The 53473-nt window shown below is 70.5% G+C and carries 57 protein-coding genes, 1 pseudogene and 1 riboswitch (1 of these 59 running past the window's edge); of the genes and pseudogenes, 33 read left to right on the top strand and 25 right to left on the bottom strand.

Translation table 11 applies throughout. From position 1 onward, the window contains the following. Positions 1–67: 67 nt before the first annotated feature. Genes AB0L65_RS21900 through AB0L65_RS21890 form a run of 3 tightly spaced genes read right to left on the bottom strand, consistent with a single transcriptional unit; the run spans position 68 to position 3186 of the window. Positions 68–472, bottom strand: a complete 405-nt coding sequence (locus tag AB0L65_RS21900; protein WP_364248176.1) for a hypothetical protein — start codon at positions 470–472, stop codon at positions 68–70. Then, complete coding sequence (locus AB0L65_RS21895; protein WP_364248174.1) at positions 469–1359, bottom strand: SseB family protein; 891 nt, start codon at positions 1357–1359, stop codon at positions 469–471. The genes AB0L65_RS21900 and AB0L65_RS21895 overlap by 4 nt, the downstream gene beginning before the upstream one ends. Positions 1360–1386: 27 nt before the next feature. Beyond that, positions 1387–3186, bottom strand: a complete 1800-nt coding sequence (locus AB0L65_RS21890) for a glycoside hydrolase family 15 protein (RefSeq protein ID WP_364248172.1) — start codon at positions 3184–3186, stop codon at positions 1387–1389. Between the two features lie 98 nt (positions 3187–3284). Between AB0L65_RS21890 and AB0L65_RS21885 the strand changes: the two genes are divergently transcribed. After that, the gene (locus AB0L65_RS21885) at positions 3285–6230 is read left to right on the top strand and encodes a BTAD domain-containing putative transcriptional regulator (protein WP_364248170.1); all 2946 of its coding nucleotides are present in this window, start codon (positions 3285–3287) and stop codon (positions 6228–6230) included. A 1-nt stretch (position 6231) separates the two neighbouring features. Here the strand turns inward: AB0L65_RS21885 and AB0L65_RS21880 are convergent, their stop codons facing one another. From AB0L65_RS21880 to AB0L65_RS21870, 3 genes are all read right to left on the bottom strand, one after another. After that, positions 6232–7191 (bottom strand): hypothetical protein, encoded by a 960-nt coding sequence (locus AB0L65_RS21880; protein WP_364248168.1) that lies wholly within the window; start codon positions 7189–7191, stop codon positions 6232–6234. Next, positions 7188–8570: an AMP-binding protein gene (locus AB0L65_RS21875; protein WP_364248166.1), complete on the bottom strand. Its 1383-nt coding sequence runs from the start codon at positions 8568–8570 to the stop codon at positions 7188–7190. The genes AB0L65_RS21880 and AB0L65_RS21875 overlap by 4 nt, the downstream gene beginning before the upstream one ends. 229 nt (positions 8571–8799) lie before the next feature. Then, positions 8800–9543, bottom strand: coding sequence for a hypothetical protein (locus AB0L65_RS21870; RefSeq protein ID WP_364248164.1), 744 nt, complete (start codon positions 9541–9543; stop codon positions 8800–8802). 87 nt (positions 9544–9630) lie between these two features. Between AB0L65_RS21870 and AB0L65_RS21865 the strand changes: the two genes are divergently transcribed. Then, positions 9631–10083: an NAD(P)H-binding protein gene (locus tag AB0L65_RS21865; protein ID WP_364248162.1), complete on the top strand. Its 453-nt coding sequence runs from the start codon at positions 9631–9633 to the stop codon at positions 10081–10083. Here the strand turns inward: AB0L65_RS21865 and AB0L65_RS21860 are convergent. After that, complete coding sequence (locus tag AB0L65_RS21860) at positions 10051–10266, bottom strand: Arc family DNA-binding protein (protein WP_364248160.1); 216 nt, start codon at positions 10264–10266, stop codon at positions 10051–10053. The genes AB0L65_RS21865 and AB0L65_RS21860 overlap by 33 nt on opposite strands. A gap of 29 nt (positions 10267–10295) precedes the next feature. Here AB0L65_RS21860 and AB0L65_RS21855 point away from each other — a divergent pair, with 29 nt between their 5' ends. Beyond that, positions 10296–10838, top strand: a complete 543-nt coding sequence (locus tag AB0L65_RS21855; protein WP_364248158.1) for a transposase — start codon at positions 10296–10298, stop codon at positions 10836–10838. Between the two features lie 12 nt (positions 10839–10850). Next, positions 10851–11516 carry a transposase gene (locus AB0L65_RS21850; RefSeq protein WP_364248156.1) on the top strand — a complete coding sequence of 222 codons (666 nt, stop codon included), beginning with the start codon at positions 10851–10853 and terminating at the stop codon, positions 11514–11516. Between the two features lie 256 nt (positions 11517–11772). Here AB0L65_RS21850 and AB0L65_RS21845 read toward each other — a convergent pair whose 3' ends face one another. Continuing rightward, positions 11773–13494 carry a protein kinase gene (locus AB0L65_RS21845; RefSeq protein WP_364248154.1) on the bottom strand — a complete coding sequence of 574 codons (1722 nt, stop codon included), beginning with the start codon at positions 13492–13494 and terminating at the stop codon, positions 11773–11775. Beyond that, on the bottom strand, positions 13491–15200 hold the full coding sequence (locus AB0L65_RS21840; protein ID WP_364248152.1) for a protein kinase: 1710 nt from the start codon (positions 15198–15200) through the stop codon (positions 13491–13493). Before AB0L65_RS21840 ends, AB0L65_RS21845 begins: the two co-directional genes overlap by 4 nt. A gap of 132 nt (positions 15201–15332) precedes the next feature. Here AB0L65_RS21840 and AB0L65_RS21835 point away from each other — a divergent pair, with 132 nt between their 5' ends. The 3 genes from AB0L65_RS21835 (at position 15333) to AB0L65_RS21825 (ending at position 18239) form a co-directional block, all read left to right on the top strand. After that, a complete protein-coding gene (locus AB0L65_RS21835) occupies positions 15333–15989 on the top strand; it encodes a methyltransferase domain-containing protein (protein WP_364248150.1) in 657 nt (218 codons plus the stop codon). A gap of 436 nt (positions 15990–16425) precedes the next feature. After that, entirely contained in the window at positions 16426–17688 is a 1263-nt protein-coding gene (locus tag AB0L65_RS21830; RefSeq protein WP_364248148.1) for an MFS transporter, read from the top strand. Between the two features lie 62 nt (positions 17689–17750). Beyond that, the gene (locus tag AB0L65_RS21825) at positions 17751–18239 is read left to right on the top strand and encodes a hypothetical protein (protein WP_364248278.1); all 489 of its coding nucleotides are present in this window, start codon (positions 17751–17753) and stop codon (positions 18237–18239) included. 606 nt (positions 18240–18845) lie between these two features. Here the strand turns inward: AB0L65_RS21825 and AB0L65_RS21820 are convergent. The 3 genes from AB0L65_RS21820 to AB0L65_RS21810 are packed head-to-tail and all read right to left on the bottom strand — an operon-like array spanning position 18846 to position 21242. Further along, positions 18846–19202 carry an ArsC/Spx/MgsR family protein gene (locus AB0L65_RS21820; protein ID WP_364248146.1) on the bottom strand — a complete coding sequence of 119 codons (357 nt, stop codon included), beginning with the start codon at positions 19200–19202 and terminating at the stop codon, positions 18846–18848. Positions 19203–19221: 19 nt separating this feature from the next. After that, entirely contained in the window at positions 19222–20559 is a 1338-nt protein-coding gene (locus AB0L65_RS21815) for an ATP-binding protein (protein ID WP_364248144.1), read from the bottom strand. 26 nt (positions 20560–20585) lie between these two features. Beyond that, positions 20586–21242 (bottom strand): response regulator transcription factor, encoded by a 657-nt coding sequence (locus AB0L65_RS21810; RefSeq protein ID WP_350728207.1) that lies wholly within the window; start codon positions 21240–21242, stop codon positions 20586–20588. 155 nt (positions 21243–21397) lie between these two features. Here AB0L65_RS21810 and AB0L65_RS21805 point away from each other — a divergent pair, with 155 nt between their 5' ends. Genes AB0L65_RS21805 through AB0L65_RS21790 form a run of 4 tightly spaced genes read left to right on the top strand, consistent with a single transcriptional unit; the run spans position 21398 to position 24964 of the window. Further along, positions 21398–21919 (top strand): hypothetical protein, encoded by a 522-nt coding sequence (locus tag AB0L65_RS21805; protein WP_364248142.1) that lies wholly within the window; start codon positions 21398–21400, stop codon positions 21917–21919. Next, positions 21919–23052, top strand: coding sequence for a peptidoglycan-binding protein (locus AB0L65_RS21800; protein ID WP_364248140.1), 1134 nt, complete (start codon positions 21919–21921; stop codon positions 23050–23052). Before AB0L65_RS21805 ends, AB0L65_RS21800 begins: the two co-directional genes overlap by 1 nt. Beyond that, complete coding sequence (locus tag AB0L65_RS21795) at positions 23049–23744, top strand: ABC transporter ATP-binding protein (RefSeq protein ID WP_364248138.1); 696 nt, start codon at positions 23049–23051, stop codon at positions 23742–23744. The genes AB0L65_RS21800 and AB0L65_RS21795 overlap by 4 nt, the downstream gene beginning before the upstream one ends. Beyond that, positions 23744–24964, top strand: coding sequence for an ABC transporter permease (locus AB0L65_RS21790; RefSeq protein ID WP_364248136.1), 1221 nt, complete (start codon positions 23744–23746; stop codon positions 24962–24964). The genes AB0L65_RS21795 and AB0L65_RS21790 overlap by 1 nt, the downstream gene beginning before the upstream one ends. A gap of 37 nt (positions 24965–25001) precedes the next feature. Here the strand turns inward: AB0L65_RS21790 and AB0L65_RS21785 are convergent, their stop codons facing one another. From AB0L65_RS21785 to AB0L65_RS21775, 3 genes are all read right to left on the bottom strand, one after another. Then, positions 25002–25442: a hypothetical protein gene (locus AB0L65_RS21785; protein WP_364248134.1), complete on the bottom strand. Its 441-nt coding sequence runs from the start codon at positions 25440–25442 to the stop codon at positions 25002–25004. Between the two features lie 59 nt (positions 25443–25501). After that, positions 25502–26470 (bottom strand): rod shape-determining protein, encoded by a 969-nt coding sequence (locus tag AB0L65_RS21780; protein ID WP_364248132.1) that lies wholly within the window; start codon positions 26468–26470, stop codon positions 25502–25504. 110 nt (positions 26471–26580) lie between these two features. Continuing rightward, positions 26581–27075 carry a PadR family transcriptional regulator gene (locus tag AB0L65_RS21775; protein WP_364248130.1) on the bottom strand — a complete coding sequence of 165 codons (495 nt, stop codon included), beginning with the start codon at positions 27073–27075 and terminating at the stop codon, positions 26581–26583. Between the two features lie 68 nt (positions 27076–27143). Here AB0L65_RS21775 and AB0L65_RS21770 point away from each other — a divergent pair, with 68 nt between their 5' ends. The 4 genes and pseudogenes from AB0L65_RS21770 (at position 27144) to AB0L65_RS21755 (ending at position 30893) form a co-directional block, all read left to right on the top strand. Then, positions 27144–28580, top strand: a complete 1437-nt coding sequence (locus AB0L65_RS21770) for an MDR family MFS transporter (protein WP_364248128.1) — start codon at positions 27144–27146, stop codon at positions 28578–28580. Positions 28581–28628: 48 nt separating this feature from the next. Next, the gene (locus tag AB0L65_RS21765; protein WP_350728198.1) at positions 28629–28829 is read left to right on the top strand and encodes a DUF5302 domain-containing protein; all 201 of its coding nucleotides are present in this window, start codon (positions 28629–28631) and stop codon (positions 28827–28829) included. A 166-nt stretch (positions 28830–28995) separates the two neighbouring features. Then, a riboswitch (cyclic di-AMP (ydaO/yuaA leader) is annotated at positions 28996–29131 on the top strand. 299 nt (positions 29132–29430) lie between these two features. After that, positions 29431–29796 (top strand): annotated as a pseudogene (locus AB0L65_RS21760) (hypothetical protein); the annotation flags it as partial. A gap of 251 nt (positions 29797–30047) precedes the next feature. Beyond that, entirely contained in the window at positions 30048–30893 is an 846-nt protein-coding gene (locus AB0L65_RS21755; RefSeq protein WP_364248126.1) for an alpha/beta fold hydrolase, read from the top strand. Here AB0L65_RS21755 and AB0L65_RS21750 read toward each other — a convergent pair. Together AB0L65_RS21750 and AB0L65_RS21745 are read right to left on the bottom strand one after the other, a co-directional pair. Further along, positions 30890–32104: an aminotransferase class III-fold pyridoxal phosphate-dependent enzyme gene (locus AB0L65_RS21750; RefSeq protein ID WP_364248124.1), complete on the bottom strand. Its 1215-nt coding sequence runs from the start codon at positions 32102–32104 to the stop codon at positions 30890–30892. The genes AB0L65_RS21755 and AB0L65_RS21750 overlap by 4 nt on opposite strands. Beyond that, the gene (locus AB0L65_RS21745) at positions 32101–33018 is read right to left on the bottom strand and encodes a carbohydrate kinase family protein (protein ID WP_364248122.1); all 918 of its coding nucleotides are present in this window, start codon (positions 33016–33018) and stop codon (positions 32101–32103) included. The genes AB0L65_RS21750 and AB0L65_RS21745 overlap by 4 nt, the downstream gene beginning before the upstream one ends. Before the next feature lie 46 nt (positions 33019–33064). Here AB0L65_RS21745 and AB0L65_RS21740 point away from each other — a divergent pair, with 46 nt between their 5' ends. Then, a complete protein-coding gene (locus AB0L65_RS21740) occupies positions 33065–33649 on the top strand; it encodes a TetR/AcrR family transcriptional regulator (RefSeq protein ID WP_364248120.1) in 585 nt (194 codons plus the stop codon). 40 nt (positions 33650–33689) lie between these two features. Further along, a complete protein-coding gene (locus AB0L65_RS21735) occupies positions 33690–34325 on the top strand; it encodes a class II aldolase/adducin family protein (RefSeq protein WP_364248118.1) in 636 nt (211 codons plus the stop codon). Here the strand turns inward: AB0L65_RS21735 and AB0L65_RS21730 are convergent. Next, the gene (locus AB0L65_RS21730; protein WP_364248116.1) at positions 34320–35888 is read right to left on the bottom strand and encodes a DUF885 domain-containing protein; all 1569 of its coding nucleotides are present in this window, start codon (positions 35886–35888) and stop codon (positions 34320–34322) included. The genes AB0L65_RS21735 and AB0L65_RS21730 overlap by 6 nt on opposite strands. A gap of 22 nt (positions 35889–35910) precedes the next feature. Here AB0L65_RS21730 and AB0L65_RS21725 point away from each other — a divergent pair, with 22 nt between their 5' ends. Further along, the gene (locus tag AB0L65_RS21725; RefSeq protein ID WP_363981711.1) at positions 35911–37119 is read left to right on the top strand and encodes a DUF4032 domain-containing protein; all 1209 of its coding nucleotides are present in this window, start codon (positions 35911–35913) and stop codon (positions 37117–37119) included. Here AB0L65_RS21725 and AB0L65_RS21720 read toward each other — a convergent pair. After that, the gene (locus tag AB0L65_RS21720; RefSeq protein WP_364248114.1) at positions 37113–37715 is read right to left on the bottom strand and encodes an NAD(P)-dependent oxidoreductase; all 603 of its coding nucleotides are present in this window, start codon (positions 37713–37715) and stop codon (positions 37113–37115) included. The genes AB0L65_RS21725 and AB0L65_RS21720 overlap by 7 nt on opposite strands. Before the next feature lie 54 nt (positions 37716–37769). Between AB0L65_RS21720 and AB0L65_RS21715 the strand changes: the two genes are divergently transcribed. The 10 genes from AB0L65_RS21715 to AB0L65_RS21670 all read left to right on the top strand — a co-directional run bounded on the left by AB0L65_RS21715 (position 37770) and on the right by AB0L65_RS21670 (position 45567). Continuing rightward, positions 37770–38120, top strand: a complete 351-nt coding sequence (locus AB0L65_RS21715) for a helix-turn-helix domain-containing protein (protein WP_364248112.1) — start codon at positions 37770–37772, stop codon at positions 38118–38120. Between the two features lie 232 nt (positions 38121–38352). Then, on the top strand, positions 38353–38895 hold the full coding sequence (locus AB0L65_RS21710; RefSeq protein WP_364248110.1) for a sigma-70 family RNA polymerase sigma factor: 543 nt from the start codon (positions 38353–38355) through the stop codon (positions 38893–38895). Between the two features lie 20 nt (positions 38896–38915). Next, positions 38916–39797, top strand: coding sequence for a hypothetical protein (locus AB0L65_RS21705; protein ID WP_364248108.1), 882 nt, complete (start codon positions 38916–38918; stop codon positions 39795–39797). A gap of 165 nt (positions 39798–39962) precedes the next feature. Further along, positions 39963–41402 (top strand): N-acetylglucosamine/diacetylchitobiose ABC transporter substrate-binding protein, encoded by a 1440-nt coding sequence (gene ngcE, locus AB0L65_RS21700; RefSeq protein ID WP_364248106.1) that lies wholly within the window; start codon positions 39963–39965, stop codon positions 41400–41402. 4 nt (positions 41403–41406) lie between these two features. Then, the gene (locus tag AB0L65_RS21695; protein ID WP_364248104.1) at positions 41407–42321 is read left to right on the top strand and encodes a sugar ABC transporter permease; all 915 of its coding nucleotides are present in this window, start codon (positions 41407–41409) and stop codon (positions 42319–42321) included. After that, positions 42322–43167 carry a carbohydrate ABC transporter permease gene (locus AB0L65_RS21690; protein ID WP_350728184.1) on the top strand — a complete coding sequence of 282 codons (846 nt, stop codon included), beginning with the start codon at positions 42322–42324 and terminating at the stop codon, positions 43165–43167. A 9-nt stretch (positions 43168–43176) separates the two neighbouring features. Continuing rightward, positions 43177–43437, top strand: a complete 261-nt coding sequence (locus AB0L65_RS21685; RefSeq protein ID WP_185067795.1) for a 4a-hydroxytetrahydrobiopterin dehydratase — start codon at positions 43177–43179, stop codon at positions 43435–43437. A 95-nt stretch (positions 43438–43532) separates the two neighbouring features. Then, positions 43533–44105: a superoxide dismutase family protein gene (locus AB0L65_RS21680; RefSeq protein ID WP_364248101.1), complete on the top strand. Its 573-nt coding sequence runs from the start codon at positions 43533–43535 to the stop codon at positions 44103–44105. A gap of 50 nt (positions 44106–44155) precedes the next feature. Next, positions 44156–45241 (top strand): low temperature requirement protein A, encoded by a 1086-nt coding sequence (locus tag AB0L65_RS21675; RefSeq protein ID WP_364248099.1) that lies wholly within the window; start codon positions 44156–44158, stop codon positions 45239–45241. Then, positions 45238–45567, top strand: coding sequence for a nuclear transport factor 2 family protein (locus AB0L65_RS21670; protein ID WP_364248097.1), 330 nt, complete (start codon positions 45238–45240; stop codon positions 45565–45567). Before AB0L65_RS21675 ends, AB0L65_RS21670 begins: the two co-directional genes overlap by 4 nt. On the opposite strand, the gene AB0L65_RS21665 is transcribed toward AB0L65_RS21670, so the two are convergent. The 6 genes from AB0L65_RS21665 to AB0L65_RS21640 form a co-directional block, all read right to left on the bottom strand. Next, positions 45560–45919: a hypothetical protein gene (locus tag AB0L65_RS21665; RefSeq protein ID WP_364248095.1), complete on the bottom strand. Its 360-nt coding sequence runs from the start codon at positions 45917–45919 to the stop codon at positions 45560–45562. The genes AB0L65_RS21670 and AB0L65_RS21665 overlap by 8 nt on opposite strands. Beyond that, entirely contained in the window at positions 45916–46455 is a 540-nt protein-coding gene (locus AB0L65_RS21660; protein WP_364248093.1) for a MarR family transcriptional regulator, read from the bottom strand. The genes AB0L65_RS21665 and AB0L65_RS21660 overlap by 4 nt, the downstream gene beginning before the upstream one ends. 41 nt (positions 46456–46496) lie before the next feature. Continuing rightward, complete coding sequence (locus AB0L65_RS21655; RefSeq protein WP_364248091.1) at positions 46497–47138, bottom strand: GPP34 family phosphoprotein; 642 nt, start codon at positions 47136–47138, stop codon at positions 46497–46499. Further along, positions 47107–47373: a hypothetical protein gene (locus AB0L65_RS21650; protein ID WP_364248276.1), complete on the bottom strand. Its 267-nt coding sequence runs from the start codon at positions 47371–47373 to the stop codon at positions 47107–47109. Before AB0L65_RS21650 ends, AB0L65_RS21655 begins: the two co-directional genes overlap by 32 nt. Next, on the bottom strand, positions 47373–48311 hold the full coding sequence (locus AB0L65_RS21645; protein WP_364248089.1) for an SPFH domain-containing protein: 939 nt from the start codon (positions 48309–48311) through the stop codon (positions 47373–47375). The genes AB0L65_RS21650 and AB0L65_RS21645 overlap by 1 nt, the downstream gene beginning before the upstream one ends. Before the next feature lie 98 nt (positions 48312–48409). Continuing rightward, positions 48410–49231, bottom strand: a complete 822-nt coding sequence (locus AB0L65_RS21640) for a fused MFS/spermidine synthase (protein WP_364248087.1) — start codon at positions 49229–49231, stop codon at positions 48410–48412. A 71-nt stretch (positions 49232–49302) separates the two neighbouring features. On the opposite strand from AB0L65_RS21640, the gene AB0L65_RS21635 reads away from it, so the two are divergent. From AB0L65_RS21635 to lat, 5 genes are all read left to right on the top strand, one after another. Further along, positions 49303–50817, top strand: coding sequence for a penicillin-binding transpeptidase domain-containing protein (locus AB0L65_RS21635; protein ID WP_364248085.1), 1515 nt, complete (start codon positions 49303–49305; stop codon positions 50815–50817). Between the two features lie 121 nt (positions 50818–50938). Continuing rightward, entirely contained in the window at positions 50939–51586 is a 648-nt protein-coding gene (locus tag AB0L65_RS21630) for a hemolysin III family protein (protein ID WP_364248083.1), read from the top strand. Beyond that, complete coding sequence (locus AB0L65_RS21625; RefSeq protein WP_364248081.1) at positions 51586–51951, top strand: PPOX class F420-dependent oxidoreductase; 366 nt, start codon at positions 51586–51588, stop codon at positions 51949–51951. The genes AB0L65_RS21630 and AB0L65_RS21625 overlap by 1 nt, the downstream gene beginning before the upstream one ends. A 46-nt stretch (positions 51952–51997) precedes the next feature. Further along, the gene (locus AB0L65_RS21620; RefSeq protein WP_364248080.1) at positions 51998–52540 is read left to right on the top strand and encodes an HdeD family acid-resistance protein; all 543 of its coding nucleotides are present in this window, start codon (positions 51998–52000) and stop codon (positions 52538–52540) included. A 66-nt stretch (positions 52541–52606) separates the two neighbouring features. Then, positions 52607–53473, top strand: the 5' portion of a protein-coding gene (gene lat, locus AB0L65_RS21615; RefSeq protein ID WP_364248079.1) for an L-lysine 6-transaminase. 408 nt of this gene lie beyond the right edge of the window; the window shows 867 of its 1275 coding nt (coding positions 1–867); the start codon lies at positions 52607–52609; its stop codon lies off the right edge, out of view.

Here is a 53473-nt window from a genome sequence, read left to right as displayed (position 1 = left end):
CCTCTTACGAAACTTCCACGTTTCTAGTTAGTTTCCGTCACATGAACACCATCAGACAAGAGTGTGTTCAAAAGTGTTGTTTCCCGACATTTAGTGGTTCGGTGTGTTCGTGGAGGTCCGTCACCTCGGCCCGGGGCACCCAGAGGCGGTACACACCCCGCTCGACGCGCTCCAGCCCGAGCTCCACCGCCGCGGGCGCGGACCCGCCCAGGTATTCGAGCAGCAGCCGCCCGTCACGCTCGTCGTGCACGTGGAAGCGCTCCCCCCGCCAGGTGCACACCGTCGTCACGAAGTCCAGGGCCGCGCACTCCGACGCGGGCACCGGGCGTACGTGGCAGCCGGGCTCGACCTCCTCGAACCCGTCCGCCGGCTCGGGGCTGCGCAGCCGGATCCACAGCTCCAGGGAGTGCGGCTCGGGGCTGGCCACGTAGTCCGCCCCCTGCCAGCGGGCCCGGTAGAAGTGCCAGCTCATCCCGTCCGCCTCCCGACCAGCAGCCACCGGCCCAGGTCGCCGTGGTAGATCGCGCGCCGGTGCTCCGTCCCTCCCGAGGTGAGCTCCCAGATCTCCGCGCCGTGCGGCAGGCCCACGCCGTACACCTTGTACTCGCGGATGACCTGGTCGACGTTCGGCACCAGGCCCATCCCCACGAACGGCGGCTCCTCGACCACCCAGCCCGCCACCGCGGCCCTGCCCTCCTCGTCGGTCCCGCCGTAGGGGGTGCGGTAGCCGGCCAGGCCCACGGGGCGCCAGCGCAGGATGTTCAGCGAGCCGTTCTCGGTCAGCAGGTCCGGCTGCCCCAGCGCGTCGGCGAGCACGACGGGCGTCGCGATGTGCGAGACGTCCAGGGCGTGATGGCAGTAGCCGGAGACGCGCGGCTCGCCCCCGGTCAGCAGGTCATGGACGGCCGCGGGGGTCAGCAGCTTCTGGACCGCCGGCACCCCCGAGCCGGGATCGAGCACGAGGTCCACGGCCAGCGTGGGCACCGCCAGCCTGGCCACCGTCCCCGACTCCAGCATGAAGGCGGCCGTCAGCCCCGGATTGATCGCCAGCCCCCACCGCGGGTCCGGCCAGCCGGCCGCCAGCTCGACCAGCGACAGGACGCGGCAGTGCGTGGCGACGCCTCCGGTGGCCAGCCGCATCGCCTCAACAGAGGTGTAGCCGAGCAGCCACGTCCGCTCGGCGTCGGCGGCGGTCGCCCACGCGGGGGCCTCGGTCCCGGCCGCCGCGGCGGTGGTGATCGGCAGCGCCAGGTCCGCGTCGCGGAGCAGGCTCAGGCACAGCGCGTCCTGCCCGTCCCGGTGCGCCGCCCACAACCGCTCCTCGAACGGCGTGGTCGGTTCGTGATCACTCGACGTCATCCGCCCAGTTTGCCGGAGCGGAACGCGTCAACCCAGAGCGTGGTCGAGGTTGAAGGCGGCGCTGATCAGCGCCAGATGGGTGAACGCCTGGGGGAAGTTGCCGAGCTGCTCCCCTGAGCGCCCGATCTCCTCGGCGTACAGGCCCAGGTGATTGGCGTAGCTCAGGATGTTGTCGAAGACCCGGCGGGCCTCCTCCACCCGGCCCGCCCTGGCCAGCGCCTCGACGTACCAGAACGTGCAGATCGAGAACGTGCCCTCCGAGCCCTGCATCCCGTCGGGGCTGGCTTCGGGGTCGTAGCGGTAGACCAGCGAGTCGGAGACCAACCCGTCGGCGAGCGCGTCGAGCGTGGACAGCCACTTCGGGTCCATGGGCGAGACGAACTTGGCCAGGGGCATCATCAGCACCGACGCGTCCAGCACGTCATCGCCGAAATGCTGGACGAAGGCGTTCAGCGTGGCCGAATAGCCGTTCCGCATGATCTGGCGGTAGATGCCGTCGCGGGCCTCGCGCCAGCGCGGGATGTCGGCCGGGAGCCCGCGGTGGATGGCCATGCGCATGGCCCGCTCGATGGCCACCCAGCACATGAGCCTGGAGTAGACGAAGTTCTTGCGCCCGCCGCGGGTCTCCCAGATGCCTTCGTCCGGCTGGTCCCAGTTGTCGGAGACCCAGTCGACCAGCGTGCACAGCTCGTCCCAGCGGTCGCTGGAGATGGGCTTGCCCCATTTGTCGTACAGGTAGACGGAGTCGATGAGCGCGCCGTAGATGTCCATCTGGAGCTGGTCGGCGGCGGCGTTGCCCACGCGTACCGGGGCCGATCCGCGGTAGCCCTCCAGATGGGTGAGCTCGCGCTCCGGGAACTCGACGCGGCCGTCGATGCCGTACATGATCTGCAGCGGGGCCGACTGGTCGCCGCGGCCGAGCGTGACGTGCTCCGACAGGAAGTTCATGAACGCCTCGGCCTCTTCGGTGAAGCCCAGCCGCAGCAGCGCGTACACGCAGAAGGCCGCGTCGCGCACCCACACGTAGCGGTAGTCCCAGTTGCGCGGGCCGCCGATCTGCTCCGGCAGGCTCGTGGTGGGGGCCGCGACGATGCCGCCGGTCGGCGCGTACGTGAGCAGCTTCAACGTCAGCGCCGAGCGGTGCACCATCTCCCGCCACCTGCCGCGATAGCGGGAGCCGGACAGCCACGACCGCCAGAACCGCACCGTGCCGGCCAGCTCCTGCTCGGCCTCGGCGAGCGCGCACGACTTCGGGCCGAGCCCCATGTCGGACCGGTCGAGGGCGAAGACGGCCTGCTCGCCCTCGGAGAGCGTGAACCATGCCCGCACGTCACGCCCGTCGCTCTCCAGCGGCACGGTCGAGGTCAAGGTCAGGGAGAGCCCGGATGACTCGAACGTGGCCCGGTCGTCGTGCAGGCGCACGCTGTGCTCCTGCGATGCGTAGTCGAACCGGGGCGCGACCAGCACGCGGAACGGCAGCGAGCCGCGTACGCAGACCAGCCGCCTGATCAGCCGGTGCCGGTCGGCCTCGTGCGTCTCCTCCTCGACGACCGGCATGAAGTCCTGGACCTCGGCCATCCCCTCATCCGCGAAGAACCGGGTGACCAGCACGTTCGTGTCGGGGATGTAGAACTGTCTGGTCCGTATGTCGAGGTCGGCGGTCAGTTCGAAACAGCCGCCCCGCTCGGTGTCCAGGATCGAGCCGAAGACGCTCGGCGCGTCGAAGCGCGGGCAGCAGTACCAGTCGATCGTTCCGTCCGTGCCGACCAGGGCGACCGTTCGCAGGTCGCCGATCAGCCCATGTTCGCCGATCGGCAGATATCCCATGACATCAAACTAGACCCGTCAAGGTCGGCAGTTGCCAAAACATCCGGCAAGGGATGTACTGCGTCGTGGGTCCGGACGGCCTCGGGGAGATTGCCACGATGGATTTCTCGATTCTGGGATCCTTACGCGTCCAAGGCGCAGAAGGGCCCGTTCGGCTGAGCGCCAAGCAGCGCGCGGTGCTCAGCGTCCTGCTGCTCCACCCCAACGTCGTGATCTCAACCGAGCGCTTGGTCGCCGCCGTCTGGGACGACCCGCCGCGCTCGGCCGTGGCGAACCTCCAGACGTACGTCTCGCAGCTGCGCCGCGTCGTCAGCGGCACCGCGCTCCGCCTGCGCACGGAGCCCGCCGGGTACGCGTGCGAGCTGTCGCCCGACCGGCTCGACCTGCTCGCGTTCGAGGACGTCGTACGCCGGGCGCGGCGCGCGCGGCAGGCGGGCGAGCACCAGGCCGCGGAGCAGGCCTACAAGGCTGCAGTGTCCCTGTGGCGGGGCAGGCCCGCCGAGGACAGCCGGCTCGGCAGCGCCATGGAGCCCAGGATCGCCGAGCTGGAGGAGCAGCTCCTCCTGGCCAGGTCCGAGTGGATCGACGTCCGGCTGGAGCTCGGCGGGGAGGACCTGGTGGTCGAGCTGCGCACGCTGGTCGCCGCCCACCCGCTGCGCGAGCGGCTGTGGGCGCAGCTCATGCTGGCACTGCACAGGAGCGGGCGGCGCAGCGAGGCGCTCGACGCCTTCCGCCAGGCCCGCGCGGTGCTCAGCAGCGAGCTGGGCATCGAGCCGGGCCGCGAGCTGGCCGACCTGCACGCCGCCCTGCTGGCCGGCGACCCCGCGCCGAGCGCCCCGGTCTCCCCGCGGGTGCCGCTGTGCCAGCTGCCCGCCGACACCTCCGACTTCGTGGGCCGCAAGGCCGAGCTGGACGTGCTGCTCCCCGCCGCGCGGGCCCGGCCGGAGCGGATGTCGCCGCCCATCGTGGTCGTGTCGGGGCTGCCGGGAGTGGGGAAGACCACGCTCACCGTGCACGCGGCGCACCTGTTACGCGCCGACTACCCCGACGGGCAGGTCTTCCTGCGGCTGGGCCGGGACGCGGCCGGCCCGCGGCGGCCGGAGGACCTGCTCGGCGAGCTGCTGCGCTCGCTGGGCGTGGACGGAACGCTGGTCCCGGGGCCGCTGGAGGAGCGGGCGAGCCTGCTCAGGCAGCGCCTGGCCGACATGGGCGTGCTCATCGTGCTCGACGACGCCCAGGACGAGACCCAGGTGCGCCATCTGCTGCCGGGCACCGCGCGCAGCTGCGTGCTGGTGACGTCCAGGTCGCGGTTGCCCGCCCTGGAGGGGGCCACCCGGCTGCAGCTCGACCTGCCCGGCGAGCACGACGCCCGGCTGCTGCTGGAGCGGGTGGCGGGCGGGGCGCGCTTCCGCGCGGCGCCCGAGGCCGCGCAGGCGATCCTGAAGGCCTGCGGGCTGCTGCCGCTGGCGATCAGGGTGGCGGGCGCGCGGCTGGCGATCCGCCCGTCCTGGCCGGTCGGCGTGTTCGCCAGCCGGCTCGAGGACCGGCGGCTCGACGAGCTGATCGTGGGCGGGCTGGACGTGCGGGGCACGTTCGGGGAGAGCTACGCGGCCCTGCCGGAGCCGGCGCGGCGGGCGTTCCGGCTGCTGGGGCTGGCCGACCTGGGGAGCATCGCCGAGTGGTCGGCGGCGGCCCTGCTCGGCTCGTCCGGGTTGGAGGCGGACGCGGCGCTGGAGACGCTGGTCGCCAGGGGGATGCTCGACTCGCGCGAGGTCGACGGGGCGGGACAGCCGCGTTACCGCCTGCACGACCTGTTACGCGTGTACGCCGAAGAGCGGGCCCGGGTCGAGGACGACCTGGAGGAGCAGCGGGCGGCGCTGACCCGGCACGTGCTGGAGTGCCTGCGCCGGCTCAGGGCGGCCACCAGCGACCTGCCCATCCCGACCGCGCCGCCCTTCCCCCAGGCGGAGGCGATCGACGGGGTCGGGATCGCGTGGCTGGCCGCCGAGCGCAGGACGCTCGTCCACAGCGTGTCGGCGGCCGTCGAGCTGGGGATGGCGGAGGAGGCGGCCGAGCTGGCGCACCACCTGTCGGCGTACCTGAACCTGGAGGGGTTCTTCGACGACGTGGAGCGGCTTCAGGGGATCGTGATCGCGGCGGCGCCGAGCGAGCGGATCGCGCTGCGGGCCGAGCTGGTGCTGGCCGGGGTGCCGCTGTCGCGCGGGGCTTACGGGCCGGCGGGCGAGCACTTTCAGCGGATATATCAGGACTGCTTGCGGATCGCGGACTCGCACGGGGCCGCGTACGCGCTGATCAACCGGGCGGCCTGCCTCCACGGGGCCGGGCTGTTCGAGGAAGGGCTGGAGGAGGCGTACCGGGCCATCGCCCTGATGGAGGAGCTGGGTGACGAGGGCGGGCTCGACTACGCCTGGACGTGGCCCGTCTGGATCCACATGGAGCTGGGCCGGTACGGCGAGGCGGTGCGGCTCTGCCAGGAGCGGCTGGCCAAGGCGGGGGAGGACCGGCGGGCCCGCGGCGACCTGCTGCGGGCCCTGGGCACCGCCTGCTACCTGCGCGGAGAGGTGGCCGAGGCCGTGTGGTGCTACCAGGAGAGCCTGGTGGTCAGCGAGATGATCGGGGATCGCGTCGCGTCCAGCAAGGTGCTGCGCAGGCTCGGCGAGGCGCTGGGGGCGCTCGGGCGGTTCGACGAGGCCGTGGACGCGCTCGATCGGGCCAGGTCGCTCTTCCGCGAGTGCGGGGACGGGCTGGGGGAGGCGCTGGCCACGTACGCGCTGGGCGAGGTGCGGCTGCGGCAGGGGCGCGCCGCGGAGGCGCTCGGCCTGCTGGTCACCGCCCGCGACGGGCTCGGCCCCGGCGGGCCGCCGACCTGGCGGGCCCGCGTGCTCAGGGAGCTCGGCCGCGCGTACGCCGAGCTGGGGGAGCACCCGTGCGCGGCGGCGGTGTGGCGCGAGTCGGCCGAGCTGTTCGAGAGCGGGCCGGAACGGGCCCAGGTCGAGGGCTTCCTGAACGAGGCCCGGGGCTGACCTACTCGGCCGGGCGGTGCCGTACCACGGGGACGGTTGCGAGGCCCGACTGCCGTGCCGCCCGCCGGGCGCTTCCCGGCGTGGGGCCCTCGCCCACGATCTCGCCGTCGGCCAGCGCCACCCACACGCCCGCGGGGATCATCTCGCCCAGCGCCCGCTCCACCACCGGCCGCGACGGCGCGGGGACGGGGCGGGTGCGCCAGAAGAGCCACTGCGCGACGATGAGCGGGCCGAGCGGGGTCAGCAGCGGTATCGCGCCGCTCCCGGACAGGAAGGCCGTGGCCGCGACGGCCAGCAGCGCGGCGTCGATCCCGGCGGCCAGCCAGCCGGCGCGCCGGCCGTACCTCTTGTACGCCACCAGCGGCCACAACGTGAGCATGAGGCAGTCGCCCAGCCCGACGAGCGAGGCGTCGGCGCCGTAGCGGGTGGCCAGGACCGGCGCGAACGGCAGCCCGTCCAGCCGCGCCACGAAGTCGAGCGTGAGCGAGCTGAGCCCGGTGGCGAGCGTGTCGTAGCAGGTCAGCGCGGCGGCCAGGGCGGCCACCTGGGCCGGGGTGACGGCCGTCTGGACCCAGAGGTTGACCACGCCGACGACGAGCAGGATCACCGCCACGTCGTTCAGCACGAGGACGGCGGGCTCCCAGCCGGCGAAGTACGCGGCCACGTCGCCGCCGACCAGCACCGCCGCCGCTATCGCCGCCGTCCGCCCGCCGAGCACCGGCGCCAGCGTGAGCTGCGCGAGCGTGAACACCACGACGCCGAAGATCGTCACGACGATGCCGACGGGGATGTGCAGGTACGCGAACGGCATCGCCACCAGCGCCACGATCATGACGGCGATGTCGGACCCGACGAACTTGCCGACCGGCGGGCGCGGGATCTCGTACCGGGACAGGAACAGGGCCGCCAGCGCGACGGTCAGCGCGATGAGCGTGTGCAGGCCCAGGACGTGCGCGGTCATCGGACTCCGATCGGGAGGTGCGCGGCGTGCTCGAAGCTCTGCTCGATCAGGTCCGCCCGGACGTGGCAGGGGCGCGGCAGGTCGTCCGGGCTCTCGACCAGCACGATGCCCTTGAGCTTCGTCGCGGCGGCCCGCTCCTCCAGCCGGCTGAGCAGCGCCGGGTCGTCCTTGCCCGACACGACGTGCAGGATCCCGTCCTCGACCGCGAACCTGGTCGGCAGCGGCAGCGCGTGTTCCGCCTGCAGCAGGTCCAGCACGTCACGGGTGGTCACGTCGCCGTCCACGGCGCGTCCCAGGATGCGGGAGGTCGCCGGGATCGCCGCCAGCGCGCACGTGGGCGGCTCGGGCAGGGTTCTGACCAGGTCGCCGGTGACGTACCGGAGCAGCAGCGTGGTGTCGCGGAAGGTGGAGTACGGGGTGACGACCAGGACACCGAGCGCGTCCGGCCCGGCGGGCTCCATGGTGACCGGGTCGAGCACCTCGATCAGGCCCTGGTCGGAGGGCAGATGCAGGTGGCCGTCATTGCACACCCGCCCGGTGACGGGCGCGATCTCGGTCATGGAGTAGCCGTCGTAGACCCTGGCCCCCAGGGCCTCTTCGGCGCGCAGGCGCAGCGCGTCGGTGAGCACCTCGCCGCCGGACGTCACCTCGATGAGCCCGAAGTCGCGCGGGCTCCAGCCGCCGCGTTCGGCCTCCTGCACGAGCGCGGCCAGGTAGGAGGCGGTCACGTTCAGGTGCGTGACGAGGGGCTGCTTGCCGGGGACGTGCATCGGAGTGGCCAGCCGGTCGAGGGTGGCGCGCGGGTCGATCATGCCGAGGTGCACGAAGCCCGCGCCCGTCATCGGCACCGCCCGCTCGGCCACGATCTGGGCGATGGAACGGGAGCTGATGGCGTTGGCCCACAGGTGCTCGGAGCGCAGGCCGCCGTTCAGCATCGCGGCGAGCGCCGCCATCGACGACATCAGCTCGATCTCGTACGCGGAGAACCACACGAGCGTGGGGCTGCCGGTCGTGCCGGTCGTGTGCGCGAGCACGGCGGGACGGGCCAGCTCGGAGACGAACGCGGCGGACATGCCGCGCAGTGCCTGCTTGGGGGTGGGCGCGATGCCGGCCAGGTCGTCCGACTCGAGAGCGCGGTAGTACGGGACCTCCGCGCGGGCGTGCCTGATCGTGCGGCGCAGGCGCCGCTTGGTGAGGTCCTCCTGGATCTCCGGGTCGGCGGCGGCGAGCATGTCGTCGGAGCCCTCCCCGGGCGATCCGAACGCCTCCATGGTCGCCCGCGTGTCCTCCACCAGCGCCCGCACGTCCTTGATCCGGAACCTGCGGCCGGACATCATCGTCCACGCGTAGCCCAGTTGCCGCACCGCTGTGCCGAACACGCCTCGCCCTCCTGTCGCGATGGTGCAGTGTGTCCCCCGGGCCCGGAGCTCCCGGGGGACACCTGGGTGTCAGCCGTTGAGGACGAAAACCGCGGTCGACAGCGTGCTGATGGCGTACTTGGCGTACCGGCGAACAGTCTTGACCATGGGACTCTCCCTCGTTGTTCGGGGCAGAGGGGCTTCTCGCGCCCCTCTGCCGTAAACGATCAGCCCGGGTCCTACAGGGTCGCTACAAGCCCGCTACAACCCTGCGCCGCCGCAGGACCAGGCCGGTTGTGGAGGCGAGGACGAGCAGGCCCCCCACGCCCACCAGCACCCGTCCGTCGGGGCCCGCCTCACCACCGCCACCCGTGTCGGCCGCGCCAGCCGGGGTCTTGGTCTTCGTGCCCGTCTCGCTGGGGCCGGCGCTCGTGGTCTCGTCCGTCTCGCCGGGGCTGGGGCTGGGGCTCGTGGTCTCGCCGGTTCCGGGGATGGTGAGGGGGTGCTTCGTCAGGGCGTCCTTGTTCTTGACCTCGCACTCGATCGCGCGGTCGCTGGAGTCGGTGCCGAAGTTGATCGAGGCCGCGCGTACGGTGCCGGTGCCCGCGTTGCTGGGTGTCGTCTTCATGTTGACCGTCGTCGCGGGGAGAGGGACGGGAGCATCGGGAATGATCGGCCCGATCGCGGCGACGCCGGTGGCCGACTTCAGCTTTTCGATGCCGCTGATGCCCGCGTAGGCGTACAGGTTGAGGTCGTCCACCAGGCCCGTGGCGGGTGCGCGTAACTCGGAGCCCTCCACGTACGTGCCGTGCCAGCCGATGGCCATCTCCTTACCCACCTGCGCGTCCGTGGGCACCGTCAGCTCGACCTCGACCTTCACGTCCTGGGTCTCGCCCGTGGCGCGGACCTTGCACGCGTACTCCACGACGTCGGCCCGGGCGGGGGCGGACGAGAGCAACAGGGTGGCGGCTGGGACGAGCAGCAGAACACGCACGGCGACTCCTTGCGACGGATGGGGACCATGAGGAGACGGGGCACGGGGACGCCTGGTTGACAGCTCCGGGCGCAATAGGGTGATTGCATGGGGTTCATCGTCACCACCGGTGCCACCGGCCGCCTCGGCGGGCGGGTGGCCGCGCTGCTCGCCGCCGCCGGGATCGAGCAGCGGCTCGTCTCACGGCAGGCCGACCGCGTCGCCCCGCTCGCGGGCGCGAGCGCGGTCAGCGCCGAGTACGGCGATCCCGGCGCGGTGCGGCAGGCTCTCGAAGGGGCCTCGACCGTGCTGTTCGTGTCCGCGTCGGAGAGCGCCGACCGCCTCGACCGGCATCGCACGTTCGTGGACGCCGCCCGCGACGCCGGTGTCGCCCATCTGGTGTACATCTCGTTCTACGGCGCCGCCCCGGACGCCACGTTCACGCTGGCGCGCGACCATTGGGCCACCGAGCAGCACATTCGCGACAGCGGCCTGCCCTTCACCAGCGAACCGGAGGATGCCCTGGCCTCAGGCCGGGGAGGAATCCAGCTTCCCGCGTAGCGGGGCAGAGGTAGCCGAATCGACGTCAGGCGATCCGGCGTCCGCCCCTGAGGCGCGAAGGCCGACGTCGATCAGGTGCAGGATCTCGGAGTTAAGGGATCGCCGGTCGGCGCGGGCTTTGGCGGTCAGGTGCTTGTGCAAGTCGGTGGGGAGTCGCAAGGTGATGCGCACTTCGTGATCCATGTCACCGAGTGTAGTAGTAGAATGGTGGCATGACGACACCAGAAGGGGACGGGGCCGGGAACGCCCGGTACACCTACCGGCTTCGCGTGTCGTCCACCGCCCGCACCGCCCTGACAGCGGAGTGGGGCCGGTGCCGTTGGATCTGGAACGAGTGCGTCGCCAAGTCCAAGCAGGTCTACGTGCACAACAAGGTCAACCCCGGTGACAGGCGGACCTGCGGCCCGGCCCAGCTCGACAAGATGCTGACCGAGGCCAGGCGCATAACCCCGTGGCTGCGCGAGGGCTCGTCGGTTCCGCAGCAGCAGATCGTCCGGGACTTCGGCAAGTCCCGCGCCAAAGCGTTGAAGGACATCCGGGAACAGCTACCGATGCGACAGCGGGCCGGGATGCCGCGCTTCAAGAAGAAAGGCCTGGCCGACCCGACCTTGAACTACACCCGGCACGGCTTCCGGATCAAGGATGGCCGGCTGCACCTGGCGGGCGGGATCGTGCTGACGGTGGTGTGGTCGCGGGACCTGCCCGCCGAGCCGTCCTCGGTGCGGGTCTACCGCGACAGCCTCGGCCACTGGTAAGCCTCGTTCGTCGTGTCCGCCGAGGCCCAGCCGCTGCCCGAGACGGGCGCGGTCGTTGGGGTGGACTGGGGCGTGAAGGAGACCGCCACCACCACCTCCGACTCGCACGACCTTCCCCACGCCGAGCACGGCAAGAAGGCCCAGGCGAAGCTGACCCGCTACGACCGGATGATGGCCCGCCGCAAGCCGAAGAAGGGGCAGCCCGCCTCGAACGGCTACCGGCAGGCCAAAAGACTGCGGGCCAAGCTGCACAAGAAGGTCGCCCGGCAGCGCGAGGACACCGGCCGCAAGTGGGCCAAGAAGGTCGTGGCTGACCACGACCAGATCGCGGTGGAGGACTTCCGGCCCAGGTTCCTCGCCAAGACCACCATGGCCAGAAAAGCCGCTGACGCCGCCATCGGCACCACCAAGAAGGCCCTGATCGAGATGGGCCGCAAGCACGGCCGAGCCGTGCACCTGGTACATCCCGCGCACACCACGATGGACTGCGCGCACTGCGGAGCGAGAGCCAAGCACGCACTGCCGCTGGGAGAGCGCACCTACACCTGCGCCGCGTGCGGAACCTCCTCCCCAAGAGACAAGAACTCCGCCCGCGCGATGCTCATCAGGGCTGGTCTGTGCCCTGCTGGCACTGAGGGCGCAAGACCTCCCGGGTCGCTGGCCCGGGAGGCAGCCTGAGTCAGGAATCCCCTCCTTCAGGGAGGGGAGCAGTCAACTTCCTGCGTGACAACCTCCTCCTCCTATATACGCCGACTTCCTGCCGGGCATGGTGGGGGAGGACGGCGTGATCCGCGGCCGCGTGGCAGGTGGCGGCGTGGGTGTCGACGTACGAGGCCATCGCCGCCGGTGAGCTGGAGGGGGTCGGCGACGCGATCCCCACGCTCACCGGGCACCCCGCGACCACGTTCGAGGAGCTCCTGGCCAAGGGCCAGGGCTAGTCCGGCCACTCCTCGCCCCAGCTCTCGCTGTTGCTGCAGATCTTCACCGTGGCGCTCTTCGTGAACCTCCTCGGGGTGACCACCTCGAAGACGACGTTGTACGTCCCGGCCCCCTTCCAGGTGATGGACGGCAGCAGGGGTTTCGACGACGACGTGCCCTCCTGCCTGCCCTGGTTCTGGCCGTTGACGAGCCACCGGTAGCTGTAGGTGCCCGTGGCCGAGACGGTGGCCCAGATGTTCGTGTCGTTGCGCCAGCAGTCGCTCAGCTTGTAGCCCTCGTACCTGAAGGACACCGACTTCACCCCGCCGCCGCCGCTGGTCGCGGTCGGTTTGGAGGTGCTGGGTTTCGTGGTCGGTCTGGACGTTCGGCTGACGGTGGGCTCAGTGGTGGGCTCGGCGGTGGGGCGGGCCGTGGTGGTGGCTTTGGGGGTAGTGGAGGTCTTGGGCGTTTTCGGGGTTTTGGAGGTCTTCGTGCTCTTGGTGGGGTGCGGGGTCTTGGCGGATCCCTTCGCCCCGGTGCCCGAGCCGGAGACGGTCGGGGTGGAGGCCGTGACGATGTTGGCGGTGGTGGCACGGCCGGGCCACCACGGCGCCCAGGCCCAGGCGGCCACCACGGCGCCGGTCACGACGACCGCGGTCCCGCCGGCCAGGAACGCGAGGATGCGCCCGTTGCCGGAGGATCCCCGTCCGGGGTTGGTCCGGAGGTGGGCGATCGGCGGCTGGTGCGGAAAGGGCCCGCCGGGGTGCTGCGCGGGTCCCCGGTACGGGCCAGGCCCATGAGGTCCGCCCGGGACGGCCCCATATGCGGGCCCTCCCGGAAACGCCCCCGGACCCGCATGTCCTGATCCCATGGGCGCCACGCCCGGCCCCGCCGATCCTTGAGGCATCGGGCCGCCTGGGAACGCCCCCGACCCCGGTCCTGGTGAGGCCGGATGGGCCGAACCGCCTGGCGGAGGTGCCTGGCCGCCGATCAGCTGGAAGAGGACGTCGTGCATGGCCGGGCGGGCCGCCGGATCCTTGGCCAGGCAGGCGTACACGATCGAGCGCAGTGGCTCCAGCACCCCGCCGAGCTGCGGCTCCTCGTACTGGATCCGTCTGAGCACCGCGGGCACGGAGTCGTTGCCGAACGGCGGGGCGCCGGTGGCCGCGTACACCATGACGGCCCCCCACGCGAACACGTCCACCGCCGGACCCGCGGCGGCGCCCATGAACTGCTCGGGCGCCATGTACGCGGGCGTCCCCACGACGCTGCTGGTACGGGTCAGCGCGGCGTCCATGGCGCGGGCGATGCCGAAGTCGATGACGCGCGGCCCGTCGCGTCCGAGCAGGACGTTCGCGGGCTTGAAGTCCCGGTGGACGACGCCGGCCCGGTGGATGGCGGCCAGTGCGGTGGCCGTGGCGACGGCGAGTCGTTGCAGGTCGGCTCCGCTATGGCGGCCGGCCTGGTGGAGTGAGGGGCCGTCGACGTACTCGGTCACGATGTACGGTCGTGGGCCGCCCAGCGAGGCGTCCAGCACCTGCGCGATGCAGAACGGCTCCACCCGCCGCGCGGCCGCGATCTCCTTCGCGAACCGGCCGTCACCCGGCAGCCCCTCGTGCAGCGCCTTGACGGCGACCCGGGTGCCGTCGGGGGCGGTGGCCAGGTAGACCACGCCCTGGCCGCCCTCGCCGAGCTGCTTGACGACCCGGTACGGGCCGATGGCCTCCGGCATCATCATGTCGGGATGGCGCAGACGTTGAACGACACGCTCTTCTGCGTCGCCGACGGGGAGGTGACCTTGAGGGCGACCGTGTGGCGCCCGGCCTTGAGCATGTACTGGCCGGAGGTCGCGAACGCGGTGTACCCGCCCTCGGACACCCACGACCTGTTCCCTGTGACCGCCTTGCCGTCCAGCAGCCACTTGTAGGAGACCCACACCTTCTGCCGGGTCGACTCCACGTTGGTCTGGAAGTGGACCGGCGGCATGTAGCAGCCGCTTCCCTGACTCTGGCCGGGGCCGCCGAACAGCTCGATCTCGAGGATGCTGACCCTGGCGTTCGCGACCGGTTTCTTGGTGGTCTTGGTGGGGGTGGGAGCCACGGTCGGGCGCGCCGTGGTGCGCTTGGGCGTGGGCGTCGCCGACGGTGGAGTGGACGTGACCTTGGGGGTGACCTTCTGGGTGGGTTTGGGGGTGGCCTTGCGGGTCTTCCGGGGCGGCGTCTTCGTGGCCGGGGGCTCCGTGGTCTTGGTGATGGCGGACGGGCTGAGCTGATCGGCGGCGAACGACGCCTGGCCGGTCTGCTTCGACCAGGGGGCAAGCCAGACGACGCCACCGACCAGCGCCACCACCATGACCCCCGACACACCCACGGCCACCGGAAGCACAACCCGCCGCCCAGCCACCCCCCGCCGCCCCGGCCCATGCCCCTGGCCTGGGCCATACCCCTGACCCGGCCCAGGCACCGGTCCTTGCCCCGGCACCGGCCCATATCCCGGCCCGGGCAACGGTCCTTGACCCTGCGCCGGCCCACGTCCCGGCCCTGGCATCGGACCTTGCCCTGGCACCGACCCGTAACCCCGCCCCTGCCCCTGCATTGCCGATCCTGGGATCGGACCGGACCCCGCTCCCTGGGGGACCCCGGGCCCCTGCCCCCCGGAGTTCTGCCCGCTCAGCAGCCGCAGGATGACGTCCCGCATCGTCGGCCGGGCATGCGGATCCTTGGCCAGGCAGTCGTACAGGATGCCCCGTAACGGATGCGGGACGTCGCCGAGCTGGGGTTCGTTGTGGAGGATGCGGTTGATGATGGCCGGCAGCGTGTCCTGCCCGAACGGCGGCGTCCCGTTGGCCGCCCACGCCATGACCGACGCCCAGGCGAACACGTCCGCCGCCGGCCCCACCGACTGCCCCGCCAGTTGCTCGGGCGCCATGTACGCGGGCGTGCCGACGATGCTGCTGGTGTGCGTGAGGGCGTCGTCCATGGCCCGGGCGATGCCGAAGTCGATGACGCGCGGCCCGCCGGGACCGAGCAGGACGTTCGCGGGCTTGAAGTCCCGGTGCACGATGCCCGCCTGGTGGATGGCGGCCAGTGCGGTGGCCGTGGCGACGGCGAGTCGTTGCAGGTCGGCTCCGCTGTGGCGGCCGGCCTGGTGGAGTGAGGGGCCGTCGACGTACTCGGTCACGATGTACGGTCGTGGGCCGCCCAGCGAGGCGTCCAGCACCTGCGCGATGCAGAACGGCTCCACCCGCCGCGCGGCCGCGATCTCCTTCGCCAGCCTGTCGTCGAACCCCGCACCCTCGCGCAGCACCTTGACCGCCACGGGACCCCCGCCGGGAGCCTGCCCGAGGTAGACGGTCCCCTGGCCGCCCGCGCCCAGCCGGCCGAACAGGCGGTATTCCCCTACTGTCGCTGGGTCATCCTCCCGCAGCGGTTCGACTTGCGGCATGAGAGAAGTGACTCCTGAGACGGGGGCGGCTGATCGTTACGTACGATAGCGACTGCATACGGATTTGTGGCGAAGTTCCGGATCTGTCGGAAACCTTCCGGTAACTCGGGGCGCGGCCAGAAGGGTGCGATCATGCCGCTGACCACGGACGACGAGTTGGAGGGCTCGCCCGTCGTGGCCAACAGCCTCATGAACCGCGAACGCCGCCTCCCCTCCTACAACCGAGAGCTCGGCATCGACGTCATCGACGTGCTCCGCGCCACGGAAGCCCGGCCGGCGCGCTGGCTGGACCTGTGCTGCGGCACGGCGAACGCCCTCAGCGAGGCCACCGCACTGCTCAGACAGGACGCCGAGATCGTGGGCGTGGACCTGGTCGACTTCTTCGCCTGCCCGCCGACGCCGCCACGGCTGCGACTGATCACCGCCTCCGTCGCCACCTGGCGCCCCGATGCCCCGTTCGACCTCATCACCTGCGTACACGGCCTCCACTACATCGGCGACAAGCTCGCATTCCTGGCGAAGGCCGCCAACTGGCTCACCGAAGACGGCCTCTTCGTCGCAAACTTCGACACCCGCAGCATCCGCCTTCCGGACGACACTTCTGCCGGCCGCCGCCTGACCACCGCCCTGCGCTTGCAAGGGATGACGTACGACGGGCGCACCAGAAGGATCAGCTGCCGGGGCCGCAGACGCCTCGACCTCCCGTACCGCTACCTGGGCGCGGACGACCAGGCCGGCCCCAACTACACCGGCCAGCCCGCCGTCAACGCGCACTACACCCCAGCCTGACCGCCCCGGAACTGTCGGTGGAGCCTGGCAGAGTGTCCCCGAATCTTCAGACCGGCACCGGCGACCAGGGGCGAGTGCCGCTACCACGCGCGCGTCGAAAGGGGGCACGGTGTCCGATCGCAGGCACGGGAGCACAACCGAGCCCCAGCCGCTCGACCCCTCCACACCCAACACTCACCACCCCACCGCACCCAACACTCACCACCCCGCCATAGGCGGCCCCCACCACCTCGTGGCACCCGATACCCACCACCTCGCCATCGGCGAAGCCCGCCACCTCGCGACACCCGATGCTCGCCCTCTCGCGGCACCACTCGGCCCGAGCACCCCAGGTGCCACGGGCGTCGAGCCCGATCCCCATGGCACGGCCGCCGTCCCCGATGCCGCCGTTCCAGCCGCTGCGGACGTTCGGGCTGATGCCGACGCTCGGCTCGCCGTGGGTGGGCAGCGGGACGCCGATGACCGGGCGGTCTCGGAGCGTTCGCGTTCGCGTTCGATGTTCGCGCCGCTGGCGGCCAAAGGGTTCAGGCGCTACTACCTGGGTCAGACCGCCTCCGCGTTCGGCGACTCGCTGACCCCGCTGGCGATCGCGTTCGCCGTCCTGCACCTCACCGGATCACCCGTGGACCTGGGGATCGTGGTCCTGAGCACCCGGCTGCCCGTCATCCTCCTGACCCTGCTGGGCGGCGCGGTCGGCGACCGGTTCTCCCGCAGGACCGTGATGCTGCTCGCCGACGTGACCCGCTTCGCCGCCCATGGCATGACGGCAGTCCTGCTGCTCACCGGCGCCGCGCACCTCTGGATGCTGGTCGCCCTGCAGCTGATCGCCGGCGCGGGATCGGCGTTCTTCACCCCGGCCGCGGCGGGCCTCGTGACCGGGCTGGCCGGCAGGGAGCATGTGCAGGCGGCCAACTCCCTGATCTCGATCTCCAGGAGCGCGGCGTCGATCCTGGCACTGGGCGCCGCCGGAGTCCTGGTGGCGCTGGTCGGGCCGGGCTGGGCCATTCTGGTCGACGCGCTGACGTTCCTGGTGAGCGCGGCCTTCCTGTACCGCCTGCCCCTCGAGACGGGCCGACCGCGGCCGAGCGGCGGTGTGCTGGCCGGCATCGGCGGCGGGTTCGCGGAGTTCTCCCGGCACCGGTGGCTGTGGATGTGGACGATCCACAGCGCGCTCACGAACGTACTCGTGGTCTCCCCGATCCTGGTCCTCGGCCCGTACGTCGCCGACCAGCACCTCGGCGGCGCGCCCGCCTGGTCGGCCATCGGCATCGCGTACGCCGTCGGCGGGCTGGCCGGGGGCTTCGTCGGCGCCCGCTGGCGGCCGGGGCGGCCCGTGGTCGCGGCGCTCCTCTTCTTCCTCCTGATGGCCCCGCTCCCGGCGCTGCTGGCGATCCCCGCCGCGCTCTGGTTACTGGCGCTCGCGGCGGCGGCCGCCGGCATGGAGCTGGTGGTCTACAACGTCCTCCAGACCACCTCGATCCAGCGCCACCTCCCCGAGGAATTCGTCGCCCGCGCCACCTCCGTCACCATGCTCGGCGCCCTCGTGGCCGCGCCCGTCGGTATGGGCCTGGCGGGGCCCGCGGCGGCGCTGCTGGGTAGCGGGCCCGTCCTGGGTGCGTGCGCCGTGGCGGCCGTGCTCGTCACGGCTGTGAGCCTGTTCGCGCCGCCGGTGTGGCGCGTTCGTGACGAATCCGTATGAACTTTCCGCCGGGTCCGCCACTCGAAGCATGCGTACTGTTCGACACAGGGGAGATCATCGTGATGAAGGTGCTTGTGGCGGTCCTGGCAGGCGGGGCACTGCTCACCGCCGGCGCGCCCGCGTTCGCCGAGTCCACCCAAACCGCGCTGGGGCCCTACGGCTACGGCAAGGTCCGGCTCGGCATGAGCGAGAAGCAGGCCAAGGCGACCCGAGAGGTCGTGCTCAAGAAGGCCGGCGAGGCGGGCTCGTGCGCGGGCTGGGACCTGACGGCCCTGCCCACCGGCAAGGACAACGTCGGCCTGTACATCTCCAAGAAGCGTGGCGTGGCCCTGATCTTCGCCGCGAAGGGTGTCAAGACGCCTGAGGGCATCGGCCTCGGCTCCACGATGACGCAGATCAAGAAGGCGTACCCGGGCGTCAAGACCGCGGCGAGCGGATACCCGTACGTGAGCGTCCCCGGCAACTCCAAGGCCAACTACTCGTTCCTGCTCTCCAAGGGCAAGGTCTACGAGCTGGCACTCAGCCTCAAGACGCAGGACTGCGTCAACTGACCAAGCGATCCACACGGGGGTCGTAGGACCGCGTGCACCACGCCCCACCCCCGTCGCGGCCGAGGCGGCGCCGGGGGAGTACGGCCACGCACCGCCGGGTCGTCGTCAACGACGGGGGTCGATGCCCGCAGCCGACCGGTGTCGGCATCGATGATCCTCGCCGTCCGTCCCCGCGAGCACGACGACCTGCGCGTCCGCGCGGATGCGGCCGAAATCGGCCGGACGAACGTATGGGTGGCTGCGGGGACCGCTGTGCCGCCGAGATGTGCGCGGGCGTGTTGTCGGGCGGGCAGCCGGGCCGCTGAGAAGGGCGCGGGCGCGTGGCGGCTGGACCGCCGCGGAGCCGAACGCGGATGCGGCGCCTCCCCGACGCTCGGCGGCGATCTGCGGCTCTGGCCGCGCTCGGCGGTGATCTGCGGGTTTGACCGTGTTTGGCGGCGGTCCGTAGCTCTCTGGCCGCGTCCGGTGGCGGTTCGTGGCTCTCTGGCCGTGTTTGGCGGTGGTCCGTTGCGCTGGCCGCCTTCGGTGGTGAGCCGTAGCTCTCTGGCCGTGTTGGGTGGCGGTTCGTAGCTGTCTGGCCCGTTTGGTGGTGAGCCGTGGGGACGGTCAGGGGAGTACGGAGCGGACGGCGTCCTCGGACCGGGCTACCACCGTTGTTCCGTCGTCGGCCGTGATGATCGGTCGCTGGATCAGGATCGGGTTCTCCGACAGCGCCCTGATCCACCGGTCACGGGCGTCCGCGTCGCGCGGCCAGGTGGCCATGCCGAGTTCGGTCGCCCGCGCCTCGCCGGTCCTGGTGACGTCCCACGGTTCGAGGCCCAGCCGGGCCAGGACCGCGCGGATCTCGGCCTCGTCGGGTGGGTCCTCAAGGTAGCGGCGCACGGTGTACTCGGCGGCCTCGGCGTCCAGGATGGACAGCGCGGAGCGGCACTTCGAGCACGCCGGATTGATCCAGATCTCCATGACACCCGACAGTATCGAGCTAATGGAAGGCGAGCGGCAGCGACGCGATCACGACCAGGCCGCCGCCCTCCCGGGGCTCCGCCCGGACGTCTCCGCCATGGGCCACCGCCACCGACCGTACGATCGACAGCCCCAGCCCCGCGCTCCTGGCCGTGATCACGCGCTCGGCCCCGTGCCGGTGGAACGGCTTGAAGAGCTGCGGGATCTCGTACGGCGGCACGTCCGGCCCGGTGTTGCTGACCTCGACCTCGGCTCTCCCGCCCGAGCTGCCGATGCCGCCCGAGCCGCCGAAGCCACCCGAGCCGCCGAAGCCACCAGACCCGCCCGATCCGGCTGAGCCGCCCGACCCGCCCGACCCGCCCGATCCGGCGGAGCCGCCCCAACTGCCGGACACGACTCGGCTCACCACCCGTACCCACCCGGTCCCGTCGTCCAGGTTGTGGCGGATGCCGTTCTCGACCAGGTTGTGCACCAGCCGTTCCAGCAGCAGGGCGTCCCCGACGGTGGGCGCCTGCGCGGTGACCTCGTGCACGGTGACCTTGGAGTCGTGGGCGTCCGCGGCGGTCTGCCTGACCACGTGCGTCACCACGTCGGCCAGGTCCACCGGGGAGCGGTCCGTGATCTCCTGCTCCGACCTGGCCAGCAGCAACAGTCCGGAGATGAGCCGCTCGTGGCGGGCGTTGATCTCCAGCAGGCTCTCGCCCAGCTCCTTGATCTCCGCCGAGGCCGTACGGCGGTGCATGGCCAGCTCGACCAGCGCCCGGTTCAGCGTCAGCGGCGTGCGCAGCTCGTGGGAGGCGTTCGCCACGAACCGGCGTTGCCCGTCGAAGGACTGGTCCAGCCGCTCCACCATGGTGTCGAACGTGTCGGCGAGCGTCTTGACGTCGTCGTCCGGCCCCGCCAGCGCGATCCGCTCGTGCAGCCCGCGCTCGGCCATAGGAGCGGCGGCGATCCTGCGCGCCGTCTCGGTGACCCGGTGCAGCCGGGCCAGCACCCGCCCGGCGACCACCCAGCCGAGCCAGACGGCCACGGCGCCGACCACGACGAGCGCGATCAGGCCCTGCGTGAGGAGTGACGTGATGGCCGCGCCGCGCAGCGTCAGCTCCTGCTGCCGCATCCACTCGTACGCCGCCTCGCCGGAGAGCTCGACGCCGTCCTGGACGAAGAACAGCTGCTTGGACTTGCCCGGCGGGGCGATGAACCGGCTCTCGAACGAGTTCGTCAGCTGCTGGTTGAACAGCAGATAGGTGACGCCGAGCAGGGTCAGCCCGGCGAGCATGAACAGGGCGCCGAACAACAGGGTGAGCCGCAGCCGCAGCGTGGGCCGCGGCCGTACGAGCCGCCTCAGGAAGCTCATGCGAGGGAAGCTCATGCGAAGGAAGCTCATGGGATCCGGTACCCGACCCCCGGCACGGTCTCCACCACCGGCGGGTCGGCGAGCTTGCGGCGCAGCTTGAGAATGGTGAGCCGGACCGCGCCCGTGAACGGGTCGGCGTGCTCGTCCCACGCCTTCTCCAGCAGCAGCTCGGCCGAGACCACGGTGCCGTTCGCCCGCATCAGCTCCGTCAGGACGGCGAACTCCTTCTTCGACAACGGGACGAACCGCCCGTTCCTGAAGACCTCCCTGCGCGCCGGGTCCAGCGTGATCCCGGCCCTGCGCAGCACCGGCGGCACCGCCGGCCGCGAGCGCCGTCCCAGTGCCAGGACCCGCGCGGCCAACTCGGGGAACGCGAACGGCTTCGACAGATAGTCGTCGGCCCCCAGGGACAGCCCCGTGACCCGGTCGTCGAGCTGGACGGCGGCGGTCAGCATCAGCACCCGCGCGTCGCGCTCGGACGCGACGAGCTCCCGGCACACGTCGTCGCCGTGCACGCGCGGCAGGTCGCGGTCCAGCACGACCACGTCGTATTCGTTGACCGCGATCCGTTCCAGCGCCGCCGCACCGTCGCGCGCCAGATCGACCGCGTGCGTCTCCTCGCGCAGCCACTCGGCGATCGCGTCGGCGAGCAGCGGCTCGTCCTCCACCACCAGCACCCGCATCGTGCACCTTTCTTCTGCTTACGGAGCCGAGTGTGGCGTAGACGACGTTTGCTCAAAATAAGCCGCGGAACAAACAGCTGGCGGAAACGCTGAGGAAACAGCGGCCCCTATTGCATCTCTCCTCGAACCACGTTCATTCGACGGAGGAGAACACCATGCGAGGACCAGCCCTCGGCGCGATGGCCCTGGCGCTCACCCTGACCCTGGCCGCCTGCGGCTCGGGCGACGGCGGCGGCTCGGACGTGGCGTCGGTGTCCGGCACCGGCACCCAGGCCGCGGCCAGCGCGAAGCCCAGCGAGGACCCGCAGGAGCGCGGTCTCAAATTCGCCCAGTGCATGCGCGAGAACGGCGTCGACGTCCCCGACCCCGAGCCCGGCAAGGGCCTCATGATGAAGTTCGACGGCAGCGTCCCGCGGGAGAAGGTCGAGGCGGCCCAGCAGGCGTGCAAGCAGTACGCGCCGAAGATGGGCGGGGAGGGCGGCAAGATCGACCCCCAGCGGGCCGAGGCGCTGCGCAAGGTCGCGCAGTGCATGCGTGACAACGGCGTCGAGTCCTACCCCGACCCCGAGGGCGGCGCGGTGCGCATCAACGCCGAGGTCGGCGAGGACCCCGATTTCAAGTCCGCCCAGCAGAAGTGCGAGAAGGAGCTCTCTGAGGCGGGCATGGGAGGCATGTGATGGGGATGGCCACCATCGACGGGAAGGCGGAGCCCGGCTCCCCGCCCTCCCGGCCGCGCCGCCGGCGCGGCCGGGGCAAGGTGGTCGCCGGGCTCCTGATCGCGCTGGTCGCCGCGGGCGGCGGGTTCGTGGCGGTCAACAGCGCCGGCCTGCTGAAGGGCGGTGCCGGCCCCACCCGGTCGGCCACCGCCCTGCCCCCGGCCACCACCGCGGTGACCAGGCAGACCCTGAACGACACCAGGGACGCCGACGGCGAGCTCGGCTACGGCCCCGTGACCACGGCGATGAGCAGGAAGCCCGGCACGATCACCTGGCTGCCCGACAGCGGCGCCCAGATCACCCGCGGCCGGTCGCTGTACCGGGTGGACAACCAGCCGGTCATGCTCCTGTACGGCGACACGCCCGCCTACCGCGACCTCAAGGTCGGCGTGGAGGGCAAGGACGTCGAGAACCTTGAGCGCAACCTCAAGAAGCTCGGCTACGACGGTTTCACGGTCGACGACGAGTACACCTACGACACGGCCGAGGCCGTCAAGGAGTGGCAGGAGGACCGCGGCCTGGACGAGACGGGCGTGGTCGAGCTGGGCCGGGTCGTCTTCGCCCCCGGCAAGGTACGGGTGGAGAGCCTGGAGTCCGAGGAGGGCCAGCCGGCCGCCCCCGGGCAGAAGATCCTGACCTATACGGGCACGTCCAAGGTGGTCACGGTCGAACTGGAGGCCGAGGACCAGCGGATGGCCAAGAAGGGCGCCAAGGTCGAGGTCACGCTGCCGGACGGCAAGAACGTACGGGGCAAGGTCACCGAGGTGGCCACGGTCGTCAAGCCGGGCGAGGGCCAGAACGCCGAGCCGGAGACCCGGGTCGAGGCGCTCGTCTCGATCGGCGAGTCCAAGTCCGCCAAGGGCCTGGACAAGGCGGCGGTGGACGTGACGTTCACGGCCTCCCAGCGCAAGAACGTGCTGACCGTGCCGGTCGCGGCGCTGGTGGCGCTGCAAGAGGGCGGTTACGGTCTGGAGGTCGTCGAAGGGGGCAGGTCCCGCTACATCAAGGTCGAGACGGGGCTGTTCGCCGGGGGACGGGTCGAGGTCAGCGGTGACGGGCTCACCGAGGGCATGACCGTGGGGATGCCGAAATGACGTACCCCATGATCGCGCTGACGGACGTGTCCAGGACGTACCCCGGCGGGGTGGCGGCGCTGCGGTCGGTGTCGCTGCGCATCGAGCACGGCGAGCTGATCGCCATCGTCGGGCCGTCCGGCTCGGGCAAGTCGACGATGCTCAACGTCGTCGGCACCCTCGACCAGCCCACCTCCGGGACCATCCACATCGACGGGTACGACGTCTCCAAGCTCTCCGACAACCAGCTGTCGGCGCTGCGGGCGACCACGATCGGGTTCGTGTTCCAGTCGTTCCACCTCGCCGCGAAGGTCCCGGCGCTGGACAACGTGGCCGACGGCCTCGTCTACACCGGCCTGAGCCGGTCGGAGCGGCGCCGCCGCGCGGCCACGGCGCTCGAACGGGTGGGGCTCGGGCACCGGATGGACCACGAGCCGCACGAGCTGTCCGGCGGCGAACGGCAGCGCGTGGCCATCGCCAGGGCGGTGGCGGGCGAACCGCCGCTGCTCCTGGCCGACGAACCGACCGGGGCTCTGGACTCGGTGTCGGGTACGGGGGTGATGGAGCTGTTGCACGAGCTGAACGAGAGCGGCACCACCATCGTGATCATCACGCACGACCGGGAGATCGCCGCCAGCCTGCCCAGGCAGGTGCGGATGCGCGACGGCCGGATCATCTCCGACAGCGCGCGGGTCCCGCTGGAGGCGGTGTGATGGCCGTCGTGGAGGTGGCCCGGCCGAAGCTGTCCCCGGCCAGGATGCGGCCCCGCGACGTGATGCGCGTCGGGGCGGTCGGCCTGCGCACGCGACCGTTGCGGGCCTTCCTGTCGGCGCTCGGCATCGCCATCGGCATCGCGGCCATGGTCAGCGTGGTCGGGCTGTCGTCCTCGTCGGGCGCCGAGCTGGACCGTACGCTCTCCGCGCTCGGCACCAACCTGCTCACGGTCTCGTCCGGCACCACGCTCATGGGCGAGGCCGCGCAGATGCCGAAGGACGCGGAGGCGATGATCGAACGGATCGGCCCCGTCCAGGCGGCCTCGTCGATCGGGCGCATAAGCGAGGCCAAGGTCTACCGGTCGGAGGAGATCCCCGAGGCCCAGACCGGCGGCATGACCACGTACGCGGCCCGCCTCGACCTGCCCGCCACCGTCGGCGCGACGCTGCGGAGCGGGACCTGGCTCAACGCCGCCACCGAACGCTACCCGGCCGCCGTGCTCGGCTCCTCCGCCGCCCAGCGGCTCGGCGTGGGCTCGATCGGGGCCGACACGCAGGTCGTGATCGGTGGCGTCCGCTTCGCGGTCGTCGGGGTCATGAACCCGGTGGCGCTCGCCACCGAACTGGACAGCGGCGTCCTGGTGGGCTGGCCGGTGGCGGAGTCCAGGCTGGGCTTCGACGGGCACCCGACCACGCTCTACACCCGTTCGGAGGAGTCCAAGCTGGAGGTCGTACGCCAGGTGCTGGCCGGCACCGCCAACCCGGAGGCGCCCAACGAGGTGGACGTCTCCCGCCCGTCCGACGCCCTGGCCGCCAAGCAGGCGACCAGCCAGGCGTTCGCCAACCTCCTGCTGGGAGTGGGGGCCGTGGCCCTGCTCGTGGGCGGGGTGGGGGTGGCCAACACGATGGTCATCTCGGTGCTGGAACGCCGCGCCGAGATCGGCCTCCGCCGCTCGCTCGGGGCTACCCGGGGGCAGATCCGCACCCAGTTCCTGGCGGAGTCGCTGCTTCTGTCGGCGCTTGGCGGGGGAGGGGGGATCCTGCTGGGGACGGGTGTCACGATGGGGTACGCGCTGTACAGCGGCTGGCCCTCCGTGGTCCCGGCCTGGGCCACCGTCGGCGGCCTCGCCGCCACCCTGGCCATCGGCGCCGCGGCCGGCCTCTACCCCGCCATCCGCGCCTCCCGCCTCTCCCCGACCGAGGCCCTGTCCACTCCCTGAGGCCCTCCCGGCGGCGGACCCAAGGGGCCGGGTGGTGTCAGTCGGTGGCGTAGCAGGTGGTCTTGCCGATGATCCGGACGCCGGGCCGGTCGCCGGAGAGCACGGTCAGCTCGAACGTCAGCCGTGTCTCGGGATTGCGCAGCACGGAGACGTCCTGATCCCCATCCCGCAGGTCCAGGTCGTCGACCACCTTGTCGTACCCCATCTCCTGGAGCAGATCCAGCAGCCCCGAGGAGGCGGAGGCGAGGTCGCTCTCGGCGCGGAAGTACCGTCGCACCTGCCCCGGCACGCACGAGTCGTCGTCCACCGGCGACTCGGTCGACAGCCGGAGGCCGGCGGAGCTGAGCAGGGCGCCGCCGTCGGAGTCGAGCTGCCGGGCGGCGTCTTCGAGTGTGGGCAGCTCGGCCGCCGCCGTGCAGGCCGTCATCGCCGCGACGCAGAGGAGCACCGCGGATAAGCCGTGACGGCAGGCGCGCACGATCGGACCATATCCGAGATCGTCCGGGGCCCTCCACCAAAAAGGCGAAAACAGAATGATCAACGGCGCCGGCGGAGCCGGGCACGCAGTCCCAGGTCGTCCACGCAGGTGCCGAGGCCGAGCGCCACGCACTCCAGCGGCCGTTCCGCCCGCCGTACCGGCATGCCCAGGGACTCCCGCAGCCGCTGCGCGAGCCCCGCGAGCAGCGCGCCGCCCCCCACCAGCACCGCGCCGCGTTCCCCGAGGTCGCCAATCAGTTCGGCGGGACAGCGCTCGACGGTCTCCCTGGCCGCCCACACGATGGACTCGATCGCCGGACCGGCCGCCTCCCGGATCCGCTCCACGGGCAGCCGCACATCGTGCTCCTGACCGGTTTCGGGGTCTCTGGCGCGTACGGTAACGGGATTCCCGTCGGCGCCGGCCTGGTGTTTGGCCGCCTCCGCCTCGCGTTCGTCGATCGTGCGGCCGTACTCGTGCTCGACCAGGCGGGCGATGGCCCGGTCCACGGCCCGGCCGCCGCCCGGGACCGCCGTCGTGGCCACGGCCTCCCCGCCGGAGAGCACGGCGATCCGGGCGGAGTCGCGCCCGATGTCGATCACCATGCCCCCCACGTAGTCGCGGACCGGCAGGCCCGCGCCGAGCGCCGCCGCGAGCGAGTGCGGGATCAGCCGGATCTGCCTGGCCTCCGCCTCGTACGCCACGTCGCGCAGCGTGGCCCGCTCGATCGGCGTGGAGCCGTCGGGCAGCGCCATGATCAGGCGTGGCCTGGCGAGCGGGCGCCGGTGCACCTTGCCCAGGAAGTGCTTGACCATCCGCAGGGCGAGGTCGCCGTCGGCCGGCAGACCGCCGCTGACCGGCCGGCAGATCTCCTCGCCCGTCGCGTCCGCGCCGTACCCGATGACCTTGCCGGTACGGCCGTCGATCGTCACCGCGGAGGGTTCGTCGAGCACGATGCCCTTGCCTCTGACGTAGATCCGCGTGCGGGAGCCCCCGAGGTCCATCGCCAGGTCGCGGCCGAGGAGACTCATGACGCGACTGCGGACGTGGCGATCGTGGCGGGCATGCCGGGTCTATTTCCTGGGCCGCTCCAACGCAACACCAGGAACGGAGTGGTTCCCCTTTACCTGAGCGGGCGGGCTCAGCGGCTCCTGAGGGCGGCCAGGGTCTCTTCGGCCCACTCGATGCCGGTGCGGACCTGGGCCAGCCCGAGCCGCAGCGCGTAGTGGCCGGTCCCGTCCTCGCGCTGGCAGCCCAGGACCACCAGCCGCGCCTCGTACCCGGTCTTGATCCGCTCGACCACCGCGATCGCCTCCTCCGTGGAGAGCAGCGGCAGCAGGAACGCCTGCAGCGCGGTCTCGTTGCGTACGACGAAGACGGGCTCGTGCTCCACCAGCCACGTGTGCAGCTCCCGCGCCCCCTCGGGGGTGATCGTGTAGATCTTGCGCCCCCTCGCGCCCTCCGACGAGGCCGCCACCAGGCCGTCGGCCGCCATCTTCACCAGTTCGGGATAGATCTGCGTGTGCCCGGCCTGCCACACGTGGTTGAGCGAGTGCTCGAACTTCTTGGCCAGGTCATACCCGCTCGCCGGGCCGACGGCCTCGAGCAGCCCGAGAAGCGCGATCCGAAGGGACATGCGCGCCAGCATATCGAAGACTTGACATGTCAAGACTTACATATCAGTCTTCACATGTGAATGATGGCATGAAGCCTCAAGGGCTCCTCTTGCTCGCGGTGCTCGGCGGGATGTTCCTGGCGATGCTCGACCAGACGATCGTCGGCACCGCGTTACCGCGGATCACGGCCGAGTTGGGCGGCACGACGCTCTACGTCTGGGTGGTGACGGCGTACCTGCTCACCTCGACGGTGACCGTGCCGCTCTACGGCCGGCTCTCCGACCAGCACGGCAGGAAGGCGCTGCTGCTGATCGGGATGGTGGTGTTCGTGGCCGGGTCCGCTCTGTGCGGGGCGGCGCAGGACATGCCGCAGCTCATCGCGTTCCGCGCGCTGCAGGGGCTCGGCGCGGGCGCGCTGCTGCCGCTGTCGATGGCGTTGGTGATGGAGATGTTCCCTCCGGGTACGAACGGCGCCCGCGTGCAGGGTGCGCTCGGCGGCGTGATGGGCCTGACGTACCTGGCCGGGCCGTTCCTGGGCGGGTTGTTCACCGACCACGCGACCTGGCGGTGGGCCTTCTACGTGAACGTGCCGATCGGCCTCGTGCTGATCGCGATCGTCGCGCGCCGCCTGCCGAACCGGCCGGGCGTGGGCGGCGGCGGGCGCCCCGACTACGCGGGCATCGCGGTCTCCACCGTGGCCATCAGCGCGCTGCTGCTGGGCCTGACGGAGAAGGGCCTGGACGGCAACACCTGGACCGACGCCGCCGTGGCCGGGCCGATCGTGCTCGCGGCCGCGTTGCTGGCGGTGTTCGTGCTGGTCGAGAGGCGGGCGGCCAGCCCGATCATGCCCATGCACCTGTTCGGCAACCGCACCTACACGCTCGTGAACGTCACGTCTTTCTTCACGGCCTTCTGCATGTACGCCGGCGTGGTGTTCCTGCCGCGTTACTTTCAGCAGTCCCTCGGCGTCAGCGCCACCGAGTCCGGGCTGAGGATCTACCCGATGACGCTGGCCATGGTCCTGGGCAGCGTCGTCATGGGCGCGCTCATGTCCAGGACCAGGGTCTACAAGCCGTGGCTGGTCGCCTCCCCGTTCCTGCTCGTCGCGGGCACCCTGCTCTGCCTGAACCTGACCGCGCACACCGACGGGCTGCTGCTGGCCGGCTGGATGCTGCTGATCGGGCTGGGCATGGGCCCGATGCTGTCCGGCCTGACCGTGGCCTCCCAGCAGTCCGTCGAGCCGCAGTACATCGGCGTCGCCTCCGCGAACCTGACCTTCTTCCGCCAGATCGGCGGCTCCGTGGCGCTGGCCGTCGGCGGCACCCTCTACACCTCGACGGTCACGGCGGACGCGCCCGTGCACGGACTGGCCGCCGCGCACGCCTCCGCCGCGGCGGCGGTCATCCCGTCGCTGGGAGTGGCGGGGGCGCTGCTCGCCCTGGTGGCGCTGGTGGCGATGCCGGCCAGGCGGCTGGAGGTGCCCGCCACGCCGCAGAGCAGGGTTGAGGCCAGTTTCGCGTCATAAGCGGGGCCATGCGAAGCTGTGATAGTCCCCAACACCATGGAGGTCCTCATGGCGGAAACACCGGAGCCGGAAGTCAGCGAGACTCCCGAGGACGAGATGAAGCGCAAGTTCCGCGAGGCGCTGGAGCGCAAGCGTAACCAGCACGCGGACTCGGGCGCGGGTGGCAAGGGCGGCGACCCATCGAAGATCCACGGGGCGCACGGTCCGGCTGCGAGTAAAAGATCGTTCAGGCGCAAGAGCGGCGGCTGAGGCCGGGAATTTCAAGGGGGTACGGCAATGCCGTGCCCCCTTTCTCTATGCCGGAGGCAGGTAGATCTTTACACCGATTCATGACGAACTGTTTGTGTTTGTCCGGAATACGTGGTTAGAGTGATGCCCACTTACCAGCCGGTGGCGTGGACCACACAAGGGAACCAGCCGACTGGCGCCTAATCCCGATCACTCGGGAGCCGGGGACCCACCTCCCTGGGGTGAATCCGACCTTGTGTCGGTAGGGCAACTCCACCGCCCGAACCCGTCAGCTAACCCGGTAGGCGAGATGGAGAGGACATATGCAGAACTTGAATGATCACGTAGAACACCCATACAGCGTGATGACGGCCGCCCTCTGAGCGGTCCCTTCTCCAGGCTCGTTTCGCGCTCCGCGTAGCTTTCCCCCGTCAGGTGCTTTCCCCTGCTACGCCCTTTTTCAAGCGAGCGCAATCTCCCTGCCCCCTCGCGAAGGACTGTACTTTTCATGTCTGCACGTTCTGGTTTGCGTACCCTCGCTCTGCTCACCGCCTCCACCGTCGGCGCGCTCACCATCGCCGGCACCGCGGCCCACGCCGACTCCAACACGGACGAGAAGGTCCTGCTCAAGGGCTCGACCACCGCTTCGTACTTCTGGGACGACTCCTCCGGCCGCGCCGGGGACACCGGTCTGCCCGCCAGCGGCAAGCCCATGCAGAAAGGTCTGGCCGCCAGCCCGAGCTGGCCGCTCATGACCGAGGGATACGTGATTCACGACGGCAAGAAGCTGCCCTTCTTCGTCGGCGACCGCGGCCCGGGCGTGCCCTCCAACAACGGCGTCATGCTCGACCTGGACGGCAAGACGTTCGCGGAGCTGACCGGCGGCTCGTTCAACATGGAGACGCTCGGCGTCGACGGCGTCGGCGGCCAGGGGCACATCAAGGTCGACTACGTCATCACCAAGTGGGGCAACGGTCCCGGCAAGAAGAACTACCCGGTCCCGTTCTCGACCGGCGCCTGGTCCGAGCGTGACAACAACCCGGCCGAGCCCCCGGCGGCCGGTGCGGCCGTGCCGCCGCCTGCGCGCGAGGCCGGAGAGTGGAGCGCCAGCACGGGCGCCGTCGTGGCCAGCGCCGTGGCCGCGGTGGGCGGCAGCGTGGTGCTCGCCAGCGACCGCGTCCGCAATCTTCTCAAGGGCTGAACTTTACGGACCTGGACCAGAATGTCATTCTGGTCCTCGTGACCACCCGCGTAGCCGCGAACGGCATCGAAATCGCCTACGAGAGCTTCGGCTCGCACGAGGGGCGCCCCCTGCTCCTCATCATGGGGCTCGGCGCGCAGCTCATCCACTGGGATGAAGGGCTCTGCGCGCTGCTGGCGGACCAGGGACACCACGTCGTACGGTTCGACAACCGCGACGCCGGTCTCTCCACACACTTCTACGACCAGGGCGTTCCCGCGATGGGGGCGCCTTCGCCGTATCTGCTGGACGACCTGGCCGACGACTCGGCGGGACTCATGGACGCGCTGGGCTGGCCGGCCGCCCACGTGGTCGGGGCGTCGATGGGCGGCATGATCGCCCAGGCGCTGGCCATCCGCCACCCGGACCGGGTGCTGACCCTGACCTCGATCATGTCCACTCCCGGCCCCTCGGCGGCCCCGCCCACCGAGGCCGCGCTCGCCACCCTCATGGCCGCGCCCCCCGCCGACCGCGATGCGGTCCAGGCCCAGGCGGTGCGGACCTGGTCGGTCATCGGCTCGCCCGGATACGAGCTGGACCGCGAGCGGATCACCCTGCTGGCCGGACTCGCGTTCGACCGCTGTTTCGACCCCGGCGGGACGGCCCGGCAGCTCGCCGCCATCATGGCCTCGGGCGACCGCACGGCGGGGCTCGCCGGGGTGCGGGTGCCCACGCTGGTGCTGCACGGGGAGGCGGACCAGCTCGTTCCGGTCGCGGGCGGCCAGGCCACGGCCGCGGCCGTCCCCGGCGCCCGGCTGGTGACCTACCCGGGCATGGGCCACGACCTGCCGCGCCCGCTCTGGCCGTCCGTCGTGGCCGAGATCAGCAAGCTCACCGCCGACTAGCCGAAGTGGGCACGGGTCTCCGCGAACGCCTGGTCCGTGCCCTCCAGCGCCCTGGCCACGTCGGCCTCCGTGTGCGCGGCCGACATGAACCAGTTGTGCCACGGGTGCAGGTAGACCCCGTGCCGCAGGCAGGCGTCGCTCCACCACATCGCGACGGAGAGGTCGGCGTCCCCGTCGAAGCTGAGCCACGGGATCGTGACGGGCCCCGTCTGGTTCACCACGAACCCGTGGGACTTGGCCTGCGCGTAAAGCCCCTCGCGGAGCTGCGTGCCCGCGCGTTCCATGGCGCCGATGCCGTCCGTGTCGCGCAGCGTCTCGATGGTCGCCTTGGCCGCCGCCATGGCGACCGCCGAGAACCAGAACGACCCCGTCGAGTACAGCGTCTGCGCCGGTCCGCGCAGCGCGTCCGTGCCGGTGACGGCGGCGATCGGGTAGCCGTTCGCCATGGCCTTCGACCAGGCGGTCAGGTCGGGCCGCACCCCGTACGGCTCCCAGGACCCCCGCAGGTCGACCCGGAACCCGGCCCGCACGTCGTCGATCACCAGCGCGGCCCCGAGCCGGTCGGCCAGGGCGCGGGCGCCCCGCGCGAAGGCGGGCTCCACCAGCTCCTGGTCCTCGAAGGAGTCGTGCTTGAACGGCGTCACGATGATCGCCGCCACGTCGCCCTCCACGGTCGCCGCCGCGGTCTCCAAGGACTCGAGTGAGTTGTACGTGAACTCCACCAGGTCGGCCCGCTCGTTGGGCGTCGTGCCCGCCAGGGAGGGCGTGCACCAGGGGTCCGCCCCGTGGTAGGCGCCGTGCGCCATCAGCACCTTGGTCCGGCCGGTGGCGGCGCGGGCGACCATGAGCGCCTGCGTGGTGGCGTCGGTGCCGTTCTTGGAGAACATCGCCCAGTCGGCGCTGGGCACGGTGTCCACCAGCAGCTCGGCCAGCTCCACCATGATCGGGCCGGGGCCGTTGAGGCAGTCGCCGAGCGCGGCCTGCCGGGCGGCGGCCTCCTCCACACGTGGGTGGCGGTGGCCGAGCACGACCGGGCCCCAGCTGCACATGAAGTCGATGTACTCGCGACCGTCCACGTCCCACTGGCGGCAGCCCTCGCCGCGTTCGAAGAACTGCGGGAAGCCGGGGGCGAAGAGGGCGGCGTTGAGGTGGCCGTACATGCCGCCGGGGACGACCTTCAGTGCGCGCTGACGGAGTTCTGCGTCGGTCATCCGAGAGTCCTTAGAGTCGAGTCGAGATCGATGAGGCCGGCGTCCGAGCCGAGCCCGGTGGCGACGCGGGCGGCGGCGGCCGTGCCCCAGCGGGCCGCGGTCAGCACGTCCTGCCCGTGCAGGAGGCCCGTCAGGAACCCCGCGCAGTACGCGTCCCCGCAGCCGGTCGTGTCCGAGACGTCCACCTTGAGTGCGGGCACCGTCTCGGCGCCCTCCGCAGTGACCACCAGGCTGCCCGCCGCCCCCAGCGTGACGAGCACGCCGCGCGGCCCGTCGGCCAGCAGGGCCCGGGCGGCCTCGCCGACGTCGGAGGCGCCGGTCATGAGGAGGGCCTGCGACTCGTTCGGCAGCACGTAGTCCACGTGCGGCAGGAAAGCGCGGGCCATTCCCAATAAGTCGGGCATCTCCGAAAGGAGGTCCATGGTGATGACGGTGCCGGACGCGCGTACCTCGTCCAGGAGGGCGAAGAACGCCGGGTCGCCGAGGCCGAAGGTGACGTCCATCCCGCCCAGGTGGATCGCCCGCACGCCGCGCAGCACGTCGGGGTCGAGGTCCGCGTACGTCACGCCGAGGTTGGCCCCCGGCACGTGGAAGCTGGGCCGCCCGCCGTCGGGCCTGATGGGCAGGATCGACGCGGCCGTCTGCTCGCCCGCCCTGCGCACGAGGCGCGAGACGTCGACGCCGCGCTTGGCGAGCACCGCCACCAGGAAGTCACCCAGCTCGTCGTCGCCGGCGGCTCCCATGGTGATCACGGGGTTGCCCAGCTTGACCAGGTCGACGGCGGTCCCGGCGGCGGCGCCGGCGGCGGTGAGGCGGATCTGCTCCACCAGTACGGTGTCCTGGCCCTCGGGGATGTGATCGATGGGCCTGGCGAGAATGTCGACGATGTGGACGCCGACGGTGGCGACGGTCATAGTCTAAATAGACAGACGTCCGAATAAAAAGTCAATGGAGGAGCCGATGCCCAAGATCGTCGATCACGACGAGCGCCGGCGCGAGGTCCTGTCAGCCGCCCGCCGGGTGATCGTCAGGGACGGCATCGACGCCGCCACCACGCGGGCCATCGCCAAGGAGGCCGGATACTCCAACGGCGTGCTCGCCCACTACTTCGCCGACAAGGACGAGATCCTGCTGTCGGCGCTGCGCCAGTCGCACCAGCGCATCCGCGACCGGCTGACCCGCAAGGTCGAGGGCGCGACGGGGCTGGCCGCGCTGCGCGAGCTGCTGCTGGACAACCTGCCGCTGGACGCCGAGCGCACCCAGGAGTCGCGCCTGGAGGTCAGCTTCTGGAGCCGCAGCCTGGCCTCGGAGCGCCTGGCCGAGGTCCAGCGCACGGAGGCGGACGAGCTGCGCGCCGCCGTACGCGACCTGCTGGCGCAGGCCCGCGCGGCGGGTGAGCTGCGCACCGACGACAACCTGGACGACCTCGCCGAGCACCTGCTCGCCCTGGTCGACGGCCTCAGCCTGCACCTGCTCCTCTACCCGGGCCGGCTCAAGCGCGTCGACGTCGAGCGCCTCATGCTCCAAGCGCTGGATCGTTTGTGACCATTGATGTATTTCGGACGACCGACTACATTGCCGACGCATGAGCCTGCGCGAGCAGTTGTGCGAGTACGGCCGGCGCGCGGTCGAGCTCGGCCTGGTCATCGGCACGTCCGGCAACCTGAGCGTGCGCGAGGGGGATCTGGTCGCGGTCACCCCCTCGGGGGCGGCGCTCGACCGGCTGACCCCGGAGATGTGCCCGGTCGTGGACGTCGAGGGTTACCTCGTCGAGGGCGACCTGCAGCCGTCCAGCGAGACCCCCATGCATTTGGCCGTCTACGCGACCACGGACGCCAAGGCCATCGTGCACACGCACTCGGTGTTCGGCACGATCGTGGCCACCACGATGACCGAGCTGCCGCCCGTGCACTACAACGCGCTGCTGCTCGGCGGCGTGGTCAGGGTGGCCGAGTACGCCACGTACGGCACGCCCGAGCTGGCCGCCAACGTCCGGGCGGCGATGGAGGGCAAGAAGGCCGCCCTGATGGCCAACCACGGCGGGGTGACCGTCGGGGCGACGCTGGAGGAGGCGTTCGAGGCCACCCGGCTGCTGGAGTGGCTGTGCGAGGTCTACGTCCGGGGGCTCAGCGTGGGCAAGCCGGCCGTCCTCACGAACGAGCAGCTCAACGCGGTGGTCGAGCGAGCGCTGAACCCCCCGACGTTCCCTCGTCGCCTATGAGAGCGCCGCCTGCTCCGCCAGCCCCAGCGGCAGCCCGCCCGACCCGGCGATCCGGTCGTGGAACTCCTTCAGCGACCCCTGGAACGACTCCCGGATGCGGTCGATCTCGATCGCGCCCGTGAGGTAGGAGGGCGCCTGCGTGGGCCACGCGCAGTAGCGGTTCACCTCGCCCTGAGCGGTGCCCGGCGACAGCGACGCCCTGGTCGCCATGAACGTCTCCGCCTCCTCGATCGACATGTCCTCGCAGTGCAGCGCGGTGTCCACGACGATCCTGGCGGCGCGGAAGATCCGGCAGTCCAGGTGGGCCAGCTCGGTGGCGGGGGTGTCGAAGTAGCCCTGCTCGTGCAGGAGCTTCTCCACGTACAGGGCCCAGCCCTCGGTGAAGTACGGGGTGCGGAAGACCTTCCTGGCAGTACGGGGATTGCCCGCCATGTACGACAGGTGCCAGTGATGCCCCGGGTAGGCCTCGTGCACGGCGATCGAGGGCATCTGGGCCCGCGAGTTCGTACGGAGGCGCTGGCGTACCTGCTCGGGGGTGAAGTCGTCGGGCGTGTAGGGGACGAAGAAGACGCCCTTGCGCGAGGCGCTCAGCGGGGGCGGCGCGAGGTAGTGGGCGACGGACAGCACCGGACGGGTGTACTCGGCGGACGGGAGCACGTCGCACTCCTCGCCGTCGGCGAACGTGACCAGGTCCCGCTCCCGCACGAACTCCCTGGCCCGCTGGGTCTCGGCCGCGTACTCGGCCCGCATGTCGGCCAGGGTCGGCGGATGGTCGTCCATGAGGAACTCCATCGCCGCCCGCCAGTCCTCGCCGCCGTTGACCCGCAGCGCCACCTGGCGCATCCGCGCGTCCAGCTCGGCCCAGGCGGCCTTGCCCTTCTCGTGCAGCTCGGCGGCGCCGTAGCCGAGCATCTCGCGTTCGCGCAGCAGTGTGGAGTAGAGCTTCTCGCCCATCCGCCAGGTGCCGCCGCACTCGAAGCCCTCGAGGAAGGCGACCAGCTCGTCGAACGCCCGCGCGGCCGGTTCGGCGGCCTCGGCCAGCTTGGCGGCCAGGTCGGGGTCCTCGACCATGGACGGGATCGTACGCGTGAGGAAGTTGCGGCCGGTGCGGGCCTGACCGAGACCGCGCTTGATCAGCAGTGGGGCGGCCAGTTCGGGGTCGAGGTTGGCGCGGCAGGCGGCCAGCACGCCGGGCACCTCGGCCAGGCGCGAGACGGCCGAGGACACCAGCTCGGGCTCCGGCTTGAGGCGCCGCTGGAACGGCGTGTACATGGAGGAGAAGATCGCGGACAGGTAGGCGGCCGGGTCACGCCGCCACTCGGGCCAGGAGGCGAGCGCGGTCGAGCCTCTCAGCTGGGAGAGGACCAGATCTCTGTCGATGGCGTCGTCGAGGGTGGCCGTCTGGAGGGAGGAGAGGCGGTCGAGCCAGCGGGCCTCTTCCCGCTCGCGGGCGGTCCAGCCGGAGGCCGTGAAGTCGCCGAGGGTGTGATCATAACCGTCGGCCCCCAATAAGCTGGCCACGACGGGACGGTCGGAAAAGTACCACTTGAGAAACTCGTCCACCAATGCACCATATCCTGTGGAAATGCCCCTGCAGATCACTGGCGCGCTAGGCGACCCTGACCTGATCCGCCTCCCTTGGGAGGTCCCCCTCCAAGACTGGCCGCAGTACCATCTCGTCGATCTGCCGCGCGGCATATCACGGCACGTGGTGCGGTTCGCCCGGCTGTCCGGCAAGGTGTACGCGATCAAGGAGATCAGCGAACGGTACGCCAAGCGCGAATACCAGCTGCTGTGGGACCTGGCCCGCCTCGACGCGCCGGCCGTGGAGCCCGTCGCCTACGTCACCGGCCGCGAGGAAGGGCTGGACGCGGCGCTGATCACCCGGCACCTGCAGTTCTCGCTGCCGTACCGCGCCGTCATGTCGGGCACGCTGCGGCCCGACACGCTCACCCGCCTGCTGGACGCGCTGGCCGTGCTGTTAGTGCGACTGCACCTGAACGGGTTCTACTGGGGCGACTGCTCGCTGTCCAACACGCTGTTCCGCAGGGACGCCGGGGCCTTCGCCGCGTACCTGGTGGACGCCGAGACCGGCGAGATGCACCCGATGATCAGCGAGGGGCAGCGGCTGGCCGACATCGACACCGCGCACACGAACATCTTCGGCGAGATGCTCGACCTGGAGGCCGGCGGGCTGCTGCACCCGTCCATCGACCCCATGGAGACCGCCGAGGACATCGTCACCCGCTACCACCGCCTGTGGGACGAGATCACCCAGAGCGAGATCATCGAGGAGGTCGACTGGCACCGCGTGGAGCAGCGGATCCGCCGGCTGAACCTGCTCGGCTTCGACGTGGCCGAGATGATGGTGCGGCGCAAGGTCGGCACCGGGCGGCTCATCGTACGGCCCAAGGTCGTGGACTCCGGCCACCACCAGCGGCGGCTGCTCCGGCTGACCGGGCTCGACGTGGAGGAGAACCAGGCGCGGCGGCTGCTCAACGACCTCGACGGGTTCCGGGTGGCCAAGGGGCTGCGGCACGAGGACGAGGCCATCGTGGCGCACCGGTGGCTGGCGGAGATCTTCCAGCCGACGGTCGAGGCCATCCCCGCGGAGCTGCGCGGCAAGCTGGAGCCCGCGCAGCTCTTCCACGAGATACTCGATCACCGCTGGTACCTGTCCGAGGAGACGGGCGCGGACGTGGGCTTGGCCGCGGCCGTGAAGTCGTACGTGGACAACGTGCTCGTCCACAAGCCCGACGAGAAGGCGCTGCTCCCGGAGGAGGCGGCTCAGTAGGCCACAGTGATGCGCTTGCGCGGGTGGGCGCCGTTCTCCAGCTCGTCCGCGACGGCGACCGCGTAGTCCTCGGCCGAGATGAAGCTGCGGCCCTCGGGGTCGGCGAGCAGCGTGTCGCCGCCGATACGGTAGACGCCGGTGCGCTCGCCCGGTGCGATCTCCGCGGCCGGTGAGATGTACGTCCAGTCCAGGTCCTCGACCTCCCGGTAGAGGCCGAGGGCCGACCTCTGGGCCTTGGACTCCTTTTTGTAGAGCTCCGGGAAGTCGGGCGTGTCGACGAGGTCCTGTCCCGGCGCGATCTGGAGGCTGCCGGCGCCGCCCACGACGATCAGCCTGCGTACGCCGGCGGCGCGCACGCCCTCGATGAGCGCGCGGTTGGCGTCCAGGAACGGCGGCTCGGGCTCGGTGCCGTCGCGGGGCGGGGCGATGGCGGAGACGACGGCGTCGTAGCCCTTGGCCAGGGTGGCGGCGTCGTGGACGTCACCCTTGACGGGACCCTTGCGGCTGACGGCGGTCACCTGGTGGCCGCGATTCGCGAGCTCGGCGGCTATGCGCTGGCCGATCATGCCGGTCGCGCCAAAGAGCAGGATCTTCATGTGCGCCAGAGTATCCATCGGATACTGGTTGCTTCATCGTGCTATAAGTACCTTATGGATACTGGCGATGTCTTCGACCCTAATTGCCCGACCCGGGTGGTTCTGGATCGGATCGGCGATAAATGGTCGGTGCTGGTACTCCTCAGTCTCGTCCACGGCCCCATGCGCTTCACCGCCCTCCGGGGGCGGATCGGCGGGGTCACCCCCAAGGTGCTGACGCAGACGTTGCGGGCCATGGAGGCGGACGGGCTGGTGACGCGGGAGGTGTTCGCGGAGGTGCCGCCGCGGGTGGAGTACGAGTTGACGGCCCTGGGGCGCTCACTGCACGAGCCGATCTCGGCGGTTGCGGCGTGGGCCGAGGACCACATAACCGAAATCCTCACCCACCGCACCCAATCCACCTAACCTCCATCCGGCCCCCTCACCGCCCCATCCCCTTCGCCACCCCACCCCCTCACCACCTCACCGCCCGTCCCCGCTCCTCACCACCGCACCCCGCCGCTCAACGGCCCGCCATCGCCGCTCGCCACCGCCCCCCCTCGCGTTGTCGCGGGCTTCCGTAGTCGAGGACGGTCGGTAATGGGGGCGAGATTCCGGACATGGGGTGAGTGGTGGTGGACCACAGTGAGGAGAACGGATGGGAGTCGATCCCGAAAGCCGGTTCGAGGCGATATACGAAGCGGCATACCCCCAACTGCTCGGATACGCCTTACGCCGATGCCCGGACCCGGACGACGCGGCCGATGTCGTGGCGGAGACGTTCATGGTCGCGTGGCGTCGGATAGAGGAGGTGCCCGAAGGCGACGAGGCGAGGTTGTGGCTCTTCGGGGTGGCCAGGAAGGTGCTGGCCAACCAGCGGCGCGGTGAGCGGCGGCATGAGCAGCGCACCGCCGCCCTGCGCGAGCAGCTGGCCGCCTCGCCGCTCGTCGCCGAGTTGCCCGGCGACGACCTCTCGCAGATGGGCAAGGTGTTCCGGGCCCTGTCCGGGGACGACAGGGAGTTGCTCGCTCTCGTCGCGTGGGAGCGGCTGGATCCGGGCCAGATCGCCAAGATCCTCGGCATCTCGCGCAACGCCGTGCGGGTCAGGCTCTTCCGTGCGCGAAAACGCTTCGCCCGTGGCCTGGCCGCAGCCGGGGTCGAGTACTCGAATGCCGTCGCGATCGAAGGGAGCAGCCTGTGAGCAGCCGAAGGGAGCAACCCGTGAACATCGCCGAGCTCGCCCGCGTACGGGACGAGGATCTGGCCGAGGACCCGGTGGGGCAGGCGTCCGGCGCGGGGGCGCGGGCGCTGATGGAGTCGATCATGGCCGAGGAGCGGGCGCCGGCGCGGAGACGTTCGCCGCGTCGAGGGCGGTGGCTCGGGCCGGCCACGGTGGCGGTCGCGGCGTCCGTCGCGCTCGTCGTCGGGGTGCCGTTCGGCGGTCCCGTCACCGAGTACGCCAACGCCGCCGTCTCGGTCAAGGCCGGCGACGACTACCTGGAGGTGGCGATCAACGACCCCGAGGCCGAGGCGGCGGAGTTCACGGAGGCGTTCCGGGCGGTCGGGCTGGACGCCGAGGTGAAGAAGGCGCCGGTGGCGCCGGAGGACGTGGGCAAGCTGGTCGGCCCGATCATGGACGGAGAGTTCCCGCTCGGCACGGGCGTGTCGGGCAGCCGCAAGGAGGACTGCCCGTCCGCCTGGTGCGGCACGGTCTCCATCCCCGTCCACTTCAAGGGCAAGGTCATCTTCGGGATCGGCCGACCGGCCGCGCCGGGGGAGCCCTATGCCACACCGAGCGTTGACGGCCGGTACGCCGACGCGCCCGTCGACGGCTACAGGGCTCGCGGCAAGCGGGTCGGCGACGTCAGGGTCAACATGGAGCGGCTCGGACTGAAGATCGAGTATGTGGTGATCTGGACCACCGGCCCCGACGGCGGGTACCGCGTGGACGGCGCGCACATCAAGGACGACTGGACTGTCCAGAGCGCCCAAAAGACGGCGTCCGACGCGGTCCGGGTGTTCGTCGATGCCGGTCCCGGCGTGCCGCCCAACTCGCTGCCCCAAGTCGCCGGCTCCTTTGAGACGTCCGAGTGGTGGAAGTAGTGAACCGGGACTTGCCGCCCTCGTCCCCATCCACGATGCTGTGGTCTGGTCAGGCAAGGCGATCACGGCAAGGTCACGTCTCGATTGCGCCCCCTTGACGGGTGTCGGCGGCCGTTCGTACGTTCGGGCAAACGTTTAGGAAACTTTCCTAATTCAGGAGCCCTCATGACCCATCCGGGCGAGATCACTCGGCGTCAGCTGCTGCGCCGCCTCGGTATGACCGCGTTCGTCGCCGGCCCCGGTGCGGGCCTCCTGAGCGCCTGCGCCACGGCCGGCACGGGCGGCGAGCCGTCGGCCGCCCCCAGCATCACCGCCTCGGCCGACACCAAGAACCCGTTCGGCGTCGACCCCAAGAAGCCGCTGGAGGTGGTCATCTTCAGCGGCGGGTACGGCGACGCGTACGCCAAGGACCTGCACGAGGAGCTCTACAAGAAGGAGTTCCCCGGCGTGTCGATCAAGCACAACGCCACCCAGCAGATCGGCACCCAGTTACGCCCGCGCTTCGCCGCCGGCGACGTGCCCGACGTGCTCAACAACTCCGGCCCCGACTCGATGGACCTGGCCGCGCTGGCCGCCGAGAACCACCTCGCCGACCTGACCGTGCTCTTCGACGCCCCGTCGATCGACGACCCGGCCAAGAAGATCCGCGACACCGTCACCCCCGCCGTGATCGACAACGCCAAGATCAACGGCAAGGACCTCGTCCTGAACTACACGGTCTCCCACCGCGCGCTCTGGTACAACGCCAAGCTGTTCGCGTCCAAGGGGTGGTCGCTGCCGAGGACGTGGGCCGAGTTCACGGCGCTGGGGGACACGGCCAAGCAGGAAGGCATCCTGCTCTTCGCGTACCCGGGGCAGAAGGGCCCGTACTACCAGCTCTGGAACGTCCTCTACACGGCCGCCAAGATCGGTGGGAACCAGGTCATCATCGACATCGACAACCTGGTCGACAACGCCTGGAACGCCGAGCCGATGAAGCAGGCGGTCACGGCCTGGGTGGACATCCAGGCTAAATATGGCGACAAAGCGTACTTCGGCCTCGACCACACCCAGACCCAGGTCAAGCAGCTCCAGAACAAGCTGCTCTTCTACCCCGTGGGCTCCTGGGTCGAGAACGAGATGGCCAAGGACAAGCCCGACGACTTCGAATACGCCATCGCCCCCATCCCCGACGTCACCGCCGCCGACAAGATGCCGTACGGCGCCATCCAGGTCGGCGTCGGCGAGAACTTCGTCGTCGCGGCCAAGGGCAAGAATCCGCAGGGCGGCCTCGAATACCTGCGCATCATGCTGTCCAAGGACGGCGCGCGCGGATTCACGGAGAAGACCGAGAACCTCACCGTGGTGAACGGCGCAGCCGCCGGACTCGACCTGCCCGCCGGACTGATGAGCGCCGCCAAGGCCCAGGACGCGGCCGGCCAGAACATCATCACCGACGCGCGTTTCGAGGGCTGGTACAAGGAGCTGTTCGACTACGGCACCCAGCAGATCAACGTGGTCATGGCCGGGCGCATCACCCCGGAGAGGTTCTGCGCGAACATGCAGAAGAAGGCCGACGAGATCAAGAAGGACGACGCGGTCGCCAAGCAGACGCGGAGCCAGTGAGCAGATGGAGCGGCTGCGCAAGTACGGGTTCGTCGCCGGATTCCTCGCCGTCCCCCTGGCGCTCTATTCGGTCTTCGTCATCAGCCCCTATGTCCAGGCGTTCCAGCTCTCCCTGACGAGCTGGAACGGATACAGCTCGATCGTGCGGTACGTGGGGCTGGACAACTTCGGCCGGCTGTTCGACGACGAGGTGTTCTGGCAGGCCCTGCGCAACCACGGGATCATGCTGCTCGTGCTGCCGATCGCGACGATCGTCATCGCGCTGTTCCTGTCGTTCCTGCTGAACCTGGGCGGCGGCACGCGCGGCGCGGGCATGAGAGGGGTCTGGGGGTCGAAGTTCTACCGGGTGGTGTTCTTCTTCCCCCAGGTCCTGGCCGTCGCCGTGGTGGGCGTGCTCTTCCAGGCGGTCTACCGCCCCGACGCGGACGGCGTCATCAACGGCGTGCTGGCCAGGTTCGGCGCCGAGCCCGTCGGCTGGCTCACCGAGCCGGACCTCGCCCTCTGGTCGATCATCGCGGTGATGATCTGGCAGGGCGTCGGCTTTTACGTGGTGCTGTTCTCGGCGGGCATGGCGGCCATTCCCAAGGACTATTTCGAGGCCGCCGCGCTGGACGGCGCCGGACGCGTCCGGCTGTTCTTCTCGATAACGCTGCCGCTGCTGCGCGACACCATCCAGGTCGGCTGGATCTACCTGGGGATCGCGGCCTTCGACGGATTCGCGTTGGTGCAGGTGCTGGCCGGCGACAAAGGCGAGCCGGACGGCGCCACGACCATTCTCCCGGTCACCATCTACAAAACGGCTTTCGCCTACAACAAGGTCGGATACGCCTCCGCGATGGGCGTGGCGCTGTTCTTCCTCACCGTGACCTTCGCCGTGCTGACACTGCGGACGACCAGGCGTGAAAGGGTTGAGCTCTAGATGGCCAGAAACCGGCCGCGGCCCGGCGTGCTCAACGGGCTCTCGCACGTGGCGCTGGCCGTCTGGGCGTTACTGATCATCCTGCCGCTGTTGTGGACGTTCCTGGCGTCGTTCAAGAACAACACCGAGATCTTCGGCGACCCGCTGCAACTCCCGGGGGCGCTGCGGCTGGACTCGTGGGGCCGGGCCTGGGACAAGGCGCACATCGGGCAGTACATGCTCAACACCGTGGTCGTCGTCTTCTTCGGCACGGCGGGCACGATGTTGTTCGGGTCGATGGCGGCGTACGTGCTGGCCCGCTACACCTTCATCGGCAACAGGCTGATCTACTACTACTTCGTGGCCGGGCTGGCGTTTCCCGTGTTCCTGGCCCTGGGGCCGCTCTTCTTCGTCGTCAAGCAGTTGGGCCTGCTGAACTCCCACGTCGGGCTCATTCTCGTTTACATCGCCTATTCCCTGCCCTTCACCGTCTTCTTCCTGGCGGCGTTCTTCCGAACGCTGCCGGAGACCGTCGCCGAGGCGGCGATGATCGACGGCGCCTCGCACACCCGGACGTTCTTCCAGATCATGGTGCCCATGGCCCGGCCCGGCCTGATCAGCATCACCATCTTCAACGTCCTGGGCCAGTGGAACCAGTATCTGCTGCCCCTCGTGCTCCTGGCCGGCGACCCGGACAAATGGGTCCTCACCCAGGGCATCGCCAAGATCTCCACCCTGGCCGGATACGAGGCGGACTGGCCGGGCCTGTTCGCCGCGCTGAGCATGACGATCCTGCCGGTCATGGTCGTCTACATCATCTTCCAACGCCAGATCCAGTCCGGGCTCGGCTCGGGAGCGCTGAAGTAACGTGGCGCCATGAGCGAGAACCTGCCCGAATGGCGGCGCGAGGGCGACGAGATCCGGCGCACGATCGAGGCGCCCGACTTCCCCACGGCCATCCGCATCGTCGACGAGATCGCGGTCAAGGCCGAGGAGCTCAACCACCACCCCGACATCGACATCCGCTGGCGTACTCTCCACCTCGTCCTCACCACCCACGACGCGGGCGGGCTCACCGACCTCGACTTCACGCTGGCGGCCGTCATCGATGACATCGCGGCGAAACACGGCGCCTAACCGCTGAATACTCACCGTAGTAGCTCGATTACTCGTTAGAGTGGGTGCCCTCCCGGAGCCCTCCTGTCGAAGGGGCTCGAACCATGGAGGGTCTCATGCGCGTGCCCGCACTCTTGCTCATCATGCTCACCGCAGCCTGCGCGGGCCCGCCCGCCCCGCTCCAGCAGGCCATGGGCCCCAGCGAGGGGCCCAGCGAGGGGGCCACGAGCGCGGCGGTCAGGCTGTCCGGCGAGGGGGAGTTCACCGCCTCCGACACCGCCGCCATCGTCTACGACCGCAAGCTGGTCCCGCAGGGCGCCCAGGGCAGCGCCCACGTCGAGTCGGCCGACGGCCAGACCCGCACCACCCTCGTCGTCGAGGGCCTGCTTCCCAACCGCCACTACGGCGCCCACCTGCACGTCAAGCCCTGCGGGAAGAAGCCCGACGACGCGGGGCCGCACTACCAGCACAAGGCCGGCGAGATCAGTTCGGCCAGCGAGGTCTGGCTCGACTTCACCACCAACGGTGAGGGCGCGGGCCGCTCGTCCGCCCGCAACGACTGGGTTCTCGACCCGGCCAAGCTGCCCGGCTCGCTCGTCATCCACGCCAAGGCCACCAAGACCTCAGGTCCGGAGGTCGGTACGGCGGGGGACCGCGTGGCCTGCCTGACCCTTAAAAAGGTGTCGTAACCACCCAGTCACGGGCATAATTACACAATTACATAACGGAAGGTGTAGTTGTGACCCAGTGGCAGCCACCCAGATTACGGCTGTTCGAAGACGTGCACCGCAGGGCGACCTGGCTGGAGCTCCTGTACGACCTCGTCTTCGTCGTCGCCGTGGCCGAACTGGCCGATGTGCTCCCCACGAGCCTGCCGGCCTTCGTGGGCCTGTTCGTACCGATCTGGTGGGCCTGGCTGGGCTACGTCTTCTACGCCAACAGGTTCGACACCGACGACGTCAGCCACCGGTTGCTCGCGCTGCCGCAGATCCTGGCCGTGGCGACCATGGCGGCGAGCGTGAGCGACATCGAGCAGCGTTCCGGACTTTTCGCCATCGCGTATGCGGTGGTCAGAGTGCTGCTGATCGTGGCCTACGTCCGCGCCGGTCGCCACGTGCCCGAGGCCAGGCCCCTGACGACCCGCTACGCCATCGGGTTCACGGTCGCGGCGCTCATCTGGCTGGCCTCGCTCGCCGTCGACCCGCCCCAGCGCTACGCGTTCTGGGCCGTCGCCCTCGCGATCGACCTCGTCACACCCCTGCTGACCCGGCGGGCCCAGGGCAAGCTGCCGCCGCAGTCCGAGCACCTGCCGGAGCGCTTCGGCCTGTTCGTGGTGATCGTCCTGGGCGAGGTCGTGGCGGCGGTCGTCCTCGGGCTGAAGGGCCACGACGTGACGTCGGGCACGCTGCTGATCGCCCTGGCCGGGGTGGCGATCGCGATGGGCTTCTGGTGGCTGTACTTCGGCCACACCGACGAGTCCGTCGTGCTGCGTACCCGGCTGGCCGGACAGGTGTGGGTCTACTCGCATCTGCCGCTTTCGCTGGGACTGGTGGCGTTCGGGATCGGGATCGAACACGCGATCATGGATCCGTCCTCGTCGAGCTGGTCCTTCGGGCTGCCCGCCGCCGTGGTGCTCGCCGTGCTCGGCCTGCAACACCTGTGCTCGTCCGACCGGCGGGCGGGCGCCATCCGCCTCGGCGCGGCGGCGCTCACGCTCGCCACCTCGGCGCTTCCCGTGGCCGCCGCGCTGCCCCTGATCATCCTGTACGCGGCGGCGCAGGTCGCGTACGACCTGTTCCGCCCGCAGCCGGAAGGTGCCGCATGACCGCCAAGGACCTGTTCGACCGGCAGCTGGCCGCCATCGCCGAGCGCGACCTGGAGGCGCTGCTGGGCCAGTATCACGACGACGCCACGGTCGTCCGCTTCGACCGCGTCGCCCGGGGCCCCGCCGAGATCAGGGACCTGTTCACCGCGTACCTCTCGGCGGAGCCCAAGGTGGACGAGATCGTCTCGGTGCGGACGACCGACGACGTGATCTTCTACAACGCCCTGATGACGATCGCCGGGAACCGCGTCACCACGTACGGCACCCTGGTCGTCAGGGACGGCAGGATCTGGCGGCAGACGGCGGCCGCCGCCCCCGTCACCTGATCGAGGCCGCCATCGGCTGCCACGGGGCCGCGTCGAAGATCAGCATGATCGTGCTGATCTTCCCGTCGCGGAGCCGGAAGTGCTCGGCCGTGCGCTGGATCCCGGCCGGCGTCGCCGTGTGCACGTCGTAGACCAGCGTCGCCTCCGACTCCCCGTACAGCTCGCTGATCATCTCCACCTCCGTCACCACCCGCAGGAAGCCTTCCAGCCCCGCCAGGTGCCCGGCCGGGTCGGCGGAGGAGATGAACGGGCTCCTGAACGAGAACGGCTCGCCGACCAGCGCCGCCGCCTCCTCGACCGCGCCCCGGAAACGGGCGTCGTGATAGGCCCTGACGACCTCGCGCGCGCTCATCGGGCCTCCTGGGCGGCCAGGTGCTCGGCCAGCCGTTGCTGGTTGTCGGCCAGTCGCAGGCACAGGTGGCGCAGCGACGTCAGCTCCTCGGGGGAGAACCCGCGGAAGATCGCCGCCATGGCGAGCTGCGACGGCCTCCTGAACGCCTCGATCCAGGCCCGCCCCTCGGGGGTGATCCGGGCCAGCACCGACCGCCGGTCGCGCCGGTCCTGGACCCGCTGCACCAGCCCGTCCTTCTCAAGGGTGTCGACGAGGCCGGTCGCGTTCCTCGAACTCACGCCCGCCGACTGGGCCAGCTCGCCGATGCTGACGCCGTCGTCGTCCGTGTCGCTCAGCCGCAACAGCAGGTCCATCGCCCCGGAGCTGAGCCCGCGGCCCTCGCTGCCGTGGGCGCGCATGCGCTCGACGGCCTGGAAGGCAGTGCGGACGGCGGCGGCGGCTTCGAAGGTGAGGGTGTCGTCGCCGGCGAGCCGGCTCATGGCGGCTCTGGCGTTGGGGTCGTAGAGCAATCCGGTGTCATCATGTTCTAGCTTCATAATGAAGCCATACTTTATTACGTACTTCCATAAATCGCCACTCAGCCGGCGCTCTCGGCGGCCTGCAGGTTCTTCCGCAGCGCCGTGGTGATCGGCTCGATGGGTGCCGACAGCTGCTCCACCCTGTGCTGGTGGTGGTGCCACTCCCGGCCGGGCAGGACCGTCTCGAGCCGGGCCGCCGCGGCCAGCGCGGCCAGGACGCGGACGTCCTGGCTCAGCCGGCTGACGGGCCGGCCGCCGTGGACCGCGCGGGCGACGCGCTCGACGAGCCTGCGCGAGAGGTGTGGCTTGCGTGGCCTGACCCGTTCGACCGGGAACAGCAGAACCCGGTGGCGCTCCACCCGGACCAGCCGGGCGGCCTCCAGCTCGTCGCGGACCAGCCGGTACGCCTCCGCGTGGTCCTTGCGGATCCAGCTCCCCCACGACCGGGGCGGAGAGCCGGCGATCTGCTCCCAGACGGCCGTCTGCAGCCGGCCGGGGGCGGCGGGGGCGGTGACCGCCCGCGCCTTGCCCGACTCGTCCGCCAGGCTGCCGCTCGTCATGAGCTCGGCGAGCGCCGCCGCGCGCAGGAGGCAGCCCAGCCGGCGGCGGTTGGTCGGCCGTTCCTTGCGGAGGTCGAAGGCCAGCAGGAACACCGACCTTGGCCAGGGCTCACCGTGCTGTGTCGTCGTCCGCGGTTCCATCCGCCGTCTCCCCTCCTTCCAGGGCTTCTTCCGACTCCGGGGCCTTGCGCGGGCGCCCGCGGGGGCGCATGCGCCCCACGCTGTCGGGCAGGCGACCGGCCTCCGAGAGGGCCTTGCGCAGCAGGAACTCGATCTGCGAGTTCGTGCTGCGCAGGTCGTCGGCGGCCCACTTCGCCAGCGCGTCGTGGACCACCGGGTCGAGCCGCAGCAGGATCTTCTTCCGCTCCACGACGATTACTGGTAGAGCGTGCCGGTGTTGACCACCGGCTGGGTGTCGCGGTCGCCGACCAGCACCACGAGCAGGTTGCTGACCATGGCCGCCTTGCGTTCCTCGTCCAGCTCGACCACGTCGTGCTCGGCGAGCCTGGCCAGCGCCATCTCCACCATGCCGACCGCCCCCTCGACGATCCGCTGCCGGGCCGCCACCACCGCCCCGGCCTGCTGGCGGCGGAGCATCGCGTGGGCGATCTCCGGCGCGTACGCCAGGTGGATGATGCGCGACTCGATGACCTTCACCCCGGCCGAGGCCACCCTGGCGCCGATCTCCGCGGACAGCCGCTCGTTGATCTCGTCGGCGTTGTCCCGCAGCGACAGCCGCGGCTCGCCGTGCGCGTCGTACGGATAGCTGCCCGCGATGTGCCGCACGGCCGTCTCCGCCTGGATCGCGACGAACTCCACGAAGTCATCCACCTCGAACACCGCCTGCGCCGTGTCCTGCACCTGCCAGACCACCACGGTCGCGATCTGGATCGGGTTGCCGTCCGCGTCGTTGACCTTCGTCACCTCGGTCTCGTGGTTGCGGATCCTGGTGGACACCCGCCGCCGCAGCGTGAACGGGTTGACCCACTGGAAGCCCGGCGTCCGCATGGTGCCGGTGTACCGGCCCAGCAGCTGGACGACCCGCGCCTCGCCGGGCGCCACGGCGGTGAGCCCGCAGCACAGCGTCGCGCCCACCAGGACCACGAGGGGGGCCGCCACCACCAGCCACGCGCCGGACTGCCCGGCCCCGCCGGCGAGCATGACGATCCCCAGCGCGAGTAACGCCGCCCCGCCCAGGATCAGCACCACCGCGACCCCCAGCAGCACGAATCCGTTGGCCGCCCGGACGGGGTGCTCGCTGGTGTGCGGCGCCGGCATGTCCACGACGGTCCCTTCGAACGATGTGTCTGTCATCGCCCGTCCCCTTTTCTGGCTGACTTTGTCTGCTATCAAAGTGATATCACTTTTTGGGCGGACGGGGAAGAGGCCTCGACTCGGGAGGATCGGGCCGGTCAGCCGAAGACGGCGGGCGGGGGGACGGGGGCGAGGACCGGGTCGCCGTCCTTGATGGGGGCGGCGCCGGCGATGAAGTTCGTCAGCGCCTCGCCGTGCACGCATCTCGCCTGCGTCAGCCCGCCCGCCGCGCGCCGCGTCAGGAGGTCCAGCGGCAGGCCCGTACGGGACGCGGCCACGATCAGGTTGCCGAAGCGGCGGCCCCGCATGATGCCCGGCTCCGCCAGCAGGGCCACGTGGCCGAACGTGCCGGTCACCGTGGCGAGCAGGCGCCTGGCGAAGGCCAGGCCCTTGCCGTCGGCCAGGTTGATCAGGAGGGTCCCGTCCGGGCGGAGGATCCTGGCGATGTCCCCCATGTACTCGGTCGTGGCCAGGTCGACGGGCATCGTCGCCCCCGTGAAGGCGTCCAGCACCACCAGGTCCGCCGAGTCGTCCCACACCTTGGCGGTGCCCTCGCGGCCCCCGGCCACGATGACCTTCAGGCGGGGCACCGAACGCAGGTCCAGCTGCTCGCGTACCAAGTTGACGAGGAGGCCGTCCGGCTCGATGACGATGTGGCGGGAGCCGGGCCGGGCGGCGGCGACGTAGCGGGGGATGGTGCAGGCGCCGCCGCCCACGTGTACGCAGCTCAGCGGCCCTTCCGACAAAAGGTCGATCACATCCGCCATGAGTCGTACATACTCAAATTCCAGAAATGTCGGGTCTTGAAGATCAACGTACGACTGAGGTACACCATCTTTGGACAGCACCCAGCCGTCCTGCCTGTCCAGGTCGCGGAGAAGCTCGACCTCGCCGAACGTCACCGGATACACGCCGGGCATCGGTTCCCGTTGTCCTCGTGCCACGCTGATCCCCTCCTGGGAGAAACCGTATGCGACGACGAAGGCTGATTGTGCTCGTTATCGCGCTTGTCGCGGTAGTTGGGGCGGGTGCGTTCGCAGTCGCGGCGTCGAACCGGGTCAAGGGGAGCGCTTCCCAGACCGCCGCGGACTACTTCGACGCCTGGCGCAAGGGTGACGTGTCGCGCATGGCGCGCCTGGTGTACCAGCCGCCGGCCGACTTCGCCGTCCGGCATCACCGGCTGACGGAGGAGCTGCACATCGAGTCCATCCGGCTGACCCCCGGGCGGTTGAAGAGCACGGGGGAGGGGGCCGCCGAGGTGCCGTTCGCCGGGGTGCGGCAGCTCGCCGACCTCGGGGCGTGGCCGTTCGACAGCACGTTGCGGCTCGGCGTGCGGGACCGGGCCTGGAAGGTGCTGTGGGCCCCCGAGACGCTGCACCCCCTGCTCAAGGACGGCGGCACGCTGGAGCTGGACGAGGTCGACGCGTCGGTGACCGAGCTGGTCACCAGCGAGGGAGAGCGGATCCCCAACGACAGCTACGCGGACGCCTATCTCAATCAGCTCAAACCCGAGTTCGGGTCGTCGTCCCGCGGCTGGGAGCTGGTGTCGAAGGCGCCGGGGCAGCCCGCCAGGCAGCTGCTGACCCGCCTGCCCAGGGCGGACGTCGAGCGCACCACGCTGTCGCGGCCCGTGCAGGCGGCGGCCGCCAGGGCGCTGGACGGGATCGACGACTCCGCGATGGTCGTCATCCGGCCGAGCACCGGCGAGATCCTGGCGCTGGCCGACCGGCTCAAGAACAACTACAGCGCGGTCCGGGACGTCTTCCCCCCGGGGTCCGTCTTCAAGACGATCACGGCGGCGGCGCTGCTCGGGAGCGGGCTCGACCCGGCGGCGGAGGTCCGGTGTCCCGGCACGTACACCATCCCGTTCCACGCGCCCTTCAAGAACGACGGCGAGGTGGACCGCGGGCTCATCAGCTTCACCGACGCGTACGCGTACTCGTGCAACACGACGTTCGTCGAGCAGGCCACCACCAGGCTCACCGCGGACCAGTTGCGTGAGACGGCGGACGAGTGGGGGTTCAGTCGGCAGATCGCGACCGGTATCGGCGGCACCTGCGGGGCCATGCAGGAAACCGACGATCCCGACATGTTCGGCCTCGACGCGATCGGCCAGGGCCAGGTGGTCGCGACGCCGCTGTGCATGGCCGCGCTCGCCGCCGCCGTGCAGAGCGGCACCTGGCGCTCGCCCCGGCTGCTGTCGGACGCGGAGGTGCGCCGGATCGACGGCATCCCGCACAAGGACGTGCGGATGGACGAGGGGATCGTGGCCTCGCTCAGGGACATGATGGCCGCCGTGGTCGATCACGGCACGGCGAGCGACATGGGGCTGCCGGCGGGCGTGGCGGGCAAGACGGGGACGGCCGAGGTGCCGGACGAGGAGCTGTCGCACGCGTGGTTCATCGGCTACCGGGACGACCTGGCCTTCTGCGTCTTCGTACGGCACGGCGGCTCGGGCCGGCAGGCCGCCGTCCCCATCGCCGCGCGTTTCTTCAACGGCCTCTGAGCTGCGAAAGGCCACCTCCGGCGGACGCCTCCGCCCTTTTCCCTCAGAGGCCCCCAGCCCCTACTGCGAGCGCCTTGGGGTCGGTGAGAAGGCGACCCTAACCTACGGTACCGTAGGTTTCATGACGACCATCACCGTCAAGCCCAGGCTGCGAGGCTGGTTGCACACCGGGGCGCTGCCCGTGACGCTGGTCGCGGGGTTCGTGCTCGTGGCGCTCGGCCCGACCTTGCAGGCGCGAGTGGCCTCCGCCGTCTACGCCATCACGTCCGGTCTGTTGTTCGGGATCTCGGCGACCTATCACCGGGGCACGATGGGGCCGCGGCTGGCGGAGTTCCTGCGCCGGTTCGACCATGCCAACATCTATTTGATCATCGCCGGCACGTACACGCCTTTCGCCCTGCTCGCGCTGGACGGGGTGGCGAGGATCGCGGTGCTCTCCGTGATCTGGGGCGGCGCGCTGGCCGGGGTGCTGTTCCGGGTGTTCTGGATGGGCGCGCCGCGCTGGCTCTACACCGTCCTCTACCTGGCGCTGGGCTGGACCGCGATCTTCGTGATGCCGCAGTTGCTGGAAGGCGCGGGCGTGGCCGCCGTCGTGCTGGTGGCCGTCGGGGGCGTCTTCTACTCGGCCGGGGCCGTCGTGTACGGCCTGCGCCGCCCGGACCCGTCGCCCCGCTGGTTCGGCTTCCACGAGGTTTTCCACGCCTTCACCCTGGCGGCGTACCTGGTCCAGTACATCGCGGTGTCGATTGTGGTTTATTCGCACGTGTGATGAACCTTGGGGCAGAGCAGTACATCTCGGTGACCACGTACCGGAGGGACGGCACGCCCGTCGCGACCCCGGTGTGGGCCGTGCAGGACGGTGACGCGGTGGTCTTCTGGACCGTCGCCGACTCCGGCAAGATCAAGCGGATCCGGAACAACCCCGAGGTCAGCGTGGCCGGGTGCGACGTGCGGGGCAAGGTGAAGACCGAGTCGGTCAGGGGCCGGGCCGTGGTGCTGGACGCGGCGGAGACCGAGCGGGTGCGCGGGCTGCTGCGGCGCAAGTACGGCCTCATGGGGCGGATCACGCTGCTCGGCAGCAGGCTCCGCAGGGGGAGCACCGGCACCGTTGGAGTGCGGATCACCGACATTTGACCCCACACTGGTCTGATTTCCGGCATTACCTGGAAATCAGATCAGTATGGGAGATATCACACGGTCGTGGTGGCTTCTACTCATACGCGGCCTCGCCTCGCTGATCTTCGGCATCCTGGCGCTGATCTGGCCGGCGATCACGCTGCTCGTGCTCGTGATCTTCTTCGGTGCGTACGCGCTGGTCGGCGGCGTGGCTGAGCTGTTCGCCGGGTTCCGGCACGGAGCCGAGTCGCGAGCTTGGCTGATCATCTCGGGAATTATCGGGATATTGGCCGGTATCGCGACATTTATCTGGCCGGGCATCACGTCGCTGGCACTGCTCTACGTCGTGGCCTTCTGGGCCGTCTTCGCGGGCGTTTCGGAGATCATCGCCGGCATCAAACTCCGCAAGACCATCGACAACGAATGGATGCTCATCGTCGGCGGCATCCTGTCGCTGATCTTCGGCATCCTGCTGCTCATCTGGCCGGCCGCGGGACTGCTCAGCCTCGTCTGGCTGGTCGGCATCTTCGCGATCCTGCACGGCATCGCCATGATCGCTCTGTCGTTCCGCGTGAAGAACTTCACTAACAGGGTAGGTATGCCGTAAATTTTGCGTAGATGCCCGTGTTCCTCAAGAGGAACATCCGGTCAGACCGACGCACGTGGAGTCTCTATGGACGTACACGCCCGCCTCGCCCGCCACCTGCTCGTCGACGGATACCGGCTCGTGCTCGATCTCGAGCTCAGCCGCGGCTCCTGGCTCGTCGACGCCCGAAACGGCCGCCGCTACCTCGACTTCTACACGTTCTTCGCCTCGGCCCCGCTCGGGGTGAACCCGCCCTTCGACCCCGACTTCGCCCTCCTGCTCGGCCAGGTCGCCCGGAACAAGCCGGCGAACCCCGACATCTACACCGAGCATCTGGCGGACTTCGTCGACACCTTCGTCCGCGTGCTGGGCGACCCCGACCTGCCGCACCTGTTCTTCGTCGAGGGCGGCGCCCTGGCCGTCGAGAACGCGCTCAAGACCGCCTTCGACTGGAAGAGCCGCCGCAACGAGGCCGCCGGACGCTCGCGTGACCTGGGCACCAAGGTCCTGCACCTGGCCAAGGCCTTCCACGGCCGCAGCGGCTACACCCTGAGCCTCACCAACACCGAGCCGGGCAAGACCGACCGCTTCCCCAAGTTCGACTGGCCGCGGATCGACGTGCCCGCCATCCACTTCGGAGACGTGGAGGCCGCCGAGGAGCGCGCGCTGGCCCAGGCCCGTGAGGCGTTCGAGCGGAATCCGCACGACATCGCCTGCTTCATCGCCGAGCCCATCCAGGGCGAGGGCGGCGACAACCACATGCGGCCCGAGTTCCTGCAGGCCATGCAGCACATGTGCCACGAGTACGACGCCCTGTTCATCCTTGACGAGGTTCAGACGGGCGGCGGGACGACCGGGACGCCGTGGGCGTACCAGCAGCTGGGTCTCGCTCCGGACGTGGTGGCCTTCGCGAAGAAGGTGCAGGTGGGCGGGATCATGGCGGGCCGCCGGGTG

This window comes from Nonomuraea sp. NPDC052116 (assembly GCF_040680035.1).
In the GTDB taxonomy this organism is placed as follows: domain Bacteria; phylum Actinomycetota; class Actinomycetes; order Streptosporangiales; family Streptosporangiaceae; genus Nonomuraea; species Nonomuraea angiospora_A.
The sequence above is the reverse complement of the archived record's forward strand: the minus strand, read 5'-3'. Positions and strand labels throughout refer to the sequence as shown.

Excerpts from the sequence above, each read along its gene's own strand:
- AB0L65_RS21900 (WP_364248176.1), bottom strand. The coding sequence starts at position 472 with ATGAGCTGGCACTTCTACCGGGCCCGCTGGCAGGGGGCGGACTACGTG.
- AB0L65_RS21895 (WP_364248174.1), bottom strand. The coding sequence starts at position 1,359 with ATGACGTCGAGTGATCACGAACCGACCACGCCGTTCGAGGAGCGGTTG.
- AB0L65_RS21890 (WP_364248172.1), bottom strand. The coding sequence starts at position 3,186 with ATGGGATATCTGCCGATCGGCGAACATGGGCTGATCGGCGACCTGCGA.
- AB0L65_RS21885 (WP_364248170.1), top strand. The coding sequence starts at position 3,285 with ATGGATTTCTCGATTCTGGGATCCTTACGCGTCCAAGGCGCAGAAGGG.
- AB0L65_RS21880 (WP_364248168.1), bottom strand. The coding sequence starts at position 7,191 with ATGACCGCGCACGTCCTGGGCCTGCACACGCTCATCGCGCTGACCGTC.
- AB0L65_RS21865 (WP_364248162.1), top strand. The coding sequence starts at position 9,631 with ATGGGGTTCATCGTCACCACCGGTGCCACCGGCCGCCTCGGCGGGCGG.
- AB0L65_RS21860 (WP_364248160.1), bottom strand. The coding sequence starts at position 10,266 with ATGGATCACGAAGTGCGCATCACCTTGCGACTCCCCACCGACTTGCAC.
- AB0L65_RS21855 (WP_364248158.1), top strand. The coding sequence starts at position 10,296 with ATGACGACACCAGAAGGGGACGGGGCCGGGAACGCCCGGTACACCTAC.
- AB0L65_RS21845 (WP_364248154.1), bottom strand. The coding sequence starts at position 13,494 with ATGATGATGCCGGAGGCCATCGGCCCGTACCGGGTCGTCAAGCAGCTC.
- AB0L65_RS21840 (WP_364248152.1), bottom strand. The coding sequence starts at position 15,200 with ATGCCGCAAGTCGAACCGCTGCGGGAGGATGACCCAGCGACAGTAGGG.
- AB0L65_RS21835 (WP_364248150.1), top strand. The coding sequence starts at position 15,333 with ATGCCGCTGACCACGGACGACGAGTTGGAGGGCTCGCCCGTCGTGGCC.
- AB0L65_RS21825 (WP_364248278.1), top strand. The coding sequence starts at position 17,751 with ATGAAGGTGCTTGTGGCGGTCCTGGCAGGCGGGGCACTGCTCACCGCC.
- AB0L65_RS21820 (WP_364248146.1), bottom strand. The coding sequence starts at position 19,202 with ATGGAGATCTGGATCAATCCGGCGTGCTCGAAGTGCCGCTCCGCGCTG.
- AB0L65_RS21815 (WP_364248144.1), bottom strand. The coding sequence starts at position 20,559 with ATGAGCTTCCTGAGGCGGCTCGTACGGCCGCGGCCCACGCTGCGGCTG.
- AB0L65_RS21810 (WP_350728207.1), bottom strand. The coding sequence starts at position 21,242 with ATGCGGGTGCTGGTGGTGGAGGACGAGCCGCTGCTCGCCGACGCGATC.
- AB0L65_RS21805 (WP_364248142.1), top strand. The coding sequence starts at position 21,398 with ATGCGAGGACCAGCCCTCGGCGCGATGGCCCTGGCGCTCACCCTGACC.
- AB0L65_RS21800 (WP_364248140.1), top strand. The coding sequence starts at position 21,919 with ATGGGGATGGCCACCATCGACGGGAAGGCGGAGCCCGGCTCCCCGCCC.
- AB0L65_RS21795 (WP_364248138.1), top strand. The coding sequence starts at position 23,049 with ATGACGTACCCCATGATCGCGCTGACGGACGTGTCCAGGACGTACCCC.
- AB0L65_RS21790 (WP_364248136.1), top strand. The coding sequence starts at position 23,744 with ATGGCCGTCGTGGAGGTGGCCCGGCCGAAGCTGTCCCCGGCCAGGATG.
- AB0L65_RS21780 (WP_364248132.1), bottom strand. The coding sequence starts at position 26,470 with ATGAGTCTCCTCGGCCGCGACCTGGCGATGGACCTCGGGGGCTCCCGC.
- AB0L65_RS21775 (WP_364248130.1), bottom strand. The coding sequence starts at position 27,075 with ATGTCCCTTCGGATCGCGCTTCTCGGGCTGCTCGAGGCCGTCGGCCCG.
- AB0L65_RS21770 (WP_364248128.1), top strand. The coding sequence starts at position 27,144 with ATGAAGCCTCAAGGGCTCCTCTTGCTCGCGGTGCTCGGCGGGATGTTC.
- AB0L65_RS21765 (WP_350728198.1), top strand. The coding sequence starts at position 28,629 with ATGGCGGAAACACCGGAGCCGGAAGTCAGCGAGACTCCCGAGGACGAG.
- AB0L65_RS21750 (WP_364248124.1), bottom strand. The coding sequence starts at position 32,104 with ATGACCGACGCAGAACTCCGTCAGCGCGCACTGAAGGTCGTCCCCGGC.
- AB0L65_RS21745 (WP_364248122.1), bottom strand. The coding sequence starts at position 33,018 with ATGACCGTCGCCACCGTCGGCGTCCACATCGTCGACATTCTCGCCAGG.
- AB0L65_RS21740 (WP_364248120.1), top strand. The coding sequence starts at position 33,065 with ATGCCCAAGATCGTCGATCACGACGAGCGCCGGCGCGAGGTCCTGTCA.
- AB0L65_RS21735 (WP_364248118.1), top strand. The coding sequence starts at position 33,690 with ATGAGCCTGCGCGAGCAGTTGTGCGAGTACGGCCGGCGCGCGGTCGAG.
- AB0L65_RS21725 (WP_363981711.1), top strand. The coding sequence starts at position 35,911 with ATGCCCCTGCAGATCACTGGCGCGCTAGGCGACCCTGACCTGATCCGC.
- AB0L65_RS21720 (WP_364248114.1), bottom strand. The coding sequence starts at position 37,715 with ATGAAGATCCTGCTCTTTGGCGCGACCGGCATGATCGGCCAGCGCATA.
- AB0L65_RS21715 (WP_364248112.1), top strand. The coding sequence starts at position 37,770 with ATGGATACTGGCGATGTCTTCGACCCTAATTGCCCGACCCGGGTGGTT.
- AB0L65_RS21710 (WP_364248110.1), top strand. The coding sequence starts at position 38,353 with ATGGGAGTCGATCCCGAAAGCCGGTTCGAGGCGATATACGAAGCGGCA.
- ngcE (WP_364248106.1), top strand. The coding sequence starts at position 39,963 with ATGACCCATCCGGGCGAGATCACTCGGCGTCAGCTGCTGCGCCGCCTC.
- AB0L65_RS21695 (WP_364248104.1), top strand. The coding sequence starts at position 41,407 with ATGGAGCGGCTGCGCAAGTACGGGTTCGTCGCCGGATTCCTCGCCGTC.
- AB0L65_RS21690 (WP_350728184.1), top strand. The coding sequence starts at position 42,322 with ATGGCCAGAAACCGGCCGCGGCCCGGCGTGCTCAACGGGCTCTCGCAC.
- AB0L65_RS21685 (WP_185067795.1), top strand. The coding sequence starts at position 43,177 with ATGAGCGAGAACCTGCCCGAATGGCGGCGCGAGGGCGACGAGATCCGG.
- AB0L65_RS21680 (WP_364248101.1), top strand. The coding sequence starts at position 43,533 with ATGCGCGTGCCCGCACTCTTGCTCATCATGCTCACCGCAGCCTGCGCG.
- AB0L65_RS21670 (WP_364248097.1), top strand. The coding sequence starts at position 45,238 with ATGACCGCCAAGGACCTGTTCGACCGGCAGCTGGCCGCCATCGCCGAG.
- AB0L65_RS21665 (WP_364248095.1), bottom strand. The coding sequence starts at position 45,919 with ATGAGCGCGCGCGAGGTCGTCAGGGCCTATCACGACGCCCGTTTCCGG.
- AB0L65_RS21660 (WP_364248093.1), bottom strand. The coding sequence starts at position 46,455 with ATGAAGCTAGAACATGATGACACCGGATTGCTCTACGACCCCAACGCC.
- AB0L65_RS21655 (WP_364248091.1), bottom strand. The coding sequence starts at position 47,138 with ATGGAACCGCGGACGACGACACAGCACGGTGAGCCCTGGCCAAGGTCG.
- AB0L65_RS21645 (WP_364248089.1), bottom strand. The coding sequence starts at position 48,311 with ATGACAGACACATCGTTCGAAGGGACCGTCGTGGACATGCCGGCGCCG.
- AB0L65_RS21640 (WP_364248087.1), bottom strand. The coding sequence starts at position 49,231 with ATGCCCGGCGTGTATCCGGTGACGTTCGGCGAGGTCGAGCTTCTCCGC.
- AB0L65_RS21630 (WP_364248083.1), top strand. The coding sequence starts at position 50,939 with ATGACGACCATCACCGTCAAGCCCAGGCTGCGAGGCTGGTTGCACACC.
- AB0L65_RS21625 (WP_364248081.1), top strand. The coding sequence starts at position 51,586 with ATGAACCTTGGGGCAGAGCAGTACATCTCGGTGACCACGTACCGGAGG.
- AB0L65_RS21620 (WP_364248080.1), top strand. The coding sequence starts at position 51,998 with ATGGGAGATATCACACGGTCGTGGTGGCTTCTACTCATACGCGGCCTC.